The 57,198-nt window shown below is 64.9% G+C and carries 54 protein-coding genes (1 of these 54 only partly in view); 32 read left to right on the forward strand and 22 right to left on the reverse strand.

Translation table 11 applies throughout. From position 1 onward, the window contains the following. Positions 1-250 precede the first annotated feature (250 nt). The 9 genes from RT513_RS13285 to RT513_RS13325 form a co-directional block, all read right to left on the reverse strand. Positions 251-1,288 carry a toprim domain-containing protein gene (locus RT513_RS13285; RefSeq protein WP_290691153.1) on the reverse strand — a complete coding sequence of 346 codons (1,038 nt, stop codon included), beginning with the start codon at positions 1,286-1,288 and terminating at the stop codon, positions 251-253. Continuing rightward, positions 1,289-5,635 (reverse strand): bifunctional class I SAM-dependent methyltransferase/DEAD/DEAH box helicase, encoded by a 4,347-nt coding sequence (locus RT513_RS13290; RefSeq protein ID WP_290691156.1) that lies wholly within the window; start codon positions 5,633-5,635, stop codon positions 1,289-1,291. It abuts the gene before it with no gap. Positions 5,636-5,793: 158 nt separating this feature from the next. Continuing rightward, positions 5,794-6,438 (reverse strand): antitoxin of toxin-antitoxin stability system, encoded by a 645-nt coding sequence (locus RT513_RS13295; protein ID WP_290691159.1) that lies wholly within the window; start codon positions 6,436-6,438, stop codon positions 5,794-5,796. After that, the gene (locus RT513_RS13300) at positions 6,431-6,847 is read right to left on the reverse strand and encodes a hypothetical protein (RefSeq protein ID WP_290691162.1); all 417 of its coding nucleotides are present in this window, start codon (positions 6,845-6,847) and stop codon (positions 6,431-6,433) included. Before RT513_RS13300 ends, RT513_RS13295 begins: the two co-directional genes overlap by 8 nt. A 74-nt stretch (positions 6,848-6,921) precedes the next feature. Further along, positions 6,922-7,116, reverse strand: a complete 195-nt coding sequence (locus RT513_RS13305; RefSeq protein ID WP_290691165.1) for a hypothetical protein — start codon at positions 7,114-7,116, stop codon at positions 6,922-6,924. A 9-nt stretch (positions 7,117-7,125) separates the two neighbouring features. After that, positions 7,126-7,527: a hypothetical protein gene (locus RT513_RS13310; protein WP_290691168.1), complete on the reverse strand. Its 402-nt coding sequence runs from the start codon at positions 7,525-7,527 to the stop codon at positions 7,126-7,128. A 72-nt stretch (positions 7,528-7,599) separates the two neighbouring features. Then, positions 7,600-8,157, reverse strand: a complete 558-nt coding sequence (locus RT513_RS13315) for a hypothetical protein (protein WP_290691171.1) — start codon at positions 8,155-8,157, stop codon at positions 7,600-7,602. Between the two features lie 195 nt (positions 8,158-8,352). Next, complete coding sequence (locus RT513_RS13320; protein ID WP_010398879.1) at positions 8,353-8,517, reverse strand: hypothetical protein; 165 nt, start codon at positions 8,515-8,517, stop codon at positions 8,353-8,355. A gap of 971 nt (positions 8,518-9,488) precedes the next feature. Continuing rightward, a complete protein-coding gene (locus RT513_RS13325; RefSeq protein WP_290691175.1) occupies positions 9,489-11,636 on the reverse strand; it encodes a ParB N-terminal domain-containing protein in 2,148 nt (715 codons plus the stop codon). 508 nt (positions 11,637-12,144) lie between these two features. Here RT513_RS13325 and RT513_RS13330 point away from each other — a divergent pair. Continuing rightward, positions 12,145-12,300 carry a hypothetical protein gene (locus RT513_RS13330; RefSeq protein ID WP_313534110.1) on the forward strand — a complete coding sequence of 52 codons (156 nt, stop codon included), beginning with the start codon at positions 12,145-12,147 and terminating at the stop codon, positions 12,298-12,300. A gap of 115 nt (positions 12,301-12,415) precedes the next feature. Here the strand turns inward: RT513_RS13330 and RT513_RS13335 are convergent, their stop codons facing one another. From RT513_RS13335 to glmU, 8 genes are all read right to left on the reverse strand, one after another. Beyond that, positions 12,416-13,363 (reverse strand): hypothetical protein, encoded by a 948-nt coding sequence (locus tag RT513_RS13335; protein WP_290691182.1) that lies wholly within the window; start codon positions 13,361-13,363, stop codon positions 12,416-12,418. Next, on the reverse strand, positions 13,363-14,316 hold the full coding sequence (locus RT513_RS13340) for an ArdC family protein (protein WP_010398869.1): 954 nt from the start codon (positions 14,314-14,316) through the stop codon (positions 13,363-13,365). The genes RT513_RS13335 and RT513_RS13340 overlap by 1 nt, the downstream gene beginning before the upstream one ends. 273 nt (positions 14,317-14,589) lie before the next feature. Next, positions 14,590-15,501, reverse strand: a complete 912-nt coding sequence (locus tag RT513_RS13345; RefSeq protein WP_290691188.1) for a hypothetical protein — start codon at positions 15,499-15,501, stop codon at positions 14,590-14,592. A 62-nt stretch (positions 15,502-15,563) separates the two neighbouring features. After that, a complete protein-coding gene (locus RT513_RS13350) occupies positions 15,564-16,139 on the reverse strand; it encodes a PIN domain-containing protein (RefSeq protein ID WP_290691191.1) in 576 nt (191 codons plus the stop codon). Beyond that, positions 16,129-16,575, reverse strand: a complete 447-nt coding sequence (locus tag RT513_RS13355) for a DNA-binding protein (RefSeq protein WP_137388792.1) — start codon at positions 16,573-16,575, stop codon at positions 16,129-16,131. The genes RT513_RS13350 and RT513_RS13355 overlap by 11 nt, the downstream gene beginning before the upstream one ends. 76 nt (positions 16,576-16,651) lie before the next feature. Continuing rightward, the gene (locus RT513_RS13360) at positions 16,652-17,998 is read right to left on the reverse strand and encodes a tyrosine-type recombinase/integrase (RefSeq protein ID WP_290691200.1); all 1,347 of its coding nucleotides are present in this window, start codon (positions 17,996-17,998) and stop codon (positions 16,652-16,654) included. 739 nt (positions 17,999-18,737) lie between these two features. After that, entirely contained in the window at positions 18,738-20,555 is a 1,818-nt protein-coding gene (gene glmS, locus RT513_RS13365; RefSeq protein WP_290691203.1) for a glutamine--fructose-6-phosphate transaminase (isomerizing), read from the reverse strand. A gap of 1 nt (position 20,556) precedes the next feature. Then, positions 20,557-21,906 carry a bifunctional UDP-N-acetylglucosamine diphosphorylase/glucosamine-1-phosphate N-acetyltransferase GlmU gene (glmU, locus tag RT513_RS13370; protein WP_290691205.1) on the reverse strand — a complete coding sequence of 450 codons (1,350 nt, stop codon included), beginning with the start codon at positions 21,904-21,906 and terminating at the stop codon, positions 20,557-20,559. Between the two features lie 105 nt (positions 21,907-22,011). On the opposite strand from glmU, the gene RT513_RS13375 reads away from it, so the two are divergent. Next, on the forward strand, positions 22,012-22,680 hold the full coding sequence (locus RT513_RS13375; RefSeq protein WP_290691208.1) for an HAD-IA family hydrolase: 669 nt from the start codon (positions 22,012-22,014) through the stop codon (positions 22,678-22,680). Positions 22,681-22,778: 98 nt separating this feature from the next. Next, positions 22,779-22,970 carry a general stress protein gene (locus RT513_RS13380; RefSeq protein ID WP_035713935.1) on the forward strand — a complete coding sequence of 64 codons (192 nt, stop codon included), beginning with the start codon at positions 22,779-22,781 and terminating at the stop codon, positions 22,968-22,970. A gap of 69 nt (positions 22,971-23,039) precedes the next feature. Here the strand turns inward: RT513_RS13380 and RT513_RS13385 are convergent, their stop codons facing one another. Continuing rightward, positions 23,040-23,483 carry a CreA family protein gene (locus RT513_RS13385; RefSeq protein WP_088214797.1) on the reverse strand — a complete coding sequence of 148 codons (444 nt, stop codon included), beginning with the start codon at positions 23,481-23,483 and terminating at the stop codon, positions 23,040-23,042. Positions 23,484-23,581: 98 nt separating this feature from the next. Between RT513_RS13385 and RT513_RS13390 the strand changes: the two genes are divergently transcribed. From RT513_RS13390 to RT513_RS13525, 28 genes are all read left to right on the forward strand, one after another. After that, entirely contained in the window at positions 23,582-24,745 is a 1,164-nt protein-coding gene (locus RT513_RS13390) for an isovaleryl-CoA dehydrogenase (protein ID WP_290691211.1), read from the forward strand. A 10-nt stretch (positions 24,746-24,755) separates the two neighbouring features. Further along, entirely contained in the window at positions 24,756-26,360 is a 1,605-nt protein-coding gene (locus RT513_RS13395) for a carboxyl transferase domain-containing protein (RefSeq protein ID WP_088214799.1), read from the forward strand. Positions 26,361-26,474: 114 nt separating this feature from the next. After that, positions 26,475-26,972, forward strand: a complete 498-nt coding sequence (locus RT513_RS13400; RefSeq protein WP_088214800.1) for a thermonuclease family protein — start codon at positions 26,475-26,477, stop codon at positions 26,970-26,972. 40 nt (positions 26,973-27,012) lie between these two features. Next, positions 27,013-27,528 (forward strand): O-acetyl-ADP-ribose deacetylase, encoded by a 516-nt coding sequence (locus RT513_RS13405; RefSeq protein WP_290691216.1) that lies wholly within the window; start codon positions 27,013-27,015, stop codon positions 27,526-27,528. Further along, the gene (locus RT513_RS13410) at positions 27,528-29,468 is read left to right on the forward strand and encodes an acetyl/propionyl/methylcrotonyl-CoA carboxylase subunit alpha (protein ID WP_290691219.1); all 1,941 of its coding nucleotides are present in this window, start codon (positions 27,528-27,530) and stop codon (positions 29,466-29,468) included. The genes RT513_RS13405 and RT513_RS13410 overlap by 1 nt, the downstream gene beginning before the upstream one ends. Beyond that, on the forward strand, positions 29,465-30,121 hold the full coding sequence (locus RT513_RS13415; protein ID WP_290691221.1) for a glutathione S-transferase family protein: 657 nt from the start codon (positions 29,465-29,467) through the stop codon (positions 30,119-30,121). Before RT513_RS13410 ends, RT513_RS13415 begins: the two co-directional genes overlap by 4 nt. Continuing rightward, complete coding sequence (locus tag RT513_RS13420; protein WP_290691224.1) at positions 30,114-30,974, forward strand: hydroxymethylglutaryl-CoA lyase; 861 nt, start codon at positions 30,114-30,116, stop codon at positions 30,972-30,974. Before RT513_RS13415 ends, RT513_RS13420 begins: the two co-directional genes overlap by 8 nt. 105 nt (positions 30,975-31,079) lie before the next feature. Continuing rightward, positions 31,080-31,910, forward strand: coding sequence for a crotonase/enoyl-CoA hydratase family protein (locus tag RT513_RS13425; protein WP_290691226.1), 831 nt, complete (start codon positions 31,080-31,082; stop codon positions 31,908-31,910). A gap of 215 nt (positions 31,911-32,125) precedes the next feature. Further along, positions 32,126-32,491 (forward strand): NADH-quinone oxidoreductase subunit A, encoded by a 366-nt coding sequence (locus RT513_RS13430; RefSeq protein WP_035745146.1) that lies wholly within the window; start codon positions 32,126-32,128, stop codon positions 32,489-32,491. Then, complete coding sequence (locus RT513_RS13435) at positions 32,482-33,015, forward strand: NuoB/complex I 20 kDa subunit family protein (protein ID WP_179209136.1); 534 nt, start codon at positions 32,482-32,484, stop codon at positions 33,013-33,015. Before RT513_RS13430 ends, RT513_RS13435 begins: the two co-directional genes overlap by 10 nt. Before the next feature lie 7 nt (positions 33,016-33,022). Beyond that, a complete protein-coding gene (locus RT513_RS13440; protein ID WP_290691231.1) occupies positions 33,023-33,637 on the forward strand; it encodes an NADH-quinone oxidoreductase subunit C in 615 nt (204 codons plus the stop codon). 12 nt (positions 33,638-33,649) lie between these two features. Next, positions 33,650-34,858 (forward strand): NADH-quinone oxidoreductase subunit D, encoded by a 1,209-nt coding sequence (locus tag RT513_RS13445; protein WP_035745142.1) that lies wholly within the window; start codon positions 33,650-33,652, stop codon positions 34,856-34,858. Positions 34,859-34,919: 61 nt separating this feature from the next. Continuing rightward, on the forward strand, positions 34,920-36,197 hold the full coding sequence (locus RT513_RS13450; RefSeq protein ID WP_290691234.1) for an NADH-quinone oxidoreductase subunit E: 1,278 nt from the start codon (positions 34,920-34,922) through the stop codon (positions 36,195-36,197). Next, the gene (locus RT513_RS13455; RefSeq protein WP_088214809.1) at positions 36,197-36,421 is read left to right on the forward strand and encodes a DUF5337 domain-containing protein; all 225 of its coding nucleotides are present in this window, start codon (positions 36,197-36,199) and stop codon (positions 36,419-36,421) included. The genes RT513_RS13450 and RT513_RS13455 overlap by 1 nt, the downstream gene beginning before the upstream one ends. Positions 36,422-36,425: 4 nt before the next feature. Then, entirely contained in the window at positions 36,426-37,721 is a 1,296-nt protein-coding gene (nuoF, locus tag RT513_RS13460; RefSeq protein ID WP_088214810.1) for an NADH-quinone oxidoreductase subunit NuoF, read from the forward strand. Between the two features lie 2 nt (positions 37,722-37,723). Continuing rightward, on the forward strand, positions 37,724-38,224 hold the full coding sequence (locus RT513_RS13465; RefSeq protein ID WP_088214811.1) for a DUF3291 domain-containing protein: 501 nt from the start codon (positions 37,724-37,726) through the stop codon (positions 38,222-38,224). Positions 38,225-38,227: 3 nt separating this feature from the next. Then, on the forward strand, positions 38,228-40,249 hold the full coding sequence (gene nuoG, locus RT513_RS13470) for an NADH-quinone oxidoreductase subunit NuoG (protein WP_290691239.1): 2,022 nt from the start codon (positions 38,228-38,230) through the stop codon (positions 40,247-40,249). Between the two features lie 153 nt (positions 40,250-40,402). After that, positions 40,403-41,440, forward strand: a complete 1,038-nt coding sequence (gene nuoH, locus RT513_RS13475) for an NADH-quinone oxidoreductase subunit NuoH (protein WP_290691241.1) — start codon at positions 40,403-40,405, stop codon at positions 41,438-41,440. A 49-nt stretch (positions 41,441-41,489) separates the two neighbouring features. Then, complete coding sequence (gene nuoI / locus RT513_RS13480) at positions 41,490-41,984, forward strand: NADH-quinone oxidoreductase subunit NuoI (RefSeq protein ID WP_035713893.1); 495 nt, start codon at positions 41,490-41,492, stop codon at positions 41,982-41,984. Between the two features lie 7 nt (positions 41,985-41,991). After that, positions 41,992-42,399, forward strand: coding sequence for a carboxymuconolactone decarboxylase family protein (locus tag RT513_RS13485; RefSeq protein ID WP_035713892.1), 408 nt, complete (start codon positions 41,992-41,994; stop codon positions 42,397-42,399). Between the two features lie 2 nt (positions 42,400-42,401). After that, entirely contained in the window at positions 42,402-43,010 is a 609-nt protein-coding gene (locus tag RT513_RS13490; RefSeq protein ID WP_088215028.1) for an NADH-quinone oxidoreductase subunit J, read from the forward strand. A 77-nt stretch (positions 43,011-43,087) separates the two neighbouring features. Then, complete coding sequence (gene nuoK, locus RT513_RS13495; RefSeq protein WP_035745126.1) at positions 43,088-43,393, forward strand: NADH-quinone oxidoreductase subunit NuoK; 306 nt, start codon at positions 43,088-43,090, stop codon at positions 43,391-43,393. Between the two features lie 3 nt (positions 43,394-43,396). Then, a complete protein-coding gene (gene nuoL, locus RT513_RS13500; protein WP_290691249.1) occupies positions 43,397-45,634 on the forward strand; it encodes an NADH-quinone oxidoreductase subunit L in 2,238 nt (745 codons plus the stop codon). Further along, entirely contained in the window at positions 45,634-47,178 is a 1,545-nt protein-coding gene (locus RT513_RS13505) for an NADH-quinone oxidoreductase subunit M (protein WP_290691251.1), read from the forward strand. Before nuoL ends, RT513_RS13505 begins: the two co-directional genes overlap by 1 nt. A 16-nt stretch (positions 47,179-47,194) precedes the next feature. Then, a complete protein-coding gene (gene nuoN / locus RT513_RS13510) occupies positions 47,195-48,634 on the forward strand; it encodes an NADH-quinone oxidoreductase subunit NuoN (RefSeq protein WP_290691254.1) in 1,440 nt (479 codons plus the stop codon). 20 nt (positions 48,635-48,654) lie between these two features. Further along, complete coding sequence (locus tag RT513_RS13515) at positions 48,655-49,413, forward strand: biotin--[acetyl-CoA-carboxylase] ligase (RefSeq protein WP_290691257.1); 759 nt, start codon at positions 48,655-48,657, stop codon at positions 49,411-49,413. A 13-nt stretch (positions 49,414-49,426) separates the two neighbouring features. Next, positions 49,427-50,206, forward strand: a complete 780-nt coding sequence (locus tag RT513_RS13520) for a type III pantothenate kinase (RefSeq protein WP_088214817.1) — start codon at positions 49,427-49,429, stop codon at positions 50,204-50,206. Positions 50,207-50,215: 9 nt separating this feature from the next. Beyond that, on the forward strand, positions 50,216-51,892 hold the full coding sequence (locus tag RT513_RS13525; RefSeq protein WP_290691262.1) for a ribonuclease J: 1,677 nt from the start codon (positions 50,216-50,218) through the stop codon (positions 51,890-51,892). 3 nt (positions 51,893-51,895) lie between these two features. Here the strand turns inward: RT513_RS13525 and RT513_RS13530 are convergent, their stop codons facing one another. Further along, positions 51,896-52,702, reverse strand: a complete 807-nt coding sequence (locus RT513_RS13530) for an AraC family transcriptional regulator (RefSeq protein ID WP_088214819.1) — start codon at positions 52,700-52,702, stop codon at positions 51,896-51,898. Between the two features lie 115 nt (positions 52,703-52,817). On the opposite strand from RT513_RS13530, the gene RT513_RS13535 reads away from it, so the two are divergent. After that, positions 52,818-54,056 carry an MFS transporter gene (locus RT513_RS13535; protein ID WP_409518417.1) on the forward strand — a complete coding sequence of 413 codons (1,239 nt, stop codon included), beginning with the start codon at positions 52,818-52,820 and terminating at the stop codon, positions 54,054-54,056. 52 nt (positions 54,057-54,108) lie between these two features. Here RT513_RS13535 and RT513_RS13540 read toward each other — a convergent pair whose 3' ends face one another. The 3 genes from RT513_RS13540 to RT513_RS13550 form a co-directional block, all read right to left on the reverse strand. After that, positions 54,109-55,347 (reverse strand): saccharopine dehydrogenase family protein, encoded by a 1,239-nt coding sequence (locus tag RT513_RS13540; RefSeq protein WP_290691265.1) that lies wholly within the window; start codon positions 55,345-55,347, stop codon positions 54,109-54,111. 57 nt (positions 55,348-55,404) lie between these two features. Continuing rightward, positions 55,405-56,499, reverse strand: a complete 1,095-nt coding sequence (locus RT513_RS13545) for a carboxynorspermidine decarboxylase (RefSeq protein ID WP_290691268.1) — start codon at positions 56,497-56,499, stop codon at positions 55,405-55,407. 183 nt (positions 56,500-56,682) lie between these two features. Then, a protein-coding gene (locus RT513_RS13550) for a GcrA family cell cycle regulator (RefSeq protein ID WP_088214823.1) crosses the window boundary here: on the reverse strand, positions 56,683-57,198 show its 3' portion. 96 nt of this gene lie beyond the right edge of the window; only the last 516 of its 612 coding nucleotides appear in the window; its start codon lies off the right edge, out of view — the gene reads right to left on this strand; its stop codon occupies positions 56,683-56,685.

Genomic DNA, 57,198 nt, shown 5'->3' on the forward strand with positions numbered 1-57,198 from the left:
GACACGCATTGAGGAAAGACTTGACGAAGGGGGTGTCCACATATGCTTCGCGATGCAAAGGCGGGGCTTGCCCCGCCGGCGGAAAATAGCCGAAAGCGCAGCGCCATTGCCCGGCTGGCCCGTTTGTGAGCCGATCGCCCTCTCAGAAGGCCGTGGGCGCCCTCTCCGACGCGGGAAAGGTGTTACCGATGATGAGTGGAGACGGCAGGCGGAGCCATTCAGAGCTTCGCCCCATCCCCTGCCGATCCTCTCACCCCTCCATGAACCGGCTGACGTCCACGGGATGAAGCTGATCCTTCAGGGCCGCCCGGAGGGCATCGACGCCGCGCCAGCGCAGATCCTCGTTGAAGTCCTCGCGCACCGGCGACATCGCAACCGCCTCGATCCCGACGCTCGCAGCTCGGGCGATCAGGCTGTCTTTCGCGCCGTCCCCAGCCGGATCACGATCGCGAAGGACATAGAGCCTGCGCAGCGTCGCCGGGAACAGGATGGCGGCGAGGTGTGCGGCCGAGAGCGCCGCCAGCATCGGCATGTGCGGCAGAACCTGGCGGGGCGACAGCACGGTCTCGATGCCCTCTCCGGCTACCAGCACATCGCCGGCAACGCCAAAGCGGACGCCGTGTCCGAGAAGGTCGCCCATCGCCCGCCTCGGCGTTTCGACAGGCGCCTTGCCCGAGCCGTCCGGGGCGAGCCAGGTGCGGTGCGCGCCGGTCTGTCGCCCGTCAAGGTCGGTGACGGACGCGATCATCGCCGGCCAGATCTCCGTGGGCGAATGCTCGTCGGGCCGGTAATAGCACCGGGGATGGTAGCGCAGTGCGGTGGCGCCGATTAGCGACGTGATTGCCCGCCCGCTGAGGTAGGTCGCCGCGAGCGTGCCAGGGATCGGCTGCGACATGGCGAAGAGCCGCCGCGACGCTTCCGGCGAACCGACGGCAATGCCCGATGTCCTGCCGGTCGGTGTCCCTGTCTGTTCTGGCGCGGGATGCGGGAGACTGAGGAAACGGCGCGCTTCCTCGGCCACATCCTTGAAATCGACGAGGCCAAGCGCCTCGCGGATGATGTCGAGCAGATCGCCATGGTCGCCGGTGGCGGCGTCGGTCCATTTCCCGGCCGGACCTTTGGGGGTGTCCCTGAGCCGGACATAGAGGGAGCGGCCGGGGCTGTTCTGCGCGTCCCCGACCTGCCAGTAATTGCCTGCCCTCCGACCGGAGGACAGGTATTCGCGGCAGACCGCCTCTGCCTCGCGGCCGAGACGATGCGCCAGTTCCGAGGCGTGACGCGAAGCCATTTATGCGGCCTCCCGTTCGCCGATGCGTTCGACCGGCCAGCGGTCGAAGAGCTTGCCGATGATTACCGGCCCCTGGGCGTCCACCGGCACGAAGAAGCGCAGCTTCCACGAGATGATCTCGTGATAGAGGCCATAGGCCGTGAGGCGCTGGCGCATCGTGTCGGTGAAGCCGGTGAGTTCGATGCGCAGCGCGCCCATGACGCGGACCCGGCGAAGCTGAAGGCCCTCGGCGAGATCGAGGATCGTCTTTCCATCCATAAGGGCGGTGAAGGCTTCCTCTGGCGTGATCGACGCGACGCCGGTCGCGGTCGCGTGGGCAACCCAGGCAGGCGAAACGCGGCGGCCGATGATCCGCTCGCCAGCATCGGTCTGGAGCCGATAGACGCGGGTGGATTCGTTCGGCAACCGCGTCCAGATAGGCAACAGGAGACCTGTCACCATATGCAGGGTGCTGTCGGAATACTCCGGCACCTCGGCAATCTCGGCATTCCAGGCAGAGGCGAAGGCGTCCCGGTCGGCTTCGACCCAATGGGTCTCGGGCATGGTCTTGATCGGGATGTTGTGTGCTTCCATCGGCCGGATCAGCCGGATACGGCGCTCGATCTCGCCATCGTCCAGCATGACGCTGGTGGTCGGAACCTGCACGGCGGCGCGGCCCGACCGCTCGTTGACCAACAGGACCGCGCGCGGATCGTCCAGGTTGCCTATGGCCTCCGCCAGCGTGACCGGATGGTTGCGCTTGCGCTCGGTGATGGTCAGCAGGCGGGTCTGGGCGCCGGTGCGCGGGTGCGTATAGATCGTCTGGCGGTCGGTGACGACAAAGCTCTCCGCTCGCAGCGTCTCCAGCCCGGCGTCATAGGTGCCCGACGCAATGGCGCCCTCGATGCGCGCCGTCAGAAGTTGCTCGAAGGCGGTGAACAGCACGCCCTGAAGCTCAATCGTCAAGGCCAGCAGCCGGTTCAGGAAGGTCGTGATGGCTGGGAGGTCATCCTTGATGCCGTTGGAGTCCATCAGTTTCAAGCCGGTGGCGCTCTCAAAGCGGTCGAGCGAGCATCCCTCGACCTTGCCGCGGACCAGCAGCAGGTAGAGCTGGCGCAGCGCGTCGCGGGCATAATGCGATTCCAGATTGTCCTCGGGCCGAAACAGGCCCTGACCGCCGGTCTGGCGCTGGCCGCGCGTGATCGCGCCCAGGGTGTCGAGACGGCGGGCGATGGTCGAGAGGAAGCGCTTTTCGGCTTTGACGTTCGTGGTGATCGGCCGGAACAGGGGTGCTTGCTTCTGGTTGGTCCGGTGCGTTCGGCCAAGCCCCTGGATCGCAGTATCGGCCTTCCATCCGGCTTCGAGCAGGTAATGGACGCGCAGCCGCGTGTTCCGTGCCGACAGTTCGGCATGATAGCTGCGGCCGGTGCCGCCGGCGTCGGAGAACACCAGAACCTGCTTGCCGTCGTCCATGAACGCTTGGGCTTCGGCCAGGTTGGCCGAAGCTGCGCGGTTCTCGACGACAAGGCGATCAACAGTGACGCCCTTGCCAGCCTTGCGGATGATGCGCCGCGACCGGCCCGTCACTTCAGCCACGGTATCGGTGCCGAAATGCTGGATGAGCTGGTCCAGCGCACCGGGGACCGGCGGCAGGCTGGCGAGCTTTGCGATCAGCTCGTCGCGGCGGGCGACCGCTTCGCGGCTTTCGACGGGCTGGCCGTCGCGCATGACGGGCCGCGACGACATATTGCCCTCCGAGTCGGTGAACGGCTCGTAGAGCTGCACCGGGAAGGAATGGGCAAGGTAGTCCAGGACATATTCCCTCGGGGTGATGTCCACGCGGACGTCGTTCCATTCCTCGGTCGGCAGCTCGGCCAGCCGGCGTTCCATAAGCGCCTCGCCGGTCGAGACGATCTGGATCACGGCCGAATGGCCCGCCTCCAGATCGGATGCGATGGAGCGGAGCAGCGTCGGGGTTTTCATGCTGGTCAGGAGGTGGCCAAAAAACCGCTGCTTGGCCGACTCGAAGGCCGAGCGCGCGGCGGATTTCGCCTGCCGATTCAGGGTGCCGGTGCTGCCAGTGATATTGGCCGCTTCCATCGCCGCATCCAGATTGTTGTGAATGATGGCGAAGGCCCCGGCATAGGCATCGTAGATGCGGGTCTGTTCCGGGGTCAGTTCATGCTCGACCAGCTCGTATTCGACGCCGGCGAAGGACAGCGACCGGGCGGTGTAGAGGCCGAGGGCGCGCATGTCGCGGGCCAGAACCTCCATCGCCGCGACGCCGCCGCCCTCGATCGCCTCGACGAATTCGGCCCGCGTGGCGAACGGGAAATCTTCGCCGCCCCAAAGGCCAAGCCGCTGGGCATAGGCGAGGTTGTGGACCGTAGTGGCGCCGGTCGCGGAGACATAGACGATGCGGGCATCCGGCAGGGCGTGCTGGAGGCGAAGCCCGGCTCGGCCCTGCTGACTGGCGGCGACATCGCCCCGTTCTCCCTTGCCGCCTGCGGCGTTCTGCATCGAATGCGCCTCGTCGAAGATGATCACTCCATCGAAATCCTCGCCCAACCATTCGACGATCTGCTTGACGCGGGAAACCCTATCGCCGCGGTCGTCGGAGCGTAGCGTGGCATAGGTCGTGAAAAGGATGCCTTCGGGCAGCGTCACGGGCTTGCCCTGCGGGAAGCGCGACAGCGGCGTAACCAGGAGGCGCTCCATGCCGAGCGCAGACCAGTCGCGTTGTGCGTCTTCCAGCAATTTGTCGGATTTGGAGATCCAGACGGCCTTCCGGCGGCCCTGCATCCAGTTGTCGAGGATGATGGCAGCGGATTCCCGACCCTTGCCGACGCCGGTGCCGTCACCGACGAAGAAGCCTTGCCGGAAGCGGACGGCGTTCTTGGCGTCCTCGGCCGCCGCGCTGACCACATCGCAGGTCTCGTCGACGGTCCAGGCCCCGGCGAGATGGTCGGCATGGGCCTGACCGGCATAGATGACGGTCTCAAGTTGCGCGTCGGACAGAAGACCGAGAATGGTCTTCGGCAGATGCGGCCGGTAGTTGGGCTTCGGCGGGGCGACGCTCGCCATCGCCGCCGACTGGACGAGCTGGGTTGGATGAGGCTGGGCGCCGGGAATACGGATGACCTGAAGCGCGTATTCCTCATAGATGGCGTCGGTGATGTGGCCGCCCTCGGCCGGCTGCCAATCGATGATCTCATAGTCGAGCGGTGCGGCTTCCGGTTCGGTCTGCGGCGCCGGGCGGGCGGCTTTCGCGGTGGCGGCGATATAGCCGCGCACGGTGCGAGGCGCAGGCGCTGCGGCAACCGGAACAACGACTGAAGGATCGACAGGCTGCCGCGCGGGCAGGCTCGCGCCGATCCAGGCCATCAGGGTGGCGGCATCCGGTGCGGCGCCGGGAGAGGATGGGAAGACTGCCGGATCGTCGGCGGGCAGCTTGTCGATGACGGTGATCCGGGTATCGATCGTCGTGCCATGCTTGGCATAGACAGAACCATCGACTGCAGCAGAGAAGACCACGCGACCGCGCTCCTGCAGCCGGACGAAGGCCGGGGTCCAGGCAGGATTATCGGGGGCGAAGCTCGAGCCGGTGATCGTCACCAGCCGCCCGCCGGGCGCAAGGCGCGCAAGCGCCGAAGCGACGTGGCGGAAGGCGGCATCGGCGACGCGGCCCTGGACATTCGCCAGCGCCGAGAACGGCGGGTTCATCAGCACCACGGACGGGACCAGGGCAGGATCGAGGTGATCGTCGATCTGCGCCGCGTCGAAACGCGTGACGGACAAGGCGGGAAAGAGGGAGGAAAGTAGACCGGCGCGCATCTCGGCCAGCTCGTTGAGGACGAGGGCGCCGCCGGCGATCTCGGCCAGGATGGCGAGCAGTCCGGTCCCGGCCGAGGGTTCCAGAACCCGGTCGGCGGGCGTGATGGCGGCGGCGGTCGCCGCTGCCAGCCCCAGTGGGATCGGGGTGGAGAATTGCTGTAAGGTCTGCGCCTCCTCCGAGCGGCGTGTATGGGTCGGCAGCAGCCCGGCGATCCGCGTCAGCAGCGGCAGGCTATCGGCTGGCGAACCGGCTTTACGGAAAAGCGCCTTTCCGTACTTGCGCAGGAACAGGACGATCGCGGCCTCGCAGGCGTCATAGGCGGTTTTCCAGTCCCAGGCGCCAGCGGTATCGGACGCGCCGAAGGCGGTTTCCATCGCGCTGCGAAGCGTGGCGGCGTCGATGCGCTGGCCGCGCTCGAGGTGGGGCAGAAGAAGAGCTGCCGCCGAAAAGACGGACGTGGCAGCATGGCTGTCGGGGACAAGCGGAAGCGGCCCGGCGACCGATGCCGCCGCAGATGCGGAAATCATGTTCATGGAGGAGACCTCGGGAGAGCAGGACAGGATCGAGCCGCGCAGCGCTCTCTCTCGACCGCACAGGCTCAAACCCGTCCCGGCCTCCTCTGACTCTCGAAAGGTGGGCCGTGGCTGGCATGCAAAAAGCGCCCTGCCGAATGGCAGGACGCTTGCCGGGTTCAGCCGAAGCGACGGCCCGTTGCCGTGAACGTGTATTCGTTGGCCGCGATGACCTCATCGACGGCCTCGTCCGTGGTGAGATATTCGTGTTCACGTTCGAGCTGCCGATAGAGCCAACGGGCCAGGTCGCGCAGCGCCTCGGCCACGGCGTCTTCCGCATCGGCCGTCATATCCTGATAGGTTGGACTGTCGCGCTCGACCGAGATCGTCATGCAGTATTCGTGGTAGTAGTGACCGCGATGGCTCGCCTCGGCGCGAAGCTGGTAGAAATTACGCCGCTGGACCGCCTGAAGTGCATCGGCGATGCGGTGCAGTTCGGCGTCTTGCGGCGCGTGTTCCCTGATCCGGCGCGGGGCGTTTTTCCGGTAGGAATAGAAGGTCTCGAAGCAGGCGCCGTCGCCCTGGCTCCAGAACCCCCGAAACCAGATGCAGGGCTTCTGCCGGGAGCCGACGCCGTTGAGCCGCATGCTGCGGGTTTTCAGCCGAAGGCCGAGGATTTCCGCGATCTGTTGGAAATCCTCGTAAACGGCATCATACCAGTCGTAGTCGAAGCCGCCTTCGCGATACCAATCGCGGGCCTTCTCCTTGGCGGCCTCAGCAAGCTCGTCGAGCTGGTAGACCGTGGTTTCGATGACCTTACTCATCTGAGCCGCCTCCATCGAGAACCTGGGCGAGCCAGCCATCCGTGTAGGTCCATGCCACCGTCTCGCCGGTGGCGAGGTCGAGGACATGAGCGCCGCCGCCGAAACCGTCGAGGCGCGGCCGCGAGCAGGTGTTGGCGTATTGGAAGCCCCAGAGACCACTGAGGCGGAACTCGGTCGCGCAGATCTTCACGAACTGAAGCAGACGCTCGGGATCGCCTGTCTGGTCATCGCGCATCCAGAGCCGGGCACCCCCGTGCTCCGGCTGGATCGACAGGAGAAACCCCTCAGACGGCGGTTCGTCGGAAGCGCCTTCCTCGGAAAGCTTGTTGTAGAGGTCGAGCGCTCGGGCGGCATTATCGGGCGTGCCGACGTCAAGCAGGCACGAGAAATGGGTAAAGTAGTCGGCCATGTCAGGCTCCTGAAACGAGAAAGCCCGGCGCGATGGCCGGGCGAGGTTCAAGGGATGGACGCGGTGCGGAAGCGTCAGAGGCGGAACTGCGCCACAAGCCGCTGGGCATCGGCATGGTGGCGCAGCATGTCGCGATAGAACCGCTTTCGTGCGCCCCGCAGTGCGGGATCGCGCCGGGCCGATAAAGCCAGCTTGCAGCGCGCGGCGCGGATTACGGCGCGCTCGCTGTCCCAGACCAGGATGTCGAGGCGCAGGTAGGTCGCATACATCGCCACCACCTAGACGTTGATGCGTTCGCACAGAGCGTCGATACGAGTCGGATCGAGGCCGGTATGCGCGCCGTCATTGGTGACGATGTTTTCGAGCGCAGGTTCGAGATCGTCGCGCCCAAGGGCGAGCTGGAGGAGGCGCAGCCCCGCCAGCAAGGCGTCGCGCTCCTGGGCGGTGACGCCGATGGTCAGGAAGGCCTCTACGGCTTCACCGTCTTCGAGGAGGCGAACGCCGCTATGCTCGTCGATCTCGTAATCGTCGAACTCCTGCACATAGCCGGTGGGGAGCCATGCGCCTTCGTAATGAACGCTCCGGACGAGACTTCGCGCCTCTTCGGGCGTGTCGGCCTCTAGGACGGTTTCGTAATAGACGAAGGCGTCGTGGCCTTTGCTGACTACGAATTTCGGCATGGGAAAACTCCATAGGTGAGAACCCGGCGAAGCGAAGCGCCGGGTCGGATGGGTGGAAATCGGGGGATGGGATCAGGCGGCCTGTGGCAGCCGGAGCAGATCGGCGGCGGCCTCGCGCCAGAAGGGGTCGACCAGGCGTGCTTCGAGCAGGCCGGCCTGGTGGCGATGATTGCGGGCCGCACGCTGCTCGCCCCGGCCGGAGGCGGCGAAAGCCAGTCCGCGCAGGCGGCTGGCTTCGGTCACGATCCGGCGGGCCTCGCCGTCGCTGGCGACGGGCTGTTGCCAGAGAATGATCCCGGCGCGGATTTCGCCGGCCAGAACCAGATTCTGATCGTTGTCCTGGATGACGGCGAAGCGTGGATGAAAGCGCAGCGTCTTATCTTGTCCCACGCCAATGCCGCCGCGCCTGACCGAAACGGCCGCGAAGCTGGTGGCGTTCTCCAGCGACGGGCGGTCGCCGAGAAAGACGCTGCGGTCGAAGCTGTCGGCCTCGTCGGTGCCGACATAGCGGGCCGTGCCGATGCAGGTGATGCGCAGCGGCAGCTTCGCGGCAAGGCGCAGCCGGGGCAGGATCTGATGCGCGAGGATGTCGCCGATCGGGGTGAAGGTGGTTTGAGGTGCAAGGGCCATCGCAGGATGCTCCAGGACGGGCGCCGGGAGCTCTCTCTCCGGCAACCAACCCGTCACGGAAAACCCGTCCGCACTCTCACTCTCCCTTGCCGGGGCATGAGCCGGTGCCGCTGCCGGCGATGAGCGGTAGCGCAGCGCTGAAGGCCCGGACGCGATCTTGCGCTCCGAGCCGTCGGGGTGAGGCGCTGTCGCGCCTCAGCCGAAGGGATCAAGTTCCAGCCTGACCATTTCTTCGTCGCCATCGAATTCGTTGGCGGGCATGGCGCCGTGAGTGCCGTCCCCGGCCTGGAAGACGATGATCGAAACCATCAGCGTGGTGGCTAGGCTTGCGGCAAAAGCGGTGGCATCTGCATAGGACATGGTTCCGGCTCCTGTCTTGGGAGGCGGGGGACCATCCCCCGCGCGACAGGCGCCCGAAGTGTCTGACCGGCTCTGCAATCACCCTCGGGCGTTCGGACCTTTTCCGAATCCCCGAGGGCGGCACGCGCGCGTAAGCCGACCCCTTGCGGGTTGATTGATAAGGAGACGGATCGGACCAAGGTTTGCGAATGGAAGCGGGATGGTGTCCGGCATCAGACAGCAGCCGGATCATCAATCTAAAGGGATGCCATCGCCTCGCACTTCCCGCCTAATGGTAAAGCGAAGATGTTTGAGGGTCTGAGCTGTCCGGGCACGAGCTTGGCCCGCTATGGCGTTGCATGGCGCCGAGGTCCACCGGTCGAATTGATGAGAATACTATGAGCGGCCGGTTGCGTCAGGATGGAATTCATACGCGCTCGAAGCTTTGATGCGGCCTCTTGTTGAGGTGAAGCCATGAGCAGAAATGCACTTTTGCGGGCAACGATGAAGACGAACGAGAGCAGCCGATCATCCTGGCGTATGGCGATGACGGCTATCGGAGCGGCCTTCGGGATTTGGACGAAGCCCGACACACCGAACCAACAAGGCGATCGACGCTCATGATGAGTGGCTATTTGATGGGTAAGTCCGCCAATATCGGTGGCGAGCGACGGCGTTATACGGTCATTGAGAAGCCCGATGGGTGGTGCGTAAGCCTGAACGGGATGACAACAGGGGCGTTTCCGAACCGGGCCGCGGCTGCAACGGTGGCGAGGAGCCTCCAGCACCAAGCCGATAACCTCAATCACATCTATGAGCGGAAATCCCACTGAGAGGGGAACCGGCTACCGCCATTTGACGGCCGGCTGGTAGATAAATGTCGGAGGTGGGAGTTCCCCGAAAATGAAAAAAGGCCCGACGACGGATCGCCGGGCCTTGAAGCTGAAAATGAAGACGGCGGGGCGGCTTCGACCGCCCGCCGGGGTTTGGCGTCATTCCGCGGCGATCATCGCTGGCGCCTCGGCTTCCGGGTCTTCGGCGGTTTCCTCGTCCTCGTCCTCACCGGCAAGGAAGGCTGGGAGCGCCGTCTCGGCCTCGCCTTCCGAGGTATCGGACGTGGTCCGCTCGTCATGGTCGATCAGGCGCAGCGGCTCCGGTAGCCAGCCACTGTCGGCCAGCAAGCGTTCGGCCTCCTTGGCCATGTCGCCCTTCTTCAAGTGGTCGATGAGCTGGGCCGCGCGTTCGCCCGCGCCTTCGCGGACGGCCGCAAGAATGCGGGGCTTGGTCACGCGGCCGAGATAGTTCTCGACCGTGGGTCGGAAGCCGACGTCCACCATGTCGAGGCCGGTGGCGCGGGCCAGTCGATCGGCCTCTGCCATACGCCGGTCGAGGCCCGACTGCGACACGCCGCTGCCGCTGTAGGGATTGGGCCGTTCATAGAGGGCGTTGATCCCATAGCTGACGCAATGCGCGAGCAGCGCCATGCGGCTGGCGTCGTCGAGCACGGCGAGCCAGTCCCACAGCGCATCCTCATCGGCTGGTAGGTCAGCCTTCCAGTCCTCATGCCGCTGGATGACGGACTTGGCATAGGCCGTCTCGGCGAGATCCTTGCCCTGTTCGCGGAAGAAGACGTGATTGACGGACGCCTGCAGGCTGGCGCCGGAGGTGGCCGTCCGCTGGAAGGTGTCGCGCACGAGCTTGTGCAGCAAGGCGGTAAACGCGACCTGGGGATTGGCGCCCACGGCATCGCGGAGCGCCAGGGTGCGGTGCGCAGTCAGCTCGGTAACGAGCCGTTCGGGCAGCGGCTTGATGACGTCTTCCTCGTCGTCATCCTCCGGTTCGGCCGACTGGCCGCCGATGGTGATGACGGCGCGCTGAACGGTGCCGGATGCCGCGACTTCGGTACCGGTGGCTTCGGCCTCGCCGTCGGGGTCCTCGACGCCGACCGGCGTCTCGTCCTCCGGGCGCACATAGCCGCGATCGACGACGGGCTCGCCATTGCGGTCGACGCTGATGAAGACGCCGCCACGCGCGATGTCGGCCGGATCGTAGATGACCGGGCGCTTCTCGAAGGCTTCGAGCGCCGTCTCGATCTCGCCGAGACGCTGGTCGATCTCGTCCGGCAGCTCATCGGCTTCCGAGTATTCAGCCTCGATCTGTTCGTATTCCTCACGCAGGGCTTCTCGGGCCGCGCGCTCGTCATCGTTCAGATCGACGAGGGTGAAGTCGAGCGCCCGCAGCCCCTGATCGTAGCCATAGGGCAGATCGGTATCGACGGTGATCCACTTCCAGCCCTCGGCGGCGATTTCCTCGGCGAGGGTCTTGAGCTTCTCCGCGACCAGGCGGTCGAGAAGCGCGGGGTCCTGAAGCCAGCCGCCTCCATCGGTCTGGAAGAGATCGCGCAGCACGCTGCCGCCCGCCTGCTCATAGGTTTCGATGCCGATGAACAGGGCGCGCTTGTCGGTGGCCGGCACCGTGGTTTCAGTGAGCAACTGGCGGATATACCAGGGCTGGCGATTGTGGGAGGTCTGGACCGTCTCCCAGACCTGCTCCTGGCGGGCATGGTCGGGATTGACGGTGAAGGCCATCAGCTCTTCGAGCTTCATGCCGTCCTCGGCATAGATGTCGAGGAGCGTGGGCGAGACAGAGGCCAGACGCAGGCGCTGCTTCACCACCTGCGCGGTCGTGAAGAAGGCCGCAGCGATCTCCTCCTCGCTCATGCCCTTGCGGCGCATGTCATAGAAGGCCCGGAACTGATCGAGAGGATGCAGCGGCACGCGCTGGGTGTTTTCGGCGAGGCTGTCGTCCTCGGCGAGAATCGACGTGGAGGGATCACGCACGACGCAGGGCACAGGCGCGGTCCTGGCGAGTCGCTTCTGCTTCACGAGGATGGCGAGCGCCTGATAGCGGCGACCGCCGGCGGGAACTTCATACATGTCGGTCTCATCGCCCCTGGCGTCGAGGACCGGGCGGACATTGAGGCTCTGGAGGAGCGTGCCTCGGCGGGCGATGTCCTCGGCCAGTTCCTCGACCGAGACGCCGGCCTTGACGCGTCGGACATTCGATTGGCTGAGCACGAGCTTGTTGAAGGGGATGTCGCGGGAAGGCGACAGGATGATTTTCTGGGCGGCAGTAGCCATCGTGGTAGTCTCCGCGACGGGCGCCGAGAGCCTCTCTCTCGACCCGAACCCGTCACGAAAATCCCCACCTCCCTCTCACTCTGCTGGTCGGACCCTGTCGTCTGGCCAGGGGCGAGAATGGAACGGCGATGTTCAGGACTGTCTTCCTGTGCCATAGGGATTGCATCGCCTGCGGCTTGAACACCGCATCGATCGCATCAAGCGTTTGAACACTGGGTCACCGACTATGTCGGGCGGCCCACGGAATAGAATACCCATCGGCGTCGGGCTTGCCCGGCGTGGGAAATACGTGGGGCGCGGTTCCCAGTGTTCACGCGTGTTCAACCGTCCCGGCGCCAGTCGGGGCGGCGGGGAATTGTCTATGGACGCTATGATTTCTGGCTGGAGAAATCCGCCCTGGGCGGACTTGGCGCGTGTTCTGCGCCGATGGCTGGGGGCGTCGCCAGCCCGCCATGTCCGCTTTTCCGAGGCGGACCGGGCCGTCATTACCGCACAAGGCAAGGCACTGATGCTGTTGGCGACAATGCTTCACGCACGGGGCGTGATGGATATGGAGGAGTTCGCCGGCACGCTCGCCGTGTTCAGCGTGGTTGTCACTGAGGACAACGCGGCCGAAGGCGATATTCTCGCTGTCTGGGCAGGGTTGATGAAGGACGGCCGGTAGGCTGAGCGTCGTGGCGCAAGGCTGCAAGCTGACGAACCGGAAACGCGGAAAACCGCAGAACCGGACACCTGGAAAGCCGGAGAAGCGGCTTTGCGCATCTGCGGATTTCAGGAAATCAGACGCCGCACATGCCCTCGCACTCGTTCGGCCAGAGATCGAGCTGGCCGTGGTCGGCGGTCGTCGATAGATCGGCTTGGTCCAGCGGCACGGCGGAGCGGTGCAGATAGACTTCGGCGCGGATGCCGCGGAAACCGGTGCGGATGGCGGCATCGACCGACACGGCGTCCGTCCAGGCTTCGGGATCATGATCGCGCATCTGTCGCCAGTGATTGTCGGAATGAAACGGACACCCGATGCAGGCACTTTTGGGCGGCAGCGGATAATCATGCCGTTCCAGCCAGCGCAGGCAATCCTGGCGAGTAAGGCCCCGCTCGATCAGGGGCCAGCGGTTGACCTGCCAGCTCTCGAAAGAGGGCTTCATGCGAAGCGCCTCGTCGAGCGAAATCCCGATCCATTGCTCGGCGACCGGCGACGTGGGCGAGCGCCGCCCGGCGATGCCAAGCAGCTCGCGCACTTTCCGCCTGATCGGCACGATCTTGTAGTCTCCGGTGCATTGGCGGCGGATCATGCCGATGCTGGCCCGCTCGGTAGCCACGATGCGGGAGCCGACAACGACGAGATCGCCGTTTTCATCCTCGTCATAGACGGGAAGCTCGCTCCCGGCCGGGGTCACGGTGCGGGTGAAGGCTGGAATGGAGGCCCAGCGCTCGCCCTGTGCGCCGGCGATGAGGTCGGCGCGCAGATCCCCGCCCGAGACGATATGGACGGGAAACGGCAGGACATTGGGCGATCGCAGCCAGGCGAGATGGTCATAGACGGCCTGCGGCTCCCACCCGGTATCGGCGAAGATGGCGCAATCGGGCATGGGGCCGACTTCGCCATGCGCCGCCATCAGCGCCAGCGTGGTGGACTGGACGCCGGCGCCCAGGCTGAGGACGCGCAGGCGGATGTCGACCGACTGCGCGGGGTCGGGGACGAAACCCGGAAAGGCGAGCGCGTTCATCACGCCGCCTCCCGCTCGTCGTCGTTCTGGTCGATGCTGCCGGCATCCGGCAGGAAGCTGAGAAGCCAGTCGGCCGCCTTGCTGGCTTGGGAGGCGGCTCGGACGATGGCGCGATTGTCCTCGCGCAGGACGTCGAGCCAGGAGCCGATATAGTCGGCATGGCGGACGGTCGGAGCGATGCCGAGCGAGGCGCAGCAGAAGGCCGCGTTGATCTCAGCGATCAGCTCCTCGAAGGCGTATTTCTTGGTGCCGAAGGAGCCGGAGAAATCACGGCCGAGGCGCAAGGGATGGCCCGTCGCGTGTCCGAGCTCATGCAGCGCCGTACGGTGCCAGTTGATCGGCTCGAAATACGCCTGCGGCGGCGGAACGACGACATAGTCATGCGCCGGGACATAGAAGGCGCGGTCTCCGCCTATGCGGAAGTCGATGCCGGTCGCCCGGATCAGGGCCTCGACGCGCGGCTCGATCAGGCCCGGTTCGGGCGGCGGTGCGACGACGGCGATTTCTTCAGGCAGGCCGTCGCATTGAGCGGCGTTGAAGACCGTGAAGCGCTTCAGGAACGGAATCGCCTGAGCGTCCTCGCCGGCCTCGCGGGCGCGGCGCTTTTCGTCCTCGGGGGTGAAACGATCGGCATAGACGACGGTGGTGCCGCGCTCGCCCTTCCTGACATTGCCGCCGAGGGAAAGCGCCTGGCGGAAGGTGAGCCAGCTCTGGCCGGGGAAACCATGCTCGATGACGGCGCCCCAAAGGATGAGGACGTTTATCCCCGAATAGCGCCGGCCTGTGGCGGCGTTCTGCGGCATGGCGAGCGGCGCCTTGACCGCGGCCGAGCCCCAGGGCTGAACCCAAGGGAAGCGGCCGGCCTCCAGTTCGCCGATGATCTTGTTTGTGATATCGTCGTAAAGGCTCGCCCGATCCGAGCCGGGGCGCGCGCTGCGATCCTGTCTGGACATCGCGGTTCTCCGCGACGGGCGCCGGAGACCTCTTCTCCAGCCCTCAACCCGTCACGGCAAACCCGGTCCGCACTCTCACTCTAAAGCGGGCGTTGCGGGGTCTCCCCGCAGAAGGGGGTGCGCCGGCAACGAAGTGCCGGCCAGGGGGAAGGCTTTCCCCCGCCAAAAATGCAGACAGTCGTGGAAACGATGGTTGCGAGCCCTGCCGGGCAAACCGATCAACCTTCCTGATGCCGTGAGGCTGTTGGAGGCGACCGCGCCGCCATACTGCCGTCAGCCGTCGTACTGCGCGAAATTGAGATCATAGAGGAGGCTGTCGATGGTGATGCCCGTCTTTTCGCAGAACTCCAGCATCTCTATCCAGGGATTGCCGCAGGGATCGCGGTCCCACAGCCGCACGATATATTGCTGGTAGCCATGCCCTTCGGTGATATCGCCAAGCAGGTGATGCTCCAGCAAAGTCATATGCTGACGCAGCCTGGTTTTTCCAAGGTTGAACGCGCCGACCACGTCTTCGGCCGGCAGGTCATCGACGTCCCGACGTCTCATGCGTTCGGCCAGCTTGATGGCGAATGCCCGCTCTTCGAGGGGAAGCTCCTTCAGCCTGTCGATGAAGGTGGTCAGCCCGGCGACTTCCTCGTCGAGATTCATCGAGTCGGTGACATCGAAGACCTCTCCGAACCGCTTCAGCGTTTCCGGATAGGTGGGCAGCCTGGCCTGGGTCGTGTCCGTGATCTGCGCGATGAGCTGTAGCTCCGCCCGTTTGAAACGATCTTCGTGATCGGCCTTGTATTTGCGCAGCACCTCGACCGTGTAGGTCGTCACATTGGGCTGATGGTCGATGATGTCATGGTGCTTGCCGCAAACCAGAAGCAGGTTTTCAAATGCGCGGCGGTCTTCGTTGCTCATGTCAACGTCAAAGCGCGGCCCGCCTTTCTCGGCGGCGCAGATATGGGCGACCTTGCCCAGCATGGCGCCGCTTGCGTCGACAAGCTGCTCCTGACAATCGGGGACGGCACACTGGTTTCCGCTATAGGCGAAGAGCTTCTTTACGGTGGAGGGCGTCGGATCAATTCTTTCGACCGTTTTCTTGGCCATGTTCGCGGAAACATCCCTCTGAAATGAACAACACTTATATTCTATGGCGATGCTGTTGCCTGCCCGCCTGGTGAGCGCAAGGGGCACTGAGGAACAGCCTCGCATCGTAAATCCGCAGAACCGGGTTTCAGCAAACGCGGAAAGCAGCCCTACAGGTCGCTGACGTGGTTCTCGATCTGCGCCGCGAGCTTGACCAACCTCTGGTCGCGCAGGATGCCGACGAAATCGGCGGCCGAGACGCGCGTCCGGCTGAGATTGCTGCGCGCATTCGCCAGCGAGGCGAGCAGCATATCCGGGGCCTGTTCGTAGAGACCGACGAGAAAGGCGTCCGGCGATTGCCGCGCCAGACCATGCTTCCTCAACTCGGCGACGGGGAAGTCACGCAGGTTCCAGGTGACGATCATCGACGCGCCAGCCTCGATCGCCGCCGCCGCGACGTGGCGGTCATCGGGATCGGGCAGGCTCACGGTGTGGATATGCCGTTCGTAGCCGGTGACGGTCGCCTCCGGCACGGCGACCTTCATGAGCTGCTTCGTCGCTTGCAGGTGCTCGGGCGGAAGACCCGGCGTATTGGCCAGTAGGTTGCGTATCCACTCGTCATGGATCGCCTCCGTCCAGTGCGCATCGACAAGACCGTCGACCGCCGCCTGCACGACGACATTCCTCAGATGGAAGGGGTAGAGGATGCAGGCATCGTAGATGGCGACGGCGGACTTAAACGCCATAGCGAAGATGGAGATCCTCGGCGTCAGCGGCGAGGTCCTGCATGGCCTTGCGCCGCACGTCGAGCTTGGCCTTCAGCGTCAGCACGTCCTTGAGCGAGGCGCGGCGGTGTTTGCCGATATAACGGAAGGGCAGATCGCCCCGGTCCATGCGCAGCACGACGAGCGGACGCGAGATGCCGAGGATTTCGGACGCCTCGGTGGGGCTCAGCTCCTGATCCTCGGAAAGAACCGCCACGCGCTCGCCGCTGAGCAGGTGCGTGATCAGGGCCTCGACGGCGCTCGCCGCCGCGGGCGGCAGGGTCAGGGTCTCATCGTGACCGTCGCGGCGCCGGACGCGCAGCTCGACGCGGTCGCCCTCCGCCAGCTTGGGCAGAGGCGAGACCTTCTTGCGGTCGCGGTCCGAGAGACCGGCGAATTTGACGACTTGGCTGGCCATGATGGGTTCTCCTGACCAGCCAATATAGTCGTTGCGGGCTCCAACTGCAATAACTGAAACCCCCTGATGGTGTCGGTTACGCCGCAAGAGGCAGCTCCTCCTGCTCGTTGACGGCCGCCGATTGGAGGAAACGCGCCAGCGCCGCCTTCCGGGAATCCCGGTCGAGGGCATAGGCGGTCTGCTTAAAGGCGACGCCGTCGAGAAGGCCCTTGATGTAGCCGGAGATGGTGTCTGCGGCCATGATGAGCGCAGTGTCGAGGCTATGGATGTATTTGCTCGTCACTGACCCCTTGGAGTGGCCGACCAGCGCCGCGATTGTGACCTCAGTGAAGCCGAGATCGTTGCCGATGCTGGCGAAGCTGTGGCGCAGGACGTGCGGCGTGACATCGGCTAGCGGCGTGTCCTTGAATATCTGCTCCCAGTGGTTCGGGAAGCTGCCGAAGGCGTTGTCCTCGCCCTGGCCGGGGAAGACATAGGTGCCGGTCAGGTCCTTGCAGCGTTCCTCGAGATATTCGACGACGGGAAGCCCGATGGGGCGGACGGAAGCGCCTTCCTTGCTGTCGACGAGGCGCAGGCAACTGCCCGCCGCGTCCACCTCGGTCCGCATGAGCCGGATCATCTCGGTGCGGCGGCAGCCTGTCATGGCGATCTGGCGGATGATGTCGACGGTCATCGCGTATTTCTCGGTCTCGGCCGCGTTTCGCAGAATGTCGCCCAGGATGTGATACTCCGCCTCCGTCAGACGGCGGTTGCGCACATTGTCCTTCGGCTTCTTCAAGCCGTGGGCGGGATTGCGGTCGATGATGCCGGCCTCGACGGCATAGGTGAGGATGCCGCCGAGCAGGCCGACAGTGCGGGTCGCCGTGCCCGCGCCGCCGCGCACGATGGCCTTGCCGCGCAGCTTCTTCGTCTTGACAGAGACTCGCGTCTTGCCGGCCATGATGTCCTTGAGGACTTTGTTGATGTCGGCCTTGACGAGATCCTTCACCCGCCGCGTGCCGATCAGCGGGATGATGTGCCGCTCAATGCGGCCGGCGTCGGTGACGATGGTCGACGGCTTCTTGGGGCGACCGCCCTTGCCGAGGATCAGTCCCGCATTCAGGTCGGCGACATAGAGGGCGCATAGCTCCTTGACGGTGATGGCCTGATGGTCGAGCTGGCGTTCCTCGGACGGGTTCTCGCCCTTGGCGACGCGACCAAGCTGAACCTTAGCCTCCTGCCGGGCGGTCTCTGCCGTCCAGATACCATGCAGGCCGATGGTGAAGCGTCGCGTCCGGCCGGCCGCGCGATACTGGATGAGGTAGCTACGCTTGCCCGAGGCGAAAACGCGAAGGCCGAAGCCGGGCAGCTCGTCGTCCCAGATGAAGTAGTCCTTTTCACGGACGTCGGCGGCGTCCACTATGCGCTTGGTCAGTTTTGCCATGTGGCTTCTCCTCTGCTGGAGAGGGGCTGTTTCCGCGGAAGCACCACGGAAGCAGCCGGATGAAGATCGGAGCGAAATTTTGGATAGACATTTCGGCGTAGAAAACCCATAGTCCAGTGGTTTCAATGGGTTATCGTAGCCTAGCGTGCTCTATCGTGCATTTCGGATAGGCAGCCTAAATTGCTCCGAAGGCAGAGGTCACAGGTTCGAATCCTGTCGGGTGCGCCAATAACTTCCTGAGATCGTTACTGTTTCGGATTAGGCTTGGCCTTGGCCCCGGCTTCGTTTCGTGGGCCAGCCCATGAAGCCTTCTTTTCCATGGCCCGAACGGCGCTGCCTTGGTGGTCGGGGTGGTGGTGACCATGGACCGATTCGAGTGTCTGCAGGCTGACCCCGAAATACCCCGCGACATCCCACTTGTCGGCTCCAGCCTGCATAGCCCATGTGATGGCGCAGGGTGTGGAGTGTCACGTCCGAGAGATCGAGTGTCACGCCTTTCTTGGCTGCAATCTCGGCCAGTCTGATGAAGTCACGCGCCGGACGGTCAACCACGGTTTGCAGTCGCGGCGGAGGGCGGCCCCTTGTGCGAACAAGCGGGCCAGCTTCGTCTCGTCCAAGTCTGACTGCTCCGTGATATGGCTCACTCTTTGAGAACAGGTTACCACAGCGGATTGTCTGAACTTTATTCGTGTGTCCGAACTTTATTTTACGCCGACAAGAAATACCGCGAAAGGGCCGCCTACTCCACCGTCACGGATTTCGCCAGGTTACGGGGCTGATCGACGTCGGTGCCCTTCGCGACGGCGGTGTGGTAGGCGATGAGTTGCGCCGGTACTGCGTAGAGGATCGGGGCGAAGGGCGCAGGCACTTCGGGCATGTGTATCGTAGCGGCGACGCCGGGCCCTGCTTCGTGAATGCCCTGATGGTCGGAGATGAGCAACACCTTGCCCTTGCGCGCCATCACTTCCTGCATGTTGGAGACGGTCTTGTCGAAAAGCGCGTCTCGCGGGGCCATCACGATCACCGGCATGGTTTCGTCGATCAGGGCGATGGGCCCATGCTTCAACTCGCCTGCTGCATAACCTTCGGCATGTATGTAGCTGATCTCCTTTAGTTTCAACGCGCCTTCGAGGGCAAGGGGGAACATGGGCCCACGCCCGATGAAGAGCGCGTCCTTGGCTTCGGAGAGCTGACGGGCGAGGCGCTCGATCTGATCGGATTGGCCGATGGCGGTGTTGAGCAGGCCGGGCAGGCTGCGGAGTGCCGCGATATGGCCGCGCAGTTCCTCAGGGGAGATGCGGCCCCGATCCACCCCCGCCCGCAGCGCGAGCAGCGCGAGGATCAGAAGCTGACAGGTGAACGCCTTGGTCGAGGCCACGCCGATCTCGACCCCGGCGAGGATCGGCAGCGCGCCATCCGCTTCCCGCGCGATGGTGGAGGTGGCGACGTTCACGATACCCACCGTCTGCGCGACCTGACCCTGCGCATGGCGGAGCGCCGCGAGGGTATCGGCGGTCTCCCCCGACTGGCTGACGAAGAACGCCAGCGATCTGGGCGACAGCACCGGCTCGCGATAACGGAACTCCGAGGCGAAGTCGGTATCCACCGGCAGGCCCGCGAGTTGCTCGAACCAGTATTTCGCCACCTGACAGGCGATATAGGCGGTGCCGCAGGCAGACATCGCCACCCGGTCCGCGCTGGCGAAATCAATCTCGATGGGCAGCACGATTTCCCCATCGGCATTGATGTAGTGGGAGAGCGCGTCGCCCAGCACCACCGGCTGTTCGGCGATCTCCTTGGCCATGAAGTGCTTGTAGCCGGCCTTTTCGATCCGCGCGGCATCCATGCGGATCGTCTCCATCTTGCGGTTCGCGCGCCGCCCCGCCGCATCATAGATGACGGCACCGGAGCGGCGGATCACGGCCCGGTCGCCTTCCTCCAGATAGGTGATCCGGTCGGTCATGGGGGCGAGGGCGATGGCGTCGGACCCCACGAACATCTCGCCGTCGCCATGCCCGATGGCGAGGGGCGAGCCCTTGCGCGCGACGATCATCAGATCCTCCTCGCCGTCGAACAGGAACCCCAGCGCAAAGGCGCCCTCCAGCCGCGCCACCGTTGCGGCGGTGGCGGCGTCGGCATCCATGCCGGTCTCCATATAACTGCGGGTGAGGGCGGCCACGATCTCCGTATCCGTGTCGGAATCGAAGCTGTACCCCCGTTCCTCCAGTTCGGCCTTCAGCGCGCGAAAGTTCTCGATGATGCCGTTATGCACGACCGCGACCCCGCCCGAGACATGCGGATGCGCGTTGCGGACGGAGGGCGCGCCATGGGTGGCCCAGCGGGTGTGACCGATGCCGGACTTGCCCGCCAGCGGCTCATGCACCAGCAGGTCCGACAGATGGACGAGCTTGCCCGTCGCCCGCCGCCGGTCAAGATGGCCGTGGTTGATCGTGGCGATACCCGCGCTGTCATAGCCGCGATATTCGAGCCGCCGCAGCGCTTCCACCAGCATGGGGGCGACTTCGTGATGGCCCAGAACGCCGACGATACCACACATGTCACTTGCCTCCCTTGGCGCGCTTTGCTGCGCGGAGCCGATCAAAGAACCGCAGGGCGAAGCCGGGCTTCACCTCCTGCTTGGCGCGGGCGACGCCGAGAGCGCCTGCCGGAACATCCGCCGTGATGACGGAGCCGGTCGCGGTCATCGCATCGTCGCCGATCCGCACGGGGGCGACCAGCATGGTGTCCGATCCGATGAACACACGCGCTCCGATCTCCGTCCGGTGCTTGTTCACGCCGTCGTAGTTGCAGGTGATGGTGCCCGCGCCGATGTTCGTCTCCTCACCCACGCTCGCATCGCCGATATAGGTGAGGTGGTTGACCTTGGCGCCCTGCGCGATGGTGGCGTTCTTGATCTCGACGAAGTTGCCGACATGGACCCCTTCCGCCAGTTCCGCACCGGGGCGGAGCCGGGCGAAAGGCCCGACCGTCGCGCCTTCCGAGACGTGGCATCCCTCCAGATGCGAAAAACCCCGGATACGCGCGCCGGATTCCACCGTGACGCCCGGCGCGAAGATCACGTTCGGCTCCACCACGGTGTCACGGCCAATGGCGGTGTCCCAGGAGAAATGCACCGTTGCGGGATCGAGCAGCGTCACGCCGTTCTCCGCCGCCTCCCCGCGGGCGCGGGCCTGAAAGGCGGCCTCCGCCGTGGCGAGCTGGGCGCGGGTGTTCACGCCCATCGTCTCCACTTCCGCACAGGTGACGGCGGTGGCGGACAGCCCCTGCGCCCGCCCGAGCGCCACGATATCGGTCAGGTAGTATTCGCCCGCCGCATTTTCGTTGCCGACCTCGGAGACGAGCCGCAACAGCGTGGCCGCATCGGCACAGAGCACCCCGCTGTTGCACAGCCCGATCCGGCGTTCGCTCTCCGTCGCATCCTTGTATTCAACGATGCGGAGCAGGGTGTCGCCCTCCATCACCAGACGGCCATAACGTCCGGGATCCGCCGCCTCGAAGCCCAGCACGACGATATCGTGCTGCTTCCGTGCGGCGAGCATCTCCTCAAGCGTCTCGGCGCGGATGAAGGGCGTATCGCCGTAGAGCACGATGGCGTTGCCGGCGAAGCCCTCCAGCATCGGCGCGGCCTGCAGCACGGCATGGGCGGTGCCGAGCTGTTCGGCCTGCTCCACGGTGCGGACATGCTCGTCAAACTCCTCCACGACGCCGGCAACCGCAGCTCCGCCATGGCCTGTCACGACCACGCTGCGCTCCGGCTCCAGCGGAGCGGCGGAGAGCAGCGCATGGACCACAAGCGGCGCGCCCCCCACTTCGTGCAGAACCTTGGGCAGGTCCGAATTCATTCGCGTTCCCTGACCTGCTGCCAGAACGATGAGTGCCGTCGCCATACGTCTGATCTTCCCTTCCTGTCGCGCCCGTTTTACCGAGAGCCTCGCCTGCCGCAAGAGCGCGGGCCATCACATGAATTTACGGGACGTTTCAAGGAGCGATGGATGCGGACGGTGATCTTCGATCTGGATGGAACGCTGGCGGACACATCCGCCGACCTGATCGCTGCCGCCAACGCCTGTTTCCAGGCGCGGGGGGAGGGGTCGCCGCTTGATCCCGTCGCGGATACCGGAACGGCTTTCGCAGGGGGGCGCGCCATGCTCCGGCTCGGCCTCTCGCGGCTGGGGCGGGAATGGAGCGAGGCGGATGTGGATGCCGATTTCCCCCTGCTGCTCAGGGCCTATGGTGAGGATATCGACCGCCACACCCGCCTCTATCCCGGTGCGGTAGAGGCGGTGGAGGCGCTCCGCCGGAGGGGGGACAGGGTGGGCATCTGCACCAACAAGCCCGAGGGGCTGGCGGAGACGCTTCTTGTCCGGCTCGGCGTGCGGGAACTGTTCCAGTCGCTGATCGGCGCCGACACGCTTGCCAGCCGCAAACCCGACCCGGAACCTTACCGGCAGTCCGTCCTCCGCGCGGGGGGGGAGGTCGGCCGCTCGCTTCTTGTAGGGGATACGGTGACGGACCGGAACACCGCGCGGGCGGCGGGCGTGCCTGTGGTGCTGGTCACGTTCGGTCCCGAAGGCCCCGGTATCGCCCGGCTGGAGCCGGATGCCCTGCTCGATGACTATGCCGCACTGCCGGAGTTGTTGGAGCGCCTTCTGCCGCTGTGATCTCTTTTTCGCGACCGCTTCGGCGATCAGGAACATCGCCGCTCGCCCGCTGTTGTTATCCTGCCAGCCAGACTGGCGAGGAGTTGGAGGAACTCACAATGGCAACCAATCAACATGGCTCGTCCGACAAGGACAAGAAGAGCGGCCAGATGAAGCAGGATATGGATCACAACAAGGGTGGTCAGCAAGGCGGCTCCAAGTCGTCCAACCCCGGGAACTTCGCCAATGATCGCGAACGCGCGTCAGAAGCGGGCCGGAAGGGCGGCGAATCCTCGCACGGGAAAAGCTGATCCAAGGGTTGCAAGAAAGGCCGGCCGGGCATATCCGGCCGGCGTTTTCATGTGCGCTGCAGCGGTATTTCAGTCGAGCGGTACGGTGGAGATCGCCATCTTGGCGGACCCCTCCACCACCTGATCGCCATGCGAGACATAGATCAGCGTGCGATGCGCCTCATCATATATCCGGCGCACCTTCAGCGATTTGAAGATGATCGACCGCCGCTCGCTGAAGACTTCCTCTCCCTTTGGTCCCTTTTCGATGTCTCCCAGCGTCACCGGCCCCACTTTGCCGCAGGAGATGGCGGAGTTCGACGGATCCTCGAACCAGTTGCCCTGACGCAGACGGTCGATCGTTGACCGGCTGAAGTAGGCGACATGGCAGGTCACGCCCTGCACCTTCGGGTCGTCGAACGCCTCCACCACCACATCATTCCCCATCCAGTCCACCCCTATGCGGCCGACCTCTTCGGCAAAGGCGGCGGTGGCCGCGAACAACATCGAAAGGGCAATAACGATACGGCGCATGGGGGTCTCCATTTCGGCCCGATCATTTGCGCGATTGACCGGGTGCGAGGCCAGCGATATTTATTGAACACACGTTCAATTCCGGGGAGGGAATCGGGATGTTCATGGCGTCGATGCGCTTCGATCTGGGCGAGGATATCGAAACGCTGCGCGAGGCGGTCCATCGCTGGGCGCAGGAGCGGCTGAAGCCCATGGCGGCAGAGATCGACCGCACGAACGAATTTCCCGCGCCGCTGTGGAAGGAACTGGGCGACCTTGGCGTGCTGGGCGTCACCGTGTCCGAGGAATATGGCGGGGCGGGGATGGGATACCTTGCCCATGTCATCGCGGTGGAGGAGATCGCGCGGGCATCGGCCAGTGTCTCGCTTTCCTATGGCGCCCATTCCAATCTCTGCGTGAACCAGATCAAGCTGAACGGCACGGAGGAGCAAAGGGCCAGATACCTGCCGAAGCTCGTCTCCGGTGATCATGTCGGCGCGCTCGCCATGTCGGAGGCGGGAGCCGGGTCCGACGTGGTGTCGATGAAACTGCGCGCCGAGAAGCGGAACGGCTATTACGTGCTGAACGGTACGAAATACTGGATCACGAACGGGCCGGATGCCGATACGCTGGTCGTCTATGCCAAGACCGACCCGGAGGCCGGATCCCGCGGCATGACGGCCTTCATCGTCGAAAAGACCATGATCGGCTTCTCCACCTCCCGGCATTTCGACAAGCTGGGGATGCGCGGTTCCAACACCGCGGAACTGGTGTTCGAGAACGTGGAGGTGCCTTTCGAGAACGTTCTGGGCGGGGAAGGCAAGGGCGTCCGGGTGCTGATGTCGGGTCTGGACTACGAACGGGTGGTGCTGTCGGGTATCGGCACGGGGATCATGGCCGCCTGTCTGGACGAGGTGATGCCCTATATGCATGAACGCCGCCAGTTCGGGCAGGAGATCGGGAGCTTCCAGCTCATGCAGGGCAAGATCGCCGACATGTACACCGCGATGAACACTGCCCGCGCCTATGTCTATGAGGTGGCGAAAGCCTGCGACCGGGGTGAGGTGACACGGCAGGACGCCGCCGCCTGCGTGCTCTACGCCTCCGAGCAGGCGCAGGTGCAGGCGCATCAGGCGGTGCAGGCCTTCGGCGGCGCGGGATTTCTGAACGACAGCGTGGTGAGCCGCCTGTTCCGTGATGCGAAGCTCATGGAGATCGGGGCGGGCACCAGCGAAATCCGCCGTATGCTGATCGGGCGGGAACTGATGTCGGTCACGGCCTGAGGAGGGCGCCATGAAACTCGTCTCCGCGGCACTGACCGCTTCTGAAGGCTTCCGCGCCAACCGGGCCGCCCACCTGTCCCTGCTGGAAACGGCGGCGGAGGCCGCGGCGCTGGCCGCGGCTGGGGGCGGCGAAAAAGCCCGCGCCCGCCATGTGTCTCGGGGCAAGATGGCCCCGCGGGAACGTGTCGCGAACCTGCTGGACCCCGGCTCGCCCTTTCTGGAGATCGGCGCGACCGCCGCGCATGGCATGTATGACAATGCCGCCCCCTGCGCGGGGCTGATCGCCGGGATCGGGCGCGTGGCGGGGCAGGAGGTGCTCATCGTCTGCAATGATGCGACGGTGAAGGGCGGCACCTACTATCCCATGTCGGTGAAGAAGCACCTCCGTGCGCAAGAGATCGCGGAGGAGAACCATCTTCCCTGCGTCTATCTGGTGGATTCGGGCGGCGCGAACCTGCCCCAGCAGGACGAGGTCTTCCCGGACCGGGAGCATTTCGGCCGCATCTTCTACAATCAGGCGCGGATGAGCGCGAAGGGCATCCCGCAGATAGCCGTCGTCATGGGGTCATGCACCGCAGGCGGGGCCTATGTGCCGGCCATGTCCGACGTGACGATCATCGTGAAGAACCAAGGCACGATCTTCCTCGCCGGCCCTCCGCTGGTAAAGGCGGCGACGGGGGAGGTCGTGTCGGCCGAGGATCTGGGCGGCGGGGACGTGCACACGCGCCTGTCGGGTGTTGCCGATTATCTGGCGGAGGACGACACGCACGCACTGGCGCTGGCGCGGCAGGCCGTGGCGGGGCTGAACCGCACGAAGCCGTTTACCGTGACGATGCAGTCCAGCGAAGAACCGGCCTATGACCCGGAGGAGATCCTTGGCGTCGTGCCCGCCGATCTGAAGACGCCCTACGACATCCGGGAGGTCATTGCCCGCGTGGTGGACGGCTCCCGCTTCGACGAGTTCAAGGCGCGGTTCGGCGAGACGCTGGTGACGGGATTTGCCCATGTCACCGGGATTCCGGTGGGGATCATCGCCAACAACGGGGTGCTGTTCTCCGAATCCGCCGTGAAGGGCGCGCATTTCGTGGAGCTGTGCTCGCAACGCGGCATTCCGCTGGTGTTCCTTCAGAACATCACCGGCTTCATGGTGGGGCGGAAGTACGAGAGCGAAGGCATCGCCCGCCACGGGGCTAAGCTGGTCACCGCGGTCGCCACGACGGAAGTGCCGAAGATCACCATGCTGGTCGGCGGCTCCTTCGGGGCGGGGAACTACGGCATGGCAGGGCGGGCCTATTCGCCGCGGTTCCTGTGGACATGGCCGAACTCGCGCATTTCCGTCATGGGTGGCGAGCAGGCGGCGGGTGTGCTGGCAACGGTGAAGCGCGAAGGTATCGAACGCACCGGCGGGAGCTGGAGCGCGGAGGAGGAGACCGCGTTCAAGCGCCCCACCATCGAGATGTTCGACCGGCAGAGCCACCCGCTCTATGCCTCCGCCCGGCTGTGGGACGACGGGATCATCGATCCGCGCAAGACGCGCGATGTGCTGTCCCTCAGCCTCTCGGCGAGCCTGAACGCGCCTGTCGGCCAGACGCGCTTCGGCGTGTTCCGCATGTGAGGCATGGGATGAGAAACCCCGCGCAACCAGCGGATTCCACAGGCAGTCGAAAGCATCGGCGGATTTCGCCGGAGCGGGTTGCCTTTGCCGGTGCGACCGGTCAGAAGCGGGGCGATGTTCACGCTTCTTTCTCCACCGCGGATGCTTCGCCGCGCTCTTCGGCTGCGGTCGCGGCTGCTGTTTCTTGTCCTGCTGGCGACACTGGGACCGGCCGGGCTGGATATGGGCATGGCGGTGGTCAAGCCCATCCACGAGGGCAATGGCAAGACCTGCCGCATCTGGTCAGTCACGGATGGGGATACGCTGAAGCTCGCCTGCCTGACCCGCGGTCTGGTGAACACGCGGCTGCGCGGCTTCGACACGCCGGAGCTGTTCAGCCCCGGCTGCCCCTCCGAATTCGCAAGGGCAGTTGCCGCGACATGGCTGCTCCGCTGGAAGCTCTGGGGGGCGGAGCATATCGAGGTGCGGATCGGCTCCCGCGATCTCTACGGGCGGTCGCTGGCGACGGTTCTGCTGGACGGCAGACCCCTCGCCGCGATCATGGTGGGAAGCGGGCTGGCGCGGGCCTACGATGGCGGGCGCAGGCAGGGCTGGTGCGGCGGCCTGATCTGAGCGCGGGCCTGATCGCCGGTCTGAGCGCGGGGGCGGCGGGATGACGCCGCATTGTCAGGAGGGCCGCCTCTCGGTTGTCGTGGCCGATATCACCACACTCCATGTCGATGCCCTGGTGAATGCCGCGAACCGCTCGCTTCTGGGCGGCGGAGGCGTGGATGGCGCGATCCACCGTGCCGCCGGGCCAGAGCTGCTGGCCGAGACGCGGACCCTCGGCGGGGCCGAAACCGGAGAGGTGAAGGTCACGAAGGGCTACCGATTGCCCGCCCGCTACGTGATCCATGCGGTAGGCCCGGTCTGGAGGGGCGGGACGGAGGGGGAGGCCGCACTGCTCGCCTCCTGCTACCTCCGCGCGTTGGAGGAGGCGGAGAAGCTTGGCCTCGCCTCCATCGCCTTTCCATCCATATCCACCGGCATCTACGGCTATCCCGCGGGGGCCGCCGCAGGGATCGCCGTCAACACTGTGCGGGAAGCGCAGGCGTCGCTCGACGTGATCTTCTGCTGCTTCTCCGAGGAACAGGCGCGCCTGCATTGCACGGCGCTGGGGAGGGAATGATGTTCCGCAAGATCCTGATTGCCAACCGGGGCGAGATCGCCTGCCGCGTCATGGAGACCGCCCGCCGCATGGGGATCGCGACGGTGGCCGTCTATTCCGATGCGGATACCGGGGCGAAACATGTGGCCATGGCCGATGAGGCCGTCCATATCGGTGGCCCGAAGCCGGCTGACAGCTATCTGCGCGGCGACCGCATCATCGCCGCCGCGCGGCAGACAGGCGCAGAGGCGATCCACCCCGGCTACGGCTTCCTGTCGGAGAACCCCGAGTTCGTCGATGACGTCACCGCGGCAGGGCTGGTGTTCATCGGCCCCTCGGCCAGCGCCATCCGCGCGATGGGCCTGAAAGATGCCGCGAAACGGCTGATGCAGGAGGCGGGCGTGCCCGTGGTGCCGGGTTATCTCGGCGCGGATCAGGACGCGGCCCGACTGGCAGAGGCGGCGGCGGAAGTGGGCTATCCCGTGCTCATCAAGGCGGTGGCGGGCGGCGGCGGCAAGGGTATGCGGCTGGTGGAGACGCCCGACGCCTTTGCCGATGCGCTGGCCTCCGCCCAGGGGGAGGCGCGCACCGCTTTCGGCAATCCCGACGTGCTGATCGAGAAATACGTCGAAAAGCCCCGCCACATCGAGGTGCAGGTGTTGGGCGACGGCACCGATGCCGTTCATCTGTTCGAGCGGGACTGTTCGCTCCAGCGCCGCCACCAGAAGGTGATCGAGGAAGCTCCGGCCCCCGGCATGACGGCGGAAATGCGCGCCGCCATGGGCAAGGCGGCGGTGAAAGCCGCGCGCGCCATCGGCTATGCCGGTGCAGGCACCATCGAGTTCATCGTGGACGGGTCTCGCGGGCTGCGCCCTGACGGGTTCTGGTTCATGGAAATGAACACCCGCCTTCAGGTGGAGCATCCGGTGACGGAGGCCATCACCGGCATCGACCTTGTCGAGTGGCAGATCCGCGTGGCGGCGGGCGAGCCGCTGCCCGCGCGGCAGAGCGACCTTGCCATTCACGGTCATGCCTTCGAGGCACGGCTTTACGCGGAGGACGTCCCCGCGGGCTTTCTGCCCGCGACGGGGCGGCTTGAACATCTTGCCTTCCCGGCCGGTGTGCGGGCCGACAGCGGTGTGCGGCCGGGCGATGCGATCAGCCCGTGGTATGATCCGATGATCGCCAAGATCATCGTCCACGGCCCGAACCGGGAGATTGCGCTTTCGCGTCTGGCCGCGGCGGTGGAGGGCACGGAGGTGGCGGGGAGCGTCACCAACCTTGCGTTTCTCGCGGCACTGGCGCGCCATCCCGGCTTTGCGGCGGGGGAGGTCGATACCGGCCTCATCGCGCGGGATCTGGCGGACCTCACCGCCCCGCCGCCCGCACCGCTTGCGGTCGCGCCGCTGGCCGCGCTTGCCGTGGCGGGTCTTGCGGGGGGCGGGAATGCGCACACCGGCTTCACGCTCTGGACGCCGCTCCGCCAGACCGTCGCCCTCCTGCTGGATGGCGAGGACCGGAGCGCCGTGGTGCTGCCGCTCGCGCCCGATCATTTCCGGGTGGAGATCGGTGAGGTCATCCACGAGTGCACATTGCGGCAGGGGCAGTGGTGGGTTGACGGCGAGAAGGCGGAGGTGCGGATCGTGCCGCTCTCCGCGGGCGTCGCGCTCTTTGCCCATGCCGCTCATATCGCGCGGCCCGTTGATCAGCTTGCCCGTGCCGCAGAGGGCGGTGCAGGCGGCAATGCCGTGCTGGCGCCGATGCCGGGGTTGGTGAAGGCCGTTTTCGTGACGCCCGGGGCGACGGTGGAAAAAGGCCAGCGGCTCGCCGTGCTGGAGGCGATGAAGATGGAGCACACCCTCGCCGCGGGGCGGGACGGCACCGTGGCCGAAGTGCTCGCCGGCGAGGGATCGCAGGTGGAGGCCGGCGCGCCGCTCATCCTGCTGGAGGAGGAGGCATGATCCGGCTCCATCACGTTCCGCAGGCGCGTTCGTTCCGCATCCTCTGGCTCCTGCTGGAAATGGGGGAGCAGCCGGAGGTCATTATACACTCCATGCTCGACAAGTCCCTGCGGTCGCCCGATTATCTCGCCCTGTCCCCGGCAGGGCGGGTTCCGGCGCTGGAGATCGACGGGCGGCGGCTGTTCGAATCCGGCGCGATCACCGAATATCTGTGCGAGACGCGCGCCCCGCAGCTTGGGCGCGCCCCGGGGGACGTGGAACGGGCGGACTGGCTGGAATGGCTGCATTTCGCGGAAACCATCGGCCAGCATCTTGCCAACCTGACACAGCAGCACATCGTGCTGCGGGAGGATCACATGCGCTCCCCCACCGTGATGCGGCTGGAGGCCAAGCGGCTCGAAAAGACGGTGGAGGTGGTGGAGCGGGGTCTGGAAGGCCGAGATTTTCTGCTGCCCTCCGGCTTTTCCGCGGTGGATGTGCAGGTGGGCTACGGCGTCATGATGGCGCGCCGTTTCGTGCGCTTCGATGCCTTTCCCTCCGCCTCCCGCTGGCTGCATCACTTCGAGACGCGCCCCGCCTTCCGCCGCGCGCTGGAAGAGGATGGCGAGGCCGAAATCTACACCCGCGATTTCTATGAGGCGCCGAATGCGTGACGTCGAGATCTTCGAGGTCGGCCCGCGCGACGGGCTGCAGAATGAAAAGCGCCTGATCCCGGCGGCGGAAAAGATCGCGCTGGTGGATCTGCTCTCCACCGCCGGTTACCGCCGGATCGAGGTGGCGAGCTTTGTCAGCCCGAAATGGGTGCCCCAGATGGCGGACGGGGCGGCGGTGCTGGCCGGCATCCGCCGGGTGCCGGGCATCAGTTACGCGGCCCTTGCGCCCAATCTGAAGGGTTATGAGGGGGCAAGGAACGCGCGGGCGGACGAGGTCGCGGTGTTCGGCTCGGCCTCCGAGGGGTTCTCGAAGGCGAACATCAACGCGACGATAGCGGAGAGTATCGAACGCATGCAGGGGGTCGCGGCGGCAGCCAAGGCCGACGGCATTCCCGTGCGCGGCTACATCTCCTGCGTGACGGATTGCCCCTATGACGGGCCGACACCGCCCGCCCACGTCGCTCGTGTCGCGGCGGCGCTCCGCGACATGGGCTGCTACGAGGTGAGCCTTGGCGACACGATAGGGCAAGGCAGGCCGGAGACGATCCGCGCAATGCTGGAAGCCGTGCTGCAGGAACTGCCCGCGGAGCGGCTGGCGGGCCATTACCACGACACGGCGGGACGCGCGCTCGACAATATCGCTGCATCGCTGGAACTGGGCGTGAGGGTCTTCGACGCGGCGGTGGGCGGTCTTGGCGGCTGCCCCTATGCGCCGGGGGCCAAGGGCAATGTCGCGACGGAAGCCGCCGTGGCGTTTCTGGAGGAGGGCGGTTGGCGGACCGGCCTTGACCGCACGGTCATCGCCGAAGCGGCGCAGATGGCCCGGAACCTTCGCAGTCCCGAAGCCGCCTGACCCCGCCCGGCCCAACGGCGTCCAGCGCGCGGGGGACGCCCCCCGCGACCCCCGGCTCGACCGCCCCTCCCTTGCCCTGATCCTGTCCGAAACGGAGATGCCGAGATGACCGAGACCACCCGCCCTGAGGCCACCCGCCCTGAAACCACCCCCCTTGAGACCATAAGCCTCGAGATCGACGCGCGCGGTGTCGCCACGCTGACCCTCGCGCGGCCCGAACGGCATAACGCGCTTTCGGCGCAGATGATGGATGAGTTGTCCGAGGCGGCGCGGCGGCTCGGGGAAGACCCGTCAGTCCGGGTGGTGATCCTCGCGGCGGAAGGCGAGAGTTTCTGTGCAGGCGGTGACCTAGGCTGGATGCGGGAGCAGATGCGGGCCGATGCGACGCAGCGGGCGCGGGAGGCACGGCGGCTCGCCGACATGCTGGGCCTGCTGGACCGCCTGCCGAAGCCGCTGATCGGCCGCATTCAGGGGCAGGCCTTCGGCGGCGGGCTCGGCATGATCTCCGTCTGTGATACCGCGATCGGAGTGACGGGGCTGAAGCTCGGTCTGACGGAGGTGCGGCTCGGGCTGATCCCGGCGACGATCGGGCCTTATGTGGTTGCGCGGCTCGGCGCGGCGCGTGCCCGGCGCGTATTCTTCTCTCCCCGCATCTTCGGCCCGGAGGAGGCGCTGTCGCTCGACCTGCTGTCGCGCGTGGTGCCGCCCGAAGAGCTGGATGCGGCGGTGGAGGCGGAGGTGGCCCCCTATCTCGTTGCCGCGCCGGGGGCGGTGGCCGATTCCAAGGCTCTCGTGCGGCGACTCGGCGGCGGGGTGACACCGGAGATGGTGGATGCGACGATAGGCGCACTTGTCGCGCGCTGGGAGACCGCCGAAGCAGAGGAGGGTATCGCCGCATTCTTCGAGAAACGCCCCCCCGCCTGGCGTGACGCCTGAGCGCGGCTCTTCGTTGAAAACCACGGGAAATGCGCCGCCGGATACGTCCGGGAATCGGTTTGGTTCCGTTTTCCGGCGCGAGTGCCTGAAAACGCGACGTTTGCGATCGCAGAAGGCGCTTGCTGCGCCGCAGTCGGTTGACCCCGGCGGGGGGCAGGGGTAAACCGCTTCGCAGCCAACCGGGATGCTACGGTATCCCAGCGAAGGAGCCACCAGTGGACGATCTGCTGAGAGAATACCTGCCGATCCTCGTCTTTCTCGGTGTTGCCGTCGCCCTCGGCCTCGTCCTGATGCTTTCGGCTGCGATTCTCGCGGTGCGGAAACCGGACCCGGAAAAGGTCTCGGCCTACGAGTGCGGCTTCAACTCGTTCGACGACGCGCGGATGAAGTTCGATATCCGCTTCTACCTTGTCTCGATCCTGTTCATCATCTTCGATCTCGAAGTCGCCTTCCTGTTCCCGTGGGCAGTGGCGTTCGGCGGCCTTACAGAAGTGGCCTTCTGGTCGATGATGATCTTCCTCGGCGTCTTGACCGTTGGCTTTGCCTACGAATGGAAGAAGGGAGCTCTCGAATGGGAGTGATGACCGGCGCGAACACTGCGGGTGCTGACCGCGAAGTCGCCACCCAGGCGCTGAACCGCGAGCTTCAGGACAAGGGGTTCCTGCTCACCTCGACCGAGGACATCATCAACTGGGCGCGCATCGGCTCGCTCCACTGGATGACGTTCGGGCTGGCCTGCTGCGCGGTCGAGATGATCCAGATGTCCATGCCGCGCTATGACGTGGAGCGCTTCGGCGCGGCACCCCGCGCCTCGCCCCGCCAGTCCGACCTGATGATCGTCGCGGGCACGCTGACCAACAAGATGGCGCCCGCGCTTCGCAAGGTCTATGACCAGATGCCGGAGCCGCGCTACGTGATCTCCATGGGATCCTGCGCCAACGGCGGCGGCTATTATCACTACAGCTATTCGGTTGTCCGGGGCTGCGACCGGGTCGTTCCGGTCGATGTCTATGTCCCGGGTTGCCCCCCCACGGCGGAGGCGCTGCTCTACGGCATCCTCCAGTTGCAGCGGAAAATCCGCCGCACCGGCACCATTGCACGTTGAGGGCAAGATGAGCGACGCAGTCCTTGCAGATGCCCCCCTCGCCGAGCTGGCGGAGCATATCCAGAGCCGGCAGCCGCAGCATGTCCTGTCCACCAAGGTCGATTTCGGCGAGTTGACGGTCGAGGCCGACCGCAGTTCCATCGTGGCGTTTCTGGAGTTCCTTAAGACCGATCCGAACTGCCGCTTCTCGACGCTGGTCGATCTGACAGCGGTGGACTACCCCGAACGCGAAGCCCGCTTCGATGTGGTCTATCACCTGCTGTCGATGTACCAGAACCAGCGCGTCCGCGTGAAGATCCAGGTGCGGGAGGAGGAGCTCGTGCCCTCCGTCACCGGGGTCCATGCCGGGGCGAACTGGCTGGAGCGGGAGGTGTTCGACATGTTCGGCATCCTGTTCTCCGGCCACCCGGATCTGCGGCGCATCCTGACGGACTACGGTTTCCGCGGCTTTCCGCTGCGCAAGGACTTCCCGACCACCGGCTACACGCAGGTGCGTTATGACGAGGAACAGAAGCGGGTGATCTACGAACCTGTCAACCTCGTGCAGGAATATCGTCAATTCGACTTCATGTCGCCATGGGAGGGTGCGCAATACATCCTGCCGGGCGACGAGAAGAAGTGAGGAGGGTCTGAGATGGACGGTGCTTTCGACGACGCTCTGACCGGCGAACAGAAGATCCGCAACTTCAACATCAACTTCGGGCCGCAGCACCCCGCGGCGCACGGCGTGCTGCGCATGGTGCTGGAGCTGGACGGCGAGGTGGTGGAACGCGCCGACCCGCATATCGGCCTGCTTCATCGCGGCACCGAGAAGCTGATGGAGAGCCGGACCTATCTTCAGAACCTGCCCTACCTAGACCGGCTCGACTACGTCTGTCCGATGAACCAGGAGCATGCCTACTGCCTGGCCATCGAGAAGCTGACCGGAACGGTGGTTCCGCGGCGCGCGAGCCTGATCCGGGTGCTCTATTGCGAGATCGGGCGCATCCTGAACCACATCATGGTCATCACGACCGGGATCATGGACGTGGGCGCGCTGACACCGCCGCTCTGGGGCTTCACCGCCCGCGAAGAGCTGATGGTGTTCTATGAGCGGGCCTGCGGGGCGCGTCTGCACGCGGCCTATTTCCGTCCCGGCGGCGTCCATCAGGATCTGCCGCCCGACCTCATCGACGATATCGACGCCTGGGCCGACAGGTTCCCGAAGCTCATCGACACTCTGGATGCGCTCATCACCGAAAACCGGATCGTCAAGCAGCGGCTCGTGGATATCGCGCTGGTGACGGAAGAGGACATCCAGCAATACGGCTTCTCCGGCGTCATGGCGCGGGGCACCGGTCTTGCCTGGGATCTTCGCCGCTCGCAGCCTTATGAGTGCTACGACGAGTTCGATTTCCAGATCCCCGTGGGCACCAACGGCGATTGCTACGACCGTTATCTCTGCCGGATGCAGGAGATGCGGGAATCGACCAAGATCATCAAGCAGGCCATCGCAAAACTCCGCCAGACCCCGGGCGATGTGCTGGCGCGCGGCAAGATCACCCCGCCGAAGCGCGGTGACATGAAGCGTTCGATGGAAAGCCTCATTCACCACTTCAAGCTCTACACCGAAGGGTTCCATGTCCCCGCCGGTGAGGTCTATGCGGCGGTTGAAGCTCCCAAGGGGGAGTTCGGCGTCTATCTCGTCGCCGACGGAACCAACCGGCCCTACCGCGTGAAGCTGCGCGCTCCGGGCTACATGCACCTTCAGGCGATGGACTATCTTGCCAAGGGGCATCTTCTGGCCGACGTGACCGCAATCATCGGCACGCTCGACATTGTGTTCGGCGAGGTGGACCGGTGAGCCGCCCCGCCCAAAGCCAGCTGGCCGCGCCCGTCGCGGCCCGCCAGACCGGAGCCGTCTGATGCTACGCCGTCTTTACCACGCGCAGCCCAACCATTTCGAGTTTGCTCCCGCGAACCTCGACTGGGCGAAGGCGCAGATCTCGAAATATCCCGAAGGGCGTCAGGCTTCTGCGGTGATCCCGCTGCTCTGGCGCGCGCAGGAGCAGGAAGGCTGGCTGACAAAGCCCGCGATCGAATATGTCGCGGACATGTTGGGCATGGCCTATATCCGCGTGCTCGAAGTCGCGACCTTCTACTTCATGTTCCAGCTGCAACCGACTGGCACTGTCGCCCATGTCCAGATCTGCGGCACCACGTCCTGCATGATCTGCGGCGCGGAAGACCTGATGGCGGTCTGCAAGAAGCGGATCAACGCCCAACCCCATGAACTCTCGGCGGACGGAAAGTTCAGCTGGGAGGAGGTGGAATGTCTCGGCGCCTGTTCCGGTGCGCCGATGGCCCAGATCGGCAAGGACTATTACGAGAACCTCACCGAGGACAAGCTCGTGGCCCTGCTCGACGATCTGGCCGCCGGCAAGGTTCCGGTGCCCGGCCCGCAGAACGGGCGCTTCTCCTCCGAGCCGGCGACGGGTCTGACGAGCCTCACCGACCTTGCGGAAGACCGGCCGGAGCGCAACGCTTCCGTGACGCTCGCGCTTGCCATCGGGGATACCGTCAAGCGCATCGACGGGACGGAAGTGCCCCTCAACGCGCCCTGGCTCGACCGTTCCGACCGCAATGCGCCGGTCGAAGGGGGCGAGGAGGTCCAGCCCACCCCGGGTGCGGGTCATCCGATCGACGAGACCGGGATCTCCATCGAGGAAGCGCCCGTGGAGACCGTCGGGCGGCCGGAGGTCGAGGGCACCGCCACCGGCGGCACGGCGACGGGTGAACCCGGCCAGCCTGTCGCGGGTGACGATCCCGAAGGCCGGGACGACAAGGATGTAGACCAGGAGCCGGAAAGCGATCCCAAGGTCACGGCGGAGGATGCCGTGATCCTTGGCGGTGGTGCCCCGACGCGCCCGGGCTTCCTGCCTGAACCGCGGGAGGGCGAGGCGGACAATCTGCTCCGCATCTCCGGCGTCGGCCCGAAGCTCGAGAAGATGCTCCACGACCTCGGCATCTTCCATTTCGACCAGATCGCTGCCTGGACGGCGGAGGATCTGGCATGGATCGATGCGCATCTGCACGAATTCAAGGGGCGCGCCCTGCGCGAGGATTGGATCGGACAGGCGAAAATCCTCGCTGCCGGCGGGGAGACCGACCATTCCCGCAAGGTGGAGCGTGGGGAGATCTGATGACGGAGGACGCACACAGGGCACTGGCGGTGCAGGCCAGACAGGCGGGCGGCGTGATGGCCGCCGCCATGGTGCTCTGGTTCGTTCTGCAATGGGTCGGGGGGCGCATGGGCTGGGACAGCCGCTATGCCTTCCTGATCGACTTTGCCGCGATCGGCGCCCTCGTGTGGGGTATGATCGTCACATGGCGCGTCTGGCGCAAACGCCGGGCCTTGGAAGGGTGAGAAGATGCTGAAGGACCAGGACCGGATCTTCACCAACATCTACGGGATGCATGACCGCTCCCTGGCCGGCGCGAAGAAGCGCGGGCACTGGGACGGGACTGCCGGCCTCATCGAGAAGGGGCGCGACTGGATCATCGACGAGATGAAGAAGTCGGGCCTGCGCGGGCGGGGCGGGGCAGGTTTTCCGACCGGTATGAAATGGTCCTTCATGCCGAAGGAATCCGACGGCCGTCCGGCCTATCTGGTCATCAACGCCGATGAATCCGAACCCGCGACCTGCAAGGACCGGGAGATCATGCGCCACGATCCGCATACGCTGATCGAAGGCGCGCTGATCGCCTCCTTCGCGATGGGCGCGCATGCGAGCTACATCTACCTGCGCGGCGAATACATCCGGGAGCGGGAGGCGCTGCAGGCTGCCATCGACGAATGCTATGAGGACGGTCTGCTCGGCGTGAACGCGGCAGGCTCGGGCTGGGACTTCGATCTCTACCTGCACCACGGGGCCGGCGCCTATATCTGCGGCGAGGAAACGGCCCTGCTGGAGAGCCTCGAGGGCAAGAAGGGCATGCCGCGGATGAAGCCGCCGTTTCCGGCGGGTGCGGGGCTCTACGGTTGCCCGACCACGGTGAACAACGTCGAATCCATCGCCGTGGCGCCGACGATCCTGCGCCGGGGCGGGGAGTGGTTCGCCTCCTTCGGGCGGCCGAACAACGCGGGCGTGAAGCTCTTCGGTCTGACCGGGCATATCAACACGCCCTGCGTCGTCGAGGAGACCATGTCCATCTCGATGAAGGAACTCATCGAGAAACACGGCGGCGGTATCCGCGGCGGCTGGAAGAACCTGAAGGCCGTGATCCCCGGCGGCGCGTCCTGCCCGATCATCCCGGCGGACCAGTGCGACGATGCCATCATGGATTATGACGGCATGCGGGAGCTGAAATCTTCCTTCGGCACCGCCTGCATGATCGTGATGGATCAGCAGACCGACGTCATCAAGGCGGTCTGGCGGCTGGCGAAATTCTTCAAGCACGAAAGCTGCGGTCAGTGCACGCCCTGCCGGGAAGGCACCGGCTGGATGATGCGCGTGATGGACCGGCTGGTCACCGGGGATGCGGAAGTCGAGGAAATCGACATGCTCTTCCAGGTGACGAAGCAGGTCGAGGGCCACACGATCTGCGCGCTCGGCGATGCGGCTGCGTGGCCGATCCAGGGTCTCATCCGCCACTACCGCAACGAGATCGAAGACCGCATCAAGTATAAAAAGACCGGGCGCGTCTCGGCCATCGCGGCGGAGTGACGATGGCGCCCGAGGGGATGCATCTCGCCGAGCTGAACATCGGACGGCTGATCGCCGAAACCGATGATCCGCGCGTGGCGGAGTTCATGGCGGCGCTGGACCGGGTGAACACGCTCGGCAAGCGGATGCCGGGCTTCGTGTGGATGATGGAAGGATCGGGCGAACCGGGCAAGGGCAATACGGAAACGAAGATTGCGGGCGATCCGCGCTTCGTCTCCAACCTCACCGTCTGGGAGGACGTGGAGAGCCTTGAGCGCTTCGTGTGGAACACCGTCCACCGCAGCTTCTACGAGCGGCGGGCGGAGTGGTTTGAGGTGCTGGGGCGGATGCATTTCGTCATGTGGTGGGTGCCTGCCGGGCACCGGCCTACGCTGGAGGAGGGTCTGGCGCGGCTGGACCATCTGACGGCCCATGGCGACAGCGACCATGCCTTCGGGTGGAAATATCTGGATGACGCGCGGCTCTGGCGGAGCCGTGGGTGCCGGCAGATCGCGGCGGAGTAAGTGATGTCGAATATCAGGAAAATCTCCATCGACGGCCTCGTCTATGAAGTGGACGGCGCGATGACCATCCTGCAGGCCTGTGAGGTCGCCGGGATCGAGGTGCCGCGCTTCTGCTACCATGAGCGGCTGTCCATCGCGGGCAACTGCCGGATGTGTCTGGTAGAAGTGGTCGGCGGTCCCCCGAAGCCCACGGCGTCCTGCGCCATGCAGGTGAAGGATCTGCGTCCCGGCCCGAACGGCGAGCCGCCGGTGGTCAAGACCAACTCGCCCATGGTGAAGAAGGCGCGGGAGGGGGTGATGGAGTTCCTGCTCATCAACCACCCGCTCGACTGCCCGATCTGCGATCAGGGCGGCGAATGCGACCTTCAGGACCAGGCGATGGCCTATGGCGTGGATTTCTCCCGCTACCGTGAGCCGAAGCGTGCGACCGAGGATCTGAACCTCGGCCCGCTGGTCGAGACGCATATGACGCGCTGCATCTCCTGCACCCGCTGCGTCCGCTTCACCACCGAGGTCGCCGGGATCACCCAGATGGGCCAGACCGGCCGGGGTGAGGACAGCGAGATCACGAGCTACCTCAACCAGACGCTCGACAGCAACATGCAGGGCAACGTGATCGACCTGTGCCCGGTCGGTGCGCTGGTGTCGAAACCCTACGCTTTCACCGCGCGTCCTTGGGAGCTGACCAAGACCGAGACGATCGACGTGATGGATGCGCTCGGCTCCAACATCCGGGTGGATACGAAGGGCCGCGAAGTCATGCGCATCCTGCCGCGCAACCATGACGGCGTGAACGAGGAGTGGATCTCCGACAAGACCCGCTTCGTCTGGGACGGGTTGCGCCGCCAGCGGCTCGACCGGCCCTATGTGCGCGAAAACGGCAGGCTGCGCCCGGCAACGTGGGGTGAAGCGCTGCAGAAGGCCGCCGCCGCGATGAAGGGCAGGAAGGTCGCCGCACTGGTGGGCGATCTCGCCCCGGTGGAGGCGATCTATGCTCTGAAGGAACTCGTGCAAGGGCTTGGCGGCAATGTGGAATGCCGGACGGACGGGGCGAAGCTGCCCGCCGGAAACCGGTCGGGCTACGTCGGCACCGCGCGGATCGAGGAGCTGGAAAATGCGGAGCTGATCCAGCTCATCGGCACCGATCCGCGCAACGAATCTCCCGTGCTGAACGCCCGTATCCGCAAGGCGTGGATCAACGGCGCGAAGGTCGGGCTGATCGGGTCCGCCGCCGACCTAACCTACAGCTATGACCATGTCGGACCGGGACGCGCCGCGCTGCGGGAGCTTGCGGGCAAGGATATCTCCGACGAGACAAAGGCGAAGCCCAGCGTCGTCGTCATCGGGCAGGGGGCGTTGACGGAGGCGGATGGCGCGGCGGTGCTCTCGCAGGCGATGCAGCTGGCGGAGAACACCGGCTCCGGCTTCCTCGTGCTGCATACTGCGGCGAGCCGCGTGGGCGCCATGGACGTCGGCGCGGTGACCGAGGGCGGGATGGATGCCGCGCTGAACGGGGCAGAGGTGATCTACAGCCTCGGCGCCGATGAGGTGGAGATCGCGCCCGGGCCGTTCGTCATCTATCAGGGCCATCACGGAGACCGCGGCGCGCATCGGGCGGACATCATCCTGCCGGGCGCCGCCTATACCGAGGAAGCCGGGCTGTTCGTCAATACCGAAGGCCGCCCGCAACTCGCGCTCCGCGCAGGTTTCCCGCCGGGTGAGGCAAAGGAGAACTGGGCGATCCTGCGGGCGCTTTCGGCCGAACTCGGCGCGACGCTGCCCTATGACTCGCTGGCTGCCCTGCGCAGGAAGCTGGTGGCGGAGGTGCCGCATCTGGCGCGCATCGACGAGGTGGCCGAGAACGCCTGGACCCCGCTCGACCCCAGCGCACCGGCGGATGCCGATTTCCGCCCGGTCATCCGGGACTTCTACCTGACCAACCCCATTGCCCGGGCGTCGCAACTGATGGCGGAGCTTTCTGCTCTCGCCGCCGCCCGGCGCTCGCCGGCCATGGCGGCGGAGTAACGTCCCGTGATCCGGTTCGACCCCACCGGCAACTACCGTATCCGGGCTGGCATCTGCGGGCCGGATGCTGTTAACAGCAGCGTGACCGGAGGGAGCGAGTCTCTCTCCCCGGCCGACCCAGCGATGACCGACGGTCAATGAACGTGAGGCAAGATGGCTGACTTCTTTTCCACCACCGCAGGGACCATCGTCCTCATCGTCGGTCAGTCCCTTCTGGTCGTCGCCTTTGTGATGCTGTCGCTGATCTATCTGGTCTATGGCGACCGGAAGATCTGGGCAGCGGTCCAGATGCGCCGCGGGCCGAACGTCGTCGGTCCCTGGGGTCTGTTCCAGACCTTCGCCGACGCTCTCAAATATGTCCTGAAGGAGATCGTGGTTCCCGCGGGGGCCGATAAATTCGTCTTCTTCCTCGCCCCGCTCCTGTCTTTCGTTCTGGCGATCCTCGGCTTCGCCGTGATCCCGTTCGCGGATGGCTGGGTGCTTGCCAATATCAACGTCGCCATCCTGTTCCTTTTCGCTATCTCCTCGCTGGAGGTTTACGGCGTGATCATGGGGGGATGGGCGTCGAACTCCAAATATCCCTTCCTCGGTTCGCTTCGGTCTGCGGCGCAGATGATCTCCTATGAGGTGTCGCTGGGGCTCATCATCATCGGGGTGGTGATCTCCACCGGTTCGCTGAACCTCTCGGCCATCGTCCATGCGCAGAGCGGCTCGGCCGGGCTGTTCAACTGGTACTGGCTGCCGCACCTGCCGATGGTCGTGCTGTTCTTCATCTCTGCCCTGGCAGAGACGAACCGCCCGCCCTTCGACCTGCCCGAAGCAGAATCCGAGCTCGTGGCGGGCTTCATGGTCGAATATTCCTCCACGCCGTATCTGCTGTTCATGGCGTCGGAATACATCGCCATCTGGCTGATGTGCGCGCTCATCTCCATCCTGTTCTTCGGCGGCTGGCTCTCGCCCATTCCGGGCCTGCCGGACGGCGCGATCTGGATGTTCCTGAAGATGTGTTTCTTCTTCTTCCTCATCGCGATGGTGAAGGCGATCGTGCCGCGTTACCGCTACGACCAGCTCATGCGGATCGGCTGGAAGGTATTCCTTCCGCTGTCGCTGATCTGGGTCGTCCTCATCGCCTTCCTCGCGCGTTACGAAGTGTTCGGTCACTTCTGGGCCCGCTGGTCGATGGGGGGCTGAGGATGAAAAGGCAGCCGACGAAACAGACGCCGAAGGAAAGGGCGCACTGATGGCCACCATAAACTATGCGCGCGCAGCGAAGTATTTCCTGATGACCGATTTCATCAAGGGCTTCGGTTTGGGTCTGAAATACTTCTTCGCGCCGAAGGAGACGGTGAACTATCCGTTCGAAAAGGGCCCGCTGTCTCCCCGCTTCCGCGGTGAGCATGCGCTGCGCCGTTACCCGAACGGCGAGGAACGCTGCATCGCCTGCAAGCTGTGCGAAGCGATCTGCCCGGCGCAGGCCATCACCATCGATGCCGAACCGCGGGAGGACGGCTCCCGTCGGACCACGCGCTATGACATCGACATGACGAAGTGCATCTACTGCGGCTTCTGCCAGGAAGCCTGCCCCGTGGACGCGATCGTCGAAGGCCCCAACTTCGAGTTTTCCACCGAGACCCGGGAGGAGCTGTTCTACGACAAGGCCAAGCTTCTCGACAACGGCGCCCGCTGGGAAGCTGAAATCGCCCGCAATCTCGAGCTTGACGCTCCATATCGGTGAGGCAGACATGAGCGACGACTTCTCCCGCATGTTCAAGGCGATGCTGGAAAGCAGCCAGGAGATGGCGCGCTCGCTCAATCCGGCACTCGAAGACTTCCGCATGCCGGGCTTCGACGAGCTGATGCCGACCATGTCCAAGAACTTCATGGAGATGGCCTTCGGCAGGACATTCAACCGCGAGGGGCTGGACAGCAAGACCCGCCTGCTCGTGATCATCGCCGCGCTCACCATGCTCGGCGCGCAGGCGGAGCCGCAGTTGAAGCTCACCATCCGCCACGCGCTGGAAGCGGGCGCGACCAAGCGGGAGATCGCGGAAGTGATCTACCAGATGGGCATGTTCGGCGGGCTGCCGTCGATGAACCGGGCGCTGGAGATCGCGCAGAGCGTCTTCGGGGCCAAGGGAACAGAAGAATGACGATGCTAACCTTTGCCTTCTATCTCTTTGCCATCACCACGGTGGTGGCCGGTCTCATGGTCGTGACGGCCCGGAACCCCGTGCATTCCGTTCTCTGGCTCATTCTGGCTTTCTTCGCGGCGGCGGGGCTGTTCGTCCTGCTCGGGGCGGAGTTCGTGGCGATGCTGCTGCTCATCGTCTATGTCGGCGCGGTTGCGGTGCTCTTCCTCTTCGTCGTGATGATGCTCGACGTCGATTTCGAGGAATTGAAGAGCGAGATGGTGCGGTACATGCCGCTCGGCCTGCTGATCGGCCTTGTCATCATCATGCAACTCGCCATCGCGTTCGGAAGCTGGACGATGGCGCCGACGGCGGAGGCCGCGCGAATGGCGCCGGCGCCCGCGCCGGAGGTCATGCACAACACCGCGGCCCTCGGCCATCTGATCTATGACCGTTACGTTTACCTGTTCATGGCCTCCGCGCTCGTGCTGCTGGTCGCAATGATCGGGGCAATCGTGCTCACCCTGCGGCATCGGACGAATGTGAAGCGGCAGGATGTGATCAAGCAGATGATGCGAGACCCGGCAACGGCGATCGAGCTCAAGGACATCAAGCCGGGGCAGGGACTCTGACCACCCCGACGGAACAAGGGCGGGCCGACCGCCGGTGAAGGCCGGTGCGGAAGCGCCGGAAGCGAGGGACGAGGACGATGATCGGACTCACACATTATCTGACGGTGGCCGCGGCGCTGTTCGTCATTGGGATCTTCGGGATCTTCCTCAACCGGAAGAACGTGATCGTCATCCTGATGTCGATCGAGCTGATCCTGCTGTCTGTGAACATCAATCTGGTGACCTTCTCGGCCTTCCTCGGCGATCTCGTCGGGCAGGTCTTCACCCTGTTCGTGCTGACGGTCGCCGCGGCCGAAGCGGCGATCGGGCTGGCGATCCTGGTCTGCTTCTTCCGGAACCGCGGCACCATCGACGTCGAAGACGTCAACGTGATGAAGGGCTGAGGCATGGAAAAGATCATCGTCTTCGGCCCGCTTCTGGCGGCCATCATCGGCGGCTTCGGCTGGAGGATCATCTCGGAGCGCGGGGCGCAGTTCCTCACCACCGGGCTAGTGTTCTTCGCCGCGATCCTGTCCTGGGTGCTGTTCCTGACCTATGATGGCGAGGCGTATCGCGTCCCGCTGATGACCTGGCTCGAGTCCGGCACGCTCTATGCAGACTGGTCGCTGCGCATCGACCGGTTGACGACGATCATGCTGATCGTGGTCAATACCGTCTCCGCGCTCGTGCATCTCTACAGCTTCGGCTACATGGCGCATGACGACAACTTCGGCGACACGCCCTACCGGGCGCGGTTCTTCGCCTACCTGTCGTTCTTCACCTTCACCATGCTCATGCTGGTGACGTCGGACAACCTGCTGCAGATGTTCTTCGGCTGGGAAGGCGTCGGCGTGGCCTCCTACCTGCTGATCGGCTTCTACTACAAGAAACAGTCCGCGGGCGCTGCGGCGATGAAGGCGTTCATCGTCAACCGGGTGGGCGACTTCGGCTTCATCCTCGGCATTGCCGCGCTCTACTTTCTGGTGGACTCGATCCGCTTCGACGACATTTTCGCTGCGGCTCCCTCGCTCGCCACGACCGAGATCAGTTTCCTGTGGCGTGACTGGAACGCCGCGAACCTCGTGGCATTTCTGCTGTTCATCGGCGCCATGGGGAAATCGGCGCAGCTCTTCCTCCACACCTGGCTCCCGGACGCCATGGAAGGCCCGACGCCGGTTTCGGCCCTGATCCATGCCGCCACCATGGTGACGGCGGGCGTGTTCCTGGTCTGCCGCATGTCGCCGCTGATCGAGTTCGCGCCCGAAACCAAGACCTTCATCGTCATCATAGGCGCGTCCACCGCCTTCTTCGCGGCGACGGTCGGTCTCGTGCAGAACGACATCAAGCGTGTCATCGCCTATTCGACCTGTTCGCAGCTCGGCTACATGTTCGTGGCGGCGGGCGTGGGCGTCTATTCGGCAGCGATGTTCCACCTGCTCACGCACGCCTTCTTCAAGGCGATGCTGTTCCTGGGCGCGGGCTCGGTCATCCACGCGATGCATCATGAGCAGGATCTGCGGAATTACGGCGGACTGCGCAAGAAACTGCCCGTGACCTACTGGATGATGATGATCGGCACCTTGGCGATCACCGGCGTCGGCATTCCGCTTACCCATATCGGTTTCGCCGGGTTCCTCTCGAAGGACGCGATCATCGAGAGCGCCTGGGCCGGCGGGACGGGAGCGTCACAATACGCTTTCTGGATGTTGGTCATCGCCGCTTTCATGACATCCTTCTACTCTTGGCGGCTGATGTTCCTCACCTTCTTCGGCAAGCCGCGCGATGCGCATGTCGTGGCGCATGACACCGAGGAACCCGACGCTCATGCCAACCACCAGGCGGATCATCATTCCAAGCCTCACGACAGCGACCATGGCCACGGCCATCACGGTTCCGCCTATGACCACGCGCATGAAAGCCCAAGGGTGATGCTGGTCCCGATGATCGTTCTGGCTTTCGGCGCGGTCTTTGCGGGGATGATCTGGCAAAAGCCCTTCTTCGGCGACCATCATGCGGTAGAACAGTTCTTCTCCATCCCGGCGCAGCACGAGGAGGTCGCGGCAGCCGACCATGGCGCGGTGCCCGTAGGGGCGCCTGTGGAAACGGCCGCTGGCGAGGCGGCACCGGCAGACCATGCCGCCGCTCCGACGGAAGCTGCACCGGCAACAGCGGAGCATGCGGCTGTCCCGGCGAAGATCGGGGCGATCTTCATGCATCCCGACAACCACGTGATGGAAAATGCCCACCATGCCCCGGTCTGGGTCAAGGTGTCGCCGTTCATCGCGATGCTTCTGGGGCTGGGGCTGGCCTATGTCATGTACATTCGTGACCCGAGCCTTCCGGCACGCGTCGCTTCCACCAATCGCCCGCTCTACAAGTTCCTGTTGAACAAATGGTACTTCGACGAGATCTATCTGTTCATCTTTATCCGCCCGGCGCAGGCGCTCGGCCGGTTCCTGTGGAAAAACGGTGACGGCGCGACGATCGACGGCGGGATCAACGGGCTGGCCACCGGGATCATTCCGTTCTTCGCACGGCTCGCGGGGCGGCTGCAGTCGGGTTACCTGTTCCACTACGCTTTCGCCATGGTGGTGGGCATTGCCCTGCTCGTCACCTGGATGACGCTCTGGGGAGGAGCGCACTGATGGAAAACCTCCTTTCGATCGTCACCTTCACGCCCCTCGTTGCGGCGATCATCCTTGCGCTGTTTCTACGCGGGGACGATGCGGCGGCGCAGCGGAATGCCAAGTGGCTGGCTCTCATCGCAACGACGGCGACCTTCCTCGTCTCGCTGTTCATCCTGATCGGCTTCGACCCATCCGATACCGGCTTCCAGTTCGTGGAAAACCGGGAGTGGATTCTCGGCCTTCGCTACAAGCTGGGTGTTGACGGCATTTCCGTGCTCTTCGTCATGCTGACGACCTTCCTCATGCCGCTGACCATCGCGGCCTGCTGGGATGTCACCTACCGGGTGAAGGAGTACATGATTGCCTTCCTCATCCTGGAAAGCCTGATGATCGGCGTCTTCGTGGCGCTGGACCTCGTGCTGTTCTACCTGTTCTTCGAAGCGGGCCTGATCCCGATGTTCCTCATCATCGGCATCTGGGGCGGGAAGGACAGGATCTACGCCTCCTTCAAATTCTTCCTTTACACCTTCCTCGGCTCGGTGCTGATGCTGGTGGCGATGGTGTCGATGTACTGGCAGGCGGGCACGACCGACATTCCGACCTTGCTGAACCATCAGTTCGCCTCCGCGCCGCTCACGCTCATGGGCTGGCAGATCATGGGCGGCGTGCAGACGCTGCTGTGGCTCGCCTTCTTTGCCTCCTTCGCGGTCAAGATGCCGATGTGGCCGGTCCACACCTGGCTGCCGGATGCACACGTGCAGGCTCCCACCGGGGCGTCCGTTCTGCTGGCGGCGGTAATGCTGAAGATGGGGGGCTACGGCTTCCTGCGCTTCAGCCTGCCAATGTTCCCGGTGGCGTCGGATCTGCTGGGGCCGTTCGTTCTGTGGCTCTCCGTGATCGCGATCATCTATACCTCTCTCGTTGCGCTTGTGCAGCAGGACATGAAGAAGCTGATCGCCTATTCGTCGGTGGCCCATATGGGTTATGTGACAATGGGGATTTTTGCGGCCAACCAGCAGGGGCTGGACGGCGCGATCTTCCAGATGATCAGCCACGGCTTTGTCTCGGGTGCGCTCTTCCTTTGCGTCGGGGTCGTTTATGACCGTATGCACACCCGGGAGATTTCGGCCTACGGCGGGCTGGTGAACCGGATGCCTGCCTATGCGGCGGTCTTCCTGTTCTTCACCATGGCCAACGTCGGTCTGCCCGGGACGTCCGGCTTCATCGGAGAGTTCCTGACGATCGTCGGGGTGTTCCAGGTGAACACCTGGGTCGCGACCTTCGCCGCGACCGGGGTGATCCTGTCGGCCTGCTATGCGCTCTGGCTCTACCGCCGTGTGGTGCTGGGCGATCTGGTGAAGGAAAGCCTCAAGTCCATCACCGACATGACCCGGCGCGAGAAGGCGATCTTTGCCCCCCTCGTCGCCATGACACTTCTGCTTGGCGTGTATCCGTCGCTCGTCACCGACATCATCGGGCCTTCCGTGGCCAATCTGGTGCAGGGTTACGAGACGGCCGTCGCCCAGGCCGGTGAGGCCGCGACGCGGCTCGCCCGGAATTGAACCGAAGGACCGCGCCATGATCTCTGCCGATATCGCCATCGTCCTGCCGGAGCTGCTGCTCGCGGCCTATGCGATGCTCGCGCTGCTCTTCGGGGTCTATACGGGCAAGGATGCGACCGCCACGCTGATCACCTGGGTGACGGCGGTGGTGATGGTTCTCCTCGCATTCTGGATAGGCCTGGGGGGCGGCACGCGCCTCGCCTTCGGGGGCATGTTCATCGACGACGCCTTCTCGCGGTTCGCGAAGGCGGTCATTCTGGTCTCCGGCGCCTTTGTGCTGGTGATGGGCCGCGACTATCTTGCCAAGCACGACCTGCTCCGCTTCGAGTATCCGGTGCTGTTCGCTCTGGCGACCGTCGGGATGATGGCGATGGTCTCCGCCGGCGATCTGATGTCGCTTTATCTTGGCCTGGAGCTTCAGTCGCTGGCGCTCTACGTGCTTGCGGCGATCCGGCGTGACAATCTCAAGTCCACCGAGGCGGGCCTGAAGTATTTTGTGCTCGGCTCGCTGTCTGCGGGGATGCTGCTCTACGGCGCCTCGCTCGTTTACGGATTTGCGGGCACGACGCTGTTCAGCGGTATCACGGAGGCCGTCCGTGGGTCCGAGCAACTGCCGCTCGGCCTGCTCTTCGGGCTGGTGTTCATGCTCGCCGGGTTGGCGTTCAAGATCTCCGCCGTTCCCTTCCACATGTGGACGCCCGATGTCTATGAAGGTGCGCCGACGCCGGTCACCGCCTTCTTCGCCACTGCCCCCAAGGTTGCGGCCATGGCGCTCATCGCCCGGCTCGTTCACGGCGCCTTCGGCAATGTCGCGGGGGACTGGAGCCAGATTGTCGCATTCCTGTCGGTCTGCTCCATGTATCTCGGGTCTATCGGCGCGATCGTGCAGACGGACATCAAACGCCTGATGGCCTATTCCTCCATCGCCCATATGGGGTACGCTCTGATGGGCCTCGCCGCGGGGACGAGCTTCGGGATTCAGGCGATGCTCGTCTATATGGCGATCTACGTCACCATGAACATCGGCACCTTTGCCTTCATCCTGTCGATGGAACGGGATGGACGTCCGGTAAGCGATATCGACTCGCTGCGCCTGTTCAGCAAGCGGGAACCGCTGAAGGCGCTGGCCCTGCTCGTGCTGTTCTTCAGTCTCGCGGGTGTACCGCCGTTCATCGGCTTCTTCGGGAAGTTCTACGTCATCATGGCGGCGGTCGAGGGCAACATGACCTGGCTTGCGGTTCTGGGTGTCATCGCATCGGTGATCGGCGCCTATTACTACCTCCGTATCGTCTATTACATGTACTTCGGTGAAGAAGGCGCGGGCGTGGAAAGCCGGATGGGGCCGGTGCAATGGGTGATGCTGATGGGCTCGGCGGCGATCATGCTGGTCGGTGTCATCAACCTGTTCGGCATCGAACCCTATGCGCAGGCCGCGGCCACGGCGCTTGTTCCCTGAGGCATGACGGGCCCTGAGGCATGACGAGGGTGGCTGACTGGCCAGCGGGTATCGGGCGGCACGTCCATGCCGAACTGGACAGCACGCTGAACGAGGCGGCGCGTATCGCGCCGTCCCTCTCCGCCCCCGCTTGGATTCTCACCTACAACCAAACACAGGGGCGGGGCAGGCGCGGTCGCCCCTGGGCCATGCCGTCGGGCAACTTTGCCGGCGCGCTGGTGCTGCGGCCGCAGGAGCCGCCCGCGACGGTGGCGCTCCGCTCCTTCGTAGCCGCGCTCGCCCTTGCCGACGCCTTGAGCGAGGTGACGGGCCGGCCGGAGCTCCTCGCGCTCAAATGGCCCAATGACGTGCTGCTGGCGAGCGGCAAGGTGGCTGGCATTCTGCTGGAGGGCATCGGGCAGGGCGGTCAGGTCAGCCACCTCGCCATCGGTATCGGTGTCAATCTGGCGGAGGCGCCGCCTGCGGAGGCGCTGGAGCCGCATGCCGTGCAACCGGTGAGCCTGCTCGGTGCGACCGGTGCCCAGATTGCGCCCGAGGAATTCCTGTCCGTTCTTGCCCGGAGCTACGCGGCTCGCGAGGCCGTCTTCACGACGCAGGGCTTCGCCCCTATCCGGGAGGCATGGCTCGCCCGCGCCGCGCGGCTGGGAGAGCGTATCACGGCACGGACGGGCGGCACCGCGACCACGGGGATTTTCGAGACGATCGACGCGCAGGGGGCGCTCGTCCTGGCAACGTCGGAGGGGCGGCGGGCCATTCCCGCCGCGGAAGTGTTCTTCTGAGGGGGAGAAGGCCATGCTGATGGCGATCGATTGCGGCAACACCAACACGGTGTTCTCCATCTGGGACGGCGCGCGCTTCATCGCCACATGGCGCACCGCGACGGATCATCGCCGCACGGCGGATCAATACTGGGTCTGGATCAAGCAGCTCATGACGCTGAACCAGATCGACGCGGATGTGACGGAGGTCATCATCTCCTCCACCGTGCCGCGGGTCGTGTTCAACCTCAGGGTGCTCTGCAACCGGTATTTCGACTGCCGCCCGCTGGTGGTGGGCAAGCCGGAATGCCGCCTTCCGAACCCGCCAAGGGTGGATGCGGGCACGCTCGTCGGCCCGGACCGGCTGGTGAATACGGCAGGGGCCTACGACCGGCACGGGGGCGACCTGATCGTCGTCGATTTCGGCACGGCGACGACGTTTGATGTGGTGGACAGCGACGGAGCCTATATCGGCGGCGTGATCTCTCCGGGGGTGAACCTGTCGATGGAGGCGCTGCACATGGCCGCCGCCGCCCTGCCGCACGTGGATGTGACCAAGCCCGAACACGTGATCGGGCGAAACACCGTTGCCTGCATGCAGTCCGGCATTTTCTGGGCCTATGTGGGTGTGGTGAAGGAGATCTGCGCGCGGATACGGGCGGAAAGAGGCCGTTCCATGCTCGTGATCGGCACCGGGGGGCTTGCGCCTTTGTTCGCGACCGGCGAAGACCTGTTCGACCGTCTTGAAGACGACCTGACGATGCACGGGCTGCGCATCATCAACGACTACAACAAGGACACACCCCGCGAATGAGGGATACGCATGAGTGAACGGCTGATCTTCCTGCCCCTGGGCGGCGCCGGCGAAATCGGCATGAACGCCTATGTCTTCGGCTACGGGCCGGCGGGTCGGGAGCGGCTCATCCTCGTCGATCTGGGCGTGACCTTCCCGGACATGGAGACGACGCCCGGCGTCGATCTCATCATGGCCGATGTCTCCTGGCTGACCCAGCGGGCCGACCGGCTTGAGGCGATCTTCATCACCCATGCGCATGAGGATCACCTTGGCGGGATCGGCCATCTCTGGCCGCGACTGAAGGTGCCTGTCTATACCCGCGCCTTCACCGGCGTTCTCGCCCGGCTGAAGCTGGAGGAGCAGGGTCTGGGGACGGATATGCTCAACATCGTCGGCGCCTATCCCGAGCAGGTGGAGGCGGGACCGTTCCGCGTCTCTTTCATGCCCGTGTCGCATTCCATCCCGGAAAGCGCTGCGCTGGTCATCGACACGCCCGCTGGCCGGGTGGTCCACTCCGGGGACTTCAAGCTCGACGGGACGCCCGTGGTGGGTGAGCCTTTCGACGCCGCTGCCTGGCATACGATGGCGCGGGCGAATGGCAAGGTTCAGGCCTTCACCTGCGATTCGACCAACGTCTTCTCGCCCCGGCCGGGCCGCTCGGAATCCACCCTGGCCGCGCCGCTGCTCGATCTCGTGGTGAATGCGCGCGGCATGGTGGTGGCCACGACCTTTGCTTCCAACGTCGCGCGCCTGAAGACGCTGGCCGATGCGGCGGTCGCTGCGGGCCGCTCCATTTGCCTGCTCGGGCGCGCGATGCGCAAGATGGTGGCCGCGGCGGTCGAGGCCGGTGTTCTGACGGATTTCCCCCCGACCGTGTCGCCCGAGGATGCGGCGAGCATGCCGCGGGAGAACGTGATGCTCATCGTCACGGGCAGTCAGGGCGAGCGGCGTGCGGCTGCCGCGCAACTGTCGCGCGGGCGCTATCTGGGGCTGGAGTTGAAGGAGGGCGATCTGTTCCTCTTCTCCTCCCGCACCATTCCCGGCAACGAACGCGGCGTGATCCGCATCATGAACGCGCTCTCCGAAATGGGCGTGGATGTGGTGGATGACAATGATGGCCTCTACCACGTGTCAGGTCACGCCAACCGGCCGGATCTGGAGGCGGTGCATGATCTGGTGTCCGCCCGCATGGTCATTCCCATGCATGGCGAGCATCGCCACCTGCGGGAACATTCAAAGCTGGTCGCAGCCAAGGGTATCCCCTCGGAGATCGTGACCAACGGCATGATGATGGACCTGTCCGGCGACCGTCCCCGCGTGGTCGAACATGTGGAGACGGGGCGGCTCTATCTCGACGGAAACGTGCTGATCGGCGCGACGGACGGGGTGGTGCGCGATCGCATCCGCATGGCGCTGAACGGGCATGTTCTCATCACCGTCATCATCGACGACGAAGGCGAGATCCTCGGCGACCCCTGGGCGGAGGTCATGGGCCTGCCCACGCGTGGCCGGAGCGGCGGCGCGGTGGAGGAGGTCATCGAGCAGGCGCTCGCGGACCTTCTGGAGAAGGTGTCGCACAAGGTCATCGGGGATGACGGCAAGCTCGATGAGGCGATCCGCCGCCAGGTGCGCCAGACATCCGTGCAGGAAATCGGCAAGAAGCCCGAAGTCACCGTGGTGGTCAGCCGTCTGCTGGAGGAGTGAGCGTCAGACCCTGATGCCGTAGGTGCGGGGCGGACTGCCCAGCATCCTGCGGAACATCGTGGTGAATGCCGCAACGCTCTCATAGCCGAGGTCGAGCGCCACCGTCGTCACCGGCTCCCCTGCGGCAAGCCGGGGCAGGGCGGCAAACAGGCTCGCCTGCTGCCGCCAGCGGGACAGGCTCAGGCCCGTCTCCTGCTGGAAGCGCCGGGTGAAGGAGCGGCGGCTCATCCCCGCACGCGCGGCCCAGTCGTCGATGGCGACATGGGCGTCCGGGGAGGCGACGAACTCCCGGCACAGCCGCGCAAGCCGTGGATCGGTCGGAAAGGCCAGCGCGAGCGGGCGTTCCGGCAGCAGCGGTATTTCATGCAGCAACAGGTGATTGACGAGCGTATCGCGCGCGCCCAGCGGCCCCAGAGGCGGAAGATCGGACGCCGCCTTTAGCAGTTCGCGCATCAGCGGCGTGACATGCACGACCCGGATGGTATCCGGCAGGCCCGGATGCGCTCCGGGCAGGACATAGGCCGACCGCATCCGCACATTGCCAAGCATCTCTACCGAATGCACCGTTTCTGCGGGCAGCCAGAGGGCATGATCCTTGGGCACCATCCACCGCCCCGCATCCGCGCGGACCAGCAAAACTCCCTCCAATGCATGGATCAGCTGGGACCGGCTATGCCTGTGGGGAGGCACCAGCCGGTAATCCGGGTAATCCGCGGCCGCGGCGATGAGCGGTTCGCTGGAGATGTCGAGCGCGTCCAGCGTCGGCTTCGGCACCGCCGTCCGGTCGCGATAGTTGGGGTCCGCCTCCATGCTGTCCTCCGTTGGCCCGGATGCGAAAGTCTTTGACCAAAGCACGAAAGAACTCGATTCGGAACTGCCTTAAGAACAGGCGGAAGTATTACGCGGAGTCCCTCCCTTGTCCGATGTGTCCATAACCCCCGATATCGCGGCGCCGTTGCAGCCCGCACAGCCCGCCCCACGGCGACGTCTGGATAGCACGACCTGGTCGATCATCCTTGCCGTCAGCCTGTGTCATATGCTGAACGATGTGATGCAGTCGCTGCTCGCGGCGATCTATCCTCTGCTGAAGGCGGATTTCGCGCTGGATTTCTGGCAGATCGGGGCGCTGACGCTGGCCTTCCAGGGCACGGCCTCGCTTCTGCAGCCGGCGATCGGCATCTATACCGACAAAAACCCGTTGCCGATGTCGCTCCCCTGGGCTTCCGTGCTCACCTTTCTCGGATTGATGGTGCTCTCGGTCGCGGGCAGCTATCCGACGCTGCTCATCGGCGCCTCTCTGGTCGGGATCGGCTCGGCCATCTTCCACCCGGAAGCGTCGCGCGTGGCCCGGTTCGCTTCCGGCGGCCGTTATGGTACGGCGCAATCGCTCTTTCAGGTGGGCGGCAATTTCGGAACCTCGCTCGGGCCGCTGCTCGCTGCTTTCATCGTGGTGCCGCTCGGGCGTCCGGCCGTGGCATGGTTCGGGGTGCTGGCGCTGATCGCGGGTTTCGTCCTCTATCGGGTCGGGCTTTGGTATCGCGACATCCGCGAGGAACTGCAGGCCCGCAAGGCCGCCGACAAGACGCTGCCGCTGCCCCGCGCGCGGGTGATGTGGTCCATCGGGATCCTCGCCTTCCTCGTGCTGACCAAGAATGCCTACATGGCGGGGATGACCAGCTTCTACACCTTCTACCTGATCGAGACCTTCGGCCTCGGCACGCAGGCGGCGCAGGTGATGCTGTTCCTGTTCCTCGGCGCCGTCGCCGTCGGCACGATCCTCGGCGGGCCCTTTGCCGACAGGTTCGGCCCGCTCACGGTGATCTGGGTGTCCATCCTGGGTGTGCTGCCCTTCACGCTGCTGCTCCCCCATGCGAACCTGTTCTGGACGGGAGTGCTGACCGTCGTGATCGGCGTGATCCTCGCCTCCGCCTTCTCCGCCATCGTGGTCTTTGCACAGGAACTGCTGCCGGGGCGGGTCGGGATGGTTGCGGGTATCTTCTTCGGCCTTTCCTTCGGGCTGGGCGGGATCGCCGCCGCGCTGATCGGGCTTGCGGCCGACAGCCACGGGATCGCCAGCGTCTATCACGTCCTTGCATGGTTCCCGGCGCTTGGTCTGCTGACGATCTTCCTGCCGAAATCGGCGGAACTGCGGCGCAAGAGCTGATGCGAAAAGGGCGCCCAAAGGGGCGCCCTTTCACAATCCCGGGTTTTCACCCTCAGTAATCCAGCGGCCTGTCGCCATCCTTGTCCTTCACGCGGGTCGGCAGGCCCAGACGGTCAAGTTCCTTGAGGAACGGTAGCGGCGGCAGTTCCTCCACATTGACCATCTTGCCCACGTCCCAGTCACCACGTGCGATGAGGAGCGCGGCAGCAACCGGCGGCACACCAGCGGTGTAGGAGATCCCTTGGCTGCCGACTTCCTCATAGGCTTCCTTGTGGTCCGCGACGTTGTAGATGAACACTTCGGCCGCTTCGCCGTTCTTCGTTCCGGTCACCAGATCGCCGATGCAGGTCTTGCCCTCATAGTCGGGGGCGAGGCTCGCAGGATCCGGCAAGACAGCCTTGACCACCTTGAGCGGCACGACCTCCTGACCCTCGGCGGTCTTCACAGGCTTTTCGGAGAGCAGGCCGAGATTCTTCAGGACGGTGAACACGTTGATGTAGTGGTCGCCGAAGCCCATCCAGAAGCGCACATCGGCATCGGGATAGTTGGCGGAGAGGGAGTGCACCTCATCATGGCCGGTGAGATACGCCTTCTGCTTGCCAACGACCGGTAGATCCCATTCTCGGCCTACCTCGAACATGCTGTTCGACTGCCACTGGCCACCCTGCCAGGAATAGACCGTGCCGGTGAATTCGCGGAAGTTGATCTCCGGGTCGAAATTGGTGGCGAACCAGCGCCCGTGCGAGCCCGCATTGATGTCCACGATGTCGATCGACTTCACCTCATCGACATACCGGTCGGCGGCGAGGCGGGCATAGGCATTGACCACGCCGGGATCGAACCCGACGCCGAGGATCGCGGTCACGCCCGCTTGCGCCGTGCGTTCCCGCCGCTGCCATTCGTAGTTGCCATACCACGGCGGTGTCTCGCATATCTTCGCCGGGTCTTCGTGGATGGCTGTGTCCATATAGGCTGCGCCGGTCCGGATGCAGGCTTCCAGCACGTACATGTTCACGAAGGCGGAGCCGACATTGATGACGATCTCCGCACCCGTCCTCTCGATCAAAGCGGCAACCGCGTCGGTATCCATCGCATCGACGGCATGACCTTCGAACACGCCGGGAACCTTCAGGGCGCTTTTCGCATGCACGCTTTCGATGATCGCATCGCACTTCGCCTTGGTGCGCGATGCGATGTGGATATCGCCGAGAAGGTCGTTGTTCTGGGCGCATTTATGCGCAACGACCTGCGCCACGCCACCGGCTCCGATGATGAGGACGTTCTTCTTCATTCCATGAGGCCTCGTTGGTCTGAGAGTGAAGGCCCCCCGCCGATGGGGGGCGCGGGGTCAGGAAAGCGCGGCGGCGAATTCGTCATAGCCGAAGTCGCGCACTTCAGTCAGGGTTCCATCCAGTTCGCGGATGGCGATGGAAGGCATCTTCACGCCGTTGAACCAGTTCTTCTTGACCATCGTGTAACCGGCGGCATCCTGGATCGACAGCCGGTCCCCGGATTTCAGGGGGTGGGGAAAGCGGAACTCGCCGAAGATGTCGCCCGCGAGACAGGATTTCCCGCAGACCATCCATTCCTCCGGCCCTTCGTTCGGCTCCATCTTGGCGGACTGGCGATAGATCAGCAGATCGAGCATATGGGCTTCGATGGAGCTGTCCACGATGGCGAGGTTCTTTCCATTGTGCAGCGTGTCGAGCACCGTCACCTCCAGTGTGGTGGATTTGGTGATCGCCGCCTCTCCCGGCTCCAGATAGACCTGCACGCCATATTCGCCGGAAAACCGCTTCAGCCGCTCCGCCAGTTTCATCAGCGGATAACCCTCGCCGGTGAAGTGGATGCCTCCGCCCAGCGAAATCCAGTCCAGCCGCCGGATCAGAGCGCCGAAGCGTTGCTCGATCAGGCCAAGCATCTCGTCAAACCGCTCGAAACTCTCGTTTTCGCAGTTGTTGTGGAACATGAAGCCGGAAATCGCGTCGAGATGCGGCTCGATCCGCTGGGGATCCCATTCGCCGAGCCGCGAGAAGGGCCGCGCCGGATCCGCCAGATCGAAGCCGGAGGTGGAGACGCCGGGATTGACCCGCAGGCCGCGGACATGCCCCTCCGACACGTCGCGGAAGCGTTCGAGCTGCCCGGCGGTGTTGAAGATGACCTTGTCGGAATTGGCCAGAACCTCGTCGATCTCGTCAGGCGCCCAGGCCACGGAATAGGCGTGCGTCTCGCCCGGAAACTTCTCCCGCCCGAGCTTCACCTCGTAAAGCGAGGAGGAGGTGGTGCCATCCATGTAGTCCGACATGAAATCGAAGACCGACCATGTGGCGAAGCACTTGAGCGCCAGCAGCGCCTTGGCGCCGGAGGCTTCGCGCAGCGTGGCGATCTTCTCCATGTTGGGCAGGAGCAGCGCCTTGTCGATCACGTAGCAGGGTGTCTGCATGGGGGCCTCCTACGGCGTCAGGGCGGGCGACCGCGCCGCCCGAGGAAGGCGACGACGTAGTCATTTTTCTCTGCCGCCTCAAGTCCCCGGGGCAATTTGCCGCCGAATCTGCCCTGCCGAAGCAACAGGAAGATGACGCCGCGCGGAATGCGCGCGGACGCTCGATCAGGGGGAGGGCGCGACTTAGCGGCGGCGGTCCCGGCGCGCGGACATCGGTTGGAAAGCCACGCTCACATGCGCCTCGCAATAGGGCTTGCCGGGCGCAGCGGCATGACCGCAGAACCAGAAATCGTCCGTGGCCGGGTCACCGATCGGCCATTTGCAGGTCCGTTCCGTCAACTCCAGCAGGGTGAGCTTGCGGGCGCGCTTCTCCACCTCGCGGGCGGAGGCGAGGGTTTCGGGGCTGATTTCGTTGGTCGAGGGCTGCGGCGGAAGCGGTTGCAGACCGTTCGTCACCGGGCGGCGGGTGGAAAGCTGGGTCGGTGGCGGCGGTGCGACACGCGGTTGCGGCTCGGCACGGCTCGGCTCTGCCCGGACAGGTTCCGGCTCCGGCTCGGGTGCGCTCTCGACGACGACCTCGATCACCGTTTCCTGCACCACGATCTCCTCGACCGTTTCGACAACGGCTTCCTCTTCCTTCTCACCCGGTCCACGGTTGGAAAGGCCAAGCCTATGGACCTTGCCGATCACCGCGTTGCG

Source organism: Haematobacter sp. (assembly GCF_032102465.1).
GTDB lineage: Bacteria > Pseudomonadota > Alphaproteobacteria > Rhodobacterales > Rhodobacteraceae > Haematobacter.

Bases quoted from the DNA above. Each gene is read 5' to 3' on its own strand.
- RT513_RS13285 (WP_290691153.1), bottom strand. From the start codon at position 1,288: ATGGCTTCGCGTCACGCCTCGGAACTGGCGCATCGTCTCGGCCGCGAG.
- RT513_RS13290 (WP_290691156.1), bottom strand. From the start codon at position 5,635: ATGAACATGATTTCCGCATCTGCGGCGGCATCGGTCGCCGGGCCGCTT.
- RT513_RS13295 (WP_290691159.1), bottom strand. From the start codon at position 6,438: ATGAGTAAGGTCATCGAAACCACGGTCTACCAGCTCGACGAGCTTGCT.
- RT513_RS13300 (WP_290691162.1), bottom strand. From the start codon at position 6,847: ATGGCCGACTACTTTACCCATTTCTCGTGCCTGCTTGACGTCGGCACG.
- RT513_RS13305 (WP_290691165.1), bottom strand. From the start codon at position 7,116: ATGTATGCGACCTACCTGCGCCTCGACATCCTGGTCTGGGACAGCGAG.
- RT513_RS13310 (WP_290691168.1), bottom strand. From the start codon at position 7,527: ATGCCGAAATTCGTAGTCAGCAAAGGCCACGACGCCTTCGTCTATTAC.
- RT513_RS13315 (WP_290691171.1), bottom strand. From the start codon at position 8,157: ATGGCCCTTGCACCTCAAACCACCTTCACCCCGATCGGCGACATCCTC.
- RT513_RS13320 (WP_010398879.1), bottom strand. From the start codon at position 8,517: ATGTCCTATGCAGATGCCACCGCTTTTGCCGCAAGCCTAGCCACCACG.
- RT513_RS13325 (WP_290691175.1), bottom strand. From the start codon at position 11,636: ATGGCTACTGCCGCCCAGAAAATCATCCTGTCGCCTTCCCGCGACATC.
- RT513_RS13330 (WP_313534110.1), top strand. From the start codon at position 12,145: ATGCTGTTGGCGACAATGCTTCACGCACGGGGCGTGATGGATATGGAG.
- RT513_RS13335 (WP_290691182.1), bottom strand. From the start codon at position 13,363: ATGAACGCGCTCGCCTTTCCGGGTTTCGTCCCCGACCCCGCGCAGTCG.
- RT513_RS13340 (WP_010398869.1), bottom strand. From the start codon at position 14,316: ATGTCCAGACAGGATCGCAGCGCGCGCCCCGGCTCGGATCGGGCGAGC.
- RT513_RS13350 (WP_290691191.1), bottom strand. From the start codon at position 16,139: ATGGCGTTTAAGTCCGCCGTCGCCATCTACGATGCCTGCATCCTCTAC.
- RT513_RS13355 (WP_137388792.1), bottom strand. From the start codon at position 16,575: ATGGCCAGCCAAGTCGTCAAATTCGCCGGTCTCTCGGACCGCGACCGC.
- RT513_RS13360 (WP_290691200.1), bottom strand. From the start codon at position 17,998: ATGGCAAAACTGACCAAGCGCATAGTGGACGCCGCCGACGTCCGTGAA.
- glmS (WP_290691203.1), bottom strand. From the start codon at position 20,555: ATGTGTGGTATCGTCGGCGTTCTGGGCCATCACGAAGTCGCCCCCATG.
- glmU (WP_290691205.1), bottom strand. From the start codon at position 21,906: ATGGCGACGGCACTCATCGTTCTGGCAGCAGGTCAGGGAACGCGAATG.
- RT513_RS13375 (WP_290691208.1), top strand. From the start codon at position 22,012: ATGCGGACGGTGATCTTCGATCTGGATGGAACGCTGGCGGACACATCC.
- RT513_RS13380 (WP_035713935.1), top strand. From the start codon at position 22,779: ATGGCAACCAATCAACATGGCTCGTCCGACAAGGACAAGAAGAGCGGC.
- RT513_RS13385 (WP_088214797.1), bottom strand. From the start codon at position 23,483: ATGCGCCGTATCGTTATTGCCCTTTCGATGTTGTTCGCGGCCACCGCC.
- RT513_RS13390 (WP_290691211.1), top strand. From the start codon at position 23,582: ATGTTCATGGCGTCGATGCGCTTCGATCTGGGCGAGGATATCGAAACG.
- RT513_RS13395 (WP_088214799.1), top strand. From the start codon at position 24,756: ATGAAACTCGTCTCCGCGGCACTGACCGCTTCTGAAGGCTTCCGCGCC.
- RT513_RS13400 (WP_088214800.1), top strand. From the start codon at position 26,475: ATGTTCACGCTTCTTTCTCCACCGCGGATGCTTCGCCGCGCTCTTCGG.
- RT513_RS13405 (WP_290691216.1), top strand. From the start codon at position 27,013: ATGACGCCGCATTGTCAGGAGGGCCGCCTCTCGGTTGTCGTGGCCGAT.
- RT513_RS13410 (WP_290691219.1), top strand. From the start codon at position 27,528: ATGTTCCGCAAGATCCTGATTGCCAACCGGGGCGAGATCGCCTGCCGC.
- RT513_RS13415 (WP_290691221.1), top strand. From the start codon at position 29,465: ATGATCCGGCTCCATCACGTTCCGCAGGCGCGTTCGTTCCGCATCCTC.
- RT513_RS13420 (WP_290691224.1), top strand. From the start codon at position 30,114: ATGCGTGACGTCGAGATCTTCGAGGTCGGCCCGCGCGACGGGCTGCAG.
- RT513_RS13425 (WP_290691226.1), top strand. From the start codon at position 31,080: ATGACCGAGACCACCCGCCCTGAGGCCACCCGCCCTGAAACCACCCCC.
- RT513_RS13435 (WP_179209136.1), top strand. From the start codon at position 32,482: ATGGGAGTGATGACCGGCGCGAACACTGCGGGTGCTGACCGCGAAGTC.
- RT513_RS13440 (WP_290691231.1), top strand. From the start codon at position 33,023: ATGAGCGACGCAGTCCTTGCAGATGCCCCCCTCGCCGAGCTGGCGGAG.
- RT513_RS13445 (WP_035745142.1), top strand. From the start codon at position 33,650: ATGGACGGTGCTTTCGACGACGCTCTGACCGGCGAACAGAAGATCCGC.
- RT513_RS13450 (WP_290691234.1), top strand. From the start codon at position 34,920: ATGCTACGCCGTCTTTACCACGCGCAGCCCAACCATTTCGAGTTTGCT.
- RT513_RS13455 (WP_088214809.1), top strand. From the start codon at position 36,197: ATGACGGAGGACGCACACAGGGCACTGGCGGTGCAGGCCAGACAGGCG.
- nuoF (WP_088214810.1), top strand. From the start codon at position 36,426: ATGCTGAAGGACCAGGACCGGATCTTCACCAACATCTACGGGATGCAT.
- RT513_RS13465 (WP_088214811.1), top strand. From the start codon at position 37,724: ATGGCGCCCGAGGGGATGCATCTCGCCGAGCTGAACATCGGACGGCTG.
- nuoG (WP_290691239.1), top strand. From the start codon at position 38,228: ATGTCGAATATCAGGAAAATCTCCATCGACGGCCTCGTCTATGAAGTG.
- nuoH (WP_290691241.1), top strand. From the start codon at position 40,403: ATGGCTGACTTCTTTTCCACCACCGCAGGGACCATCGTCCTCATCGTC.
- nuoI (WP_035713893.1), top strand. From the start codon at position 41,490: ATGGCCACCATAAACTATGCGCGCGCAGCGAAGTATTTCCTGATGACC.
- RT513_RS13485 (WP_035713892.1), top strand. From the start codon at position 41,992: ATGAGCGACGACTTCTCCCGCATGTTCAAGGCGATGCTGGAAAGCAGC.
- RT513_RS13490 (WP_088215028.1), top strand. From the start codon at position 42,402: ATGCTAACCTTTGCCTTCTATCTCTTTGCCATCACCACGGTGGTGGCC.
- nuoK (WP_035745126.1), top strand. From the start codon at position 43,088: ATGATCGGACTCACACATTATCTGACGGTGGCCGCGGCGCTGTTCGTC.
- nuoL (WP_290691249.1), top strand. From the start codon at position 43,397: ATGGAAAAGATCATCGTCTTCGGCCCGCTTCTGGCGGCCATCATCGGC.
- RT513_RS13505 (WP_290691251.1), top strand. From the start codon at position 45,634: ATGGAAAACCTCCTTTCGATCGTCACCTTCACGCCCCTCGTTGCGGCG.
- nuoN (WP_290691254.1), top strand. From the start codon at position 47,195: ATGATCTCTGCCGATATCGCCATCGTCCTGCCGGAGCTGCTGCTCGCG.
- RT513_RS13515 (WP_290691257.1), top strand. From the start codon at position 48,655: ATGACGAGGGTGGCTGACTGGCCAGCGGGTATCGGGCGGCACGTCCAT.
- RT513_RS13520 (WP_088214817.1), top strand. From the start codon at position 49,427: ATGCTGATGGCGATCGATTGCGGCAACACCAACACGGTGTTCTCCATC.
- RT513_RS13525 (WP_290691262.1), top strand. From the start codon at position 50,216: ATGAGTGAACGGCTGATCTTCCTGCCCCTGGGCGGCGCCGGCGAAATC.
- RT513_RS13530 (WP_088214819.1), bottom strand. From the start codon at position 52,702: ATGGAGGCGGACCCCAACTATCGCGACCGGACGGCGGTGCCGAAGCCG.
- RT513_RS13540 (WP_290691265.1), bottom strand. From the start codon at position 55,347: ATGAAGAAGAACGTCCTCATCATCGGAGCCGGTGGCGTGGCGCAGGTC.
- RT513_RS13545 (WP_290691268.1), bottom strand. From the start codon at position 56,499: ATGCAGACACCCTGCTACGTGATCGACAAGGCGCTGCTCCTGCCCAAC.